The 55,098-nt window shown below is 61.7% G+C and carries 56 protein-coding genes, 1 pseudogene and 1 riboswitch (2 of these 58 running past the window's edge); of the genes and pseudogenes, 11 read left to right on the forward strand and 46 right to left on the reverse strand.

The genetic code is table 11. The features are described from left to right. The 3 genes from rpsU to HHJ18_RS02940 form a co-directional block, all read left to right on the forward strand. On the forward strand, positions 1-130 hold the 3' portion of the coding sequence (gene rpsU, locus HHJ18_RS02930) for a 30S ribosomal protein S21 (RefSeq protein ID WP_007872347.1). Its footprint begins 83 nt before the window's first position; only the last 130 of its 213 coding nucleotides appear in the window; the start codon falls outside the window, past its left edge; it ends in the stop codon at positions 128-130. 116 nt (positions 131-246) lie between these two features. Then, positions 247-708, forward strand: a complete 462-nt coding sequence (locus HHJ18_RS02935; protein ID WP_296911348.1) for a GatB/YqeY domain-containing protein — start codon at positions 247-249, stop codon at positions 706-708. Positions 709-789: 81 nt separating this feature from the next. Continuing rightward, entirely contained in the window at positions 790-1,263 is a 474-nt protein-coding gene (locus tag HHJ18_RS02940; RefSeq protein ID WP_296911349.1) for a hypothetical protein, read from the forward strand. Between the two features lie 24 nt (positions 1,264-1,287). Here HHJ18_RS02940 and HHJ18_RS02945 read toward each other — a convergent pair whose 3' ends face one another. The 27 genes from HHJ18_RS02945 to HHJ18_RS03075 all read right to left on the reverse strand — a co-directional run bounded on the left by HHJ18_RS02945 (position 1,288) and on the right by HHJ18_RS03075 (position 26,176). Further along, positions 1,288-2,151 carry a DUF4198 domain-containing protein gene (locus HHJ18_RS02945; protein WP_296911351.1) on the reverse strand — a complete coding sequence of 288 codons (864 nt, stop codon included), beginning with the start codon at positions 2,149-2,151 and terminating at the stop codon, positions 1,288-1,290. A 151-nt stretch (positions 2,152-2,302) separates the two neighbouring features. Beyond that, positions 2,303-2,545, reverse strand: a complete 243-nt coding sequence (locus HHJ18_RS02950) for a hypothetical protein (RefSeq protein WP_296911353.1) — start codon at positions 2,543-2,545, stop codon at positions 2,303-2,305. An 11-nt stretch (positions 2,546-2,556) separates the two neighbouring features. Beyond that, positions 2,557-4,053, reverse strand: a complete 1,497-nt coding sequence (locus HHJ18_RS02955) for a DUF4331 domain-containing protein (RefSeq protein WP_296911355.1) — start codon at positions 4,051-4,053, stop codon at positions 2,557-2,559. A gap of 204 nt (positions 4,054-4,257) precedes the next feature. Next, positions 4,258-5,973, reverse strand: coding sequence for a cobyric acid synthase (locus tag HHJ18_RS02960; protein WP_296911356.1), 1,716 nt, complete (start codon positions 5,971-5,973; stop codon positions 4,258-4,260). 46 nt (positions 5,974-6,019) lie between these two features. Continuing rightward, complete coding sequence (locus HHJ18_RS02965; RefSeq protein WP_296911358.1) at positions 6,020-7,045, reverse strand: aminotransferase class I/II-fold pyridoxal phosphate-dependent enzyme; 1,026 nt, start codon at positions 7,043-7,045, stop codon at positions 6,020-6,022. After that, the gene (cbiB, locus tag HHJ18_RS02970) at positions 7,042-8,082 is read right to left on the reverse strand and encodes an adenosylcobinamide-phosphate synthase CbiB (RefSeq protein ID WP_296911360.1); all 1,041 of its coding nucleotides are present in this window, start codon (positions 8,080-8,082) and stop codon (positions 7,042-7,044) included. Before cbiB ends, HHJ18_RS02965 begins: the two co-directional genes overlap by 4 nt. A gap of 36 nt (positions 8,083-8,118) precedes the next feature. Next, positions 8,119-8,688, reverse strand: coding sequence for a cob(I)yrinic acid a,c-diamide adenosyltransferase (cobO, locus tag HHJ18_RS02975; protein ID WP_296911362.1), 570 nt, complete (start codon positions 8,686-8,688; stop codon positions 8,119-8,121). After that, complete coding sequence (gene cobA, locus HHJ18_RS02980; protein WP_296911365.1) at positions 8,678-9,433, reverse strand: uroporphyrinogen-III C-methyltransferase; 756 nt, start codon at positions 9,431-9,433, stop codon at positions 8,678-8,680. Before cobA ends, cobO begins: the two co-directional genes overlap by 11 nt. After that, entirely contained in the window at positions 9,426-9,773 is a 348-nt protein-coding gene (locus tag HHJ18_RS02985; RefSeq protein WP_296911367.1) for an NAD(P)H-dependent oxidoreductase subunit E, read from the reverse strand. The genes cobA and HHJ18_RS02985 overlap by 8 nt, the downstream gene beginning before the upstream one ends. Further along, the gene (cobJ, locus tag HHJ18_RS02990) at positions 9,770-10,744 is read right to left on the reverse strand and encodes a precorrin-3B C(17)-methyltransferase (protein ID WP_296911369.1); all 975 of its coding nucleotides are present in this window, start codon (positions 10,742-10,744) and stop codon (positions 9,770-9,772) included. The genes HHJ18_RS02985 and cobJ overlap by 4 nt, the downstream gene beginning before the upstream one ends. Then, on the reverse strand, positions 10,741-11,505 hold the full coding sequence (locus HHJ18_RS02995) for a CbtA family protein (RefSeq protein WP_296911371.1): 765 nt from the start codon (positions 11,503-11,505) through the stop codon (positions 10,741-10,743). Before HHJ18_RS02995 ends, cobJ begins: the two co-directional genes overlap by 4 nt. 13 nt (positions 11,506-11,518) lie before the next feature. After that, positions 11,519-11,707, reverse strand: a complete 189-nt coding sequence (locus HHJ18_RS03000) for a CbtB domain-containing protein (protein ID WP_296911373.1) — start codon at positions 11,705-11,707, stop codon at positions 11,519-11,521. 22 nt (positions 11,708-11,729) lie between these two features. Next, positions 11,730-12,149 carry a cobalamin biosynthesis protein gene (locus HHJ18_RS03005; protein WP_296911375.1) on the reverse strand — a complete coding sequence of 140 codons (420 nt, stop codon included), beginning with the start codon at positions 12,147-12,149 and terminating at the stop codon, positions 11,730-11,732. Further along, positions 12,146-12,925, reverse strand: coding sequence for a cobalamin biosynthesis central domain-containing protein (locus tag HHJ18_RS03010; protein WP_296911377.1), 780 nt, complete (start codon positions 12,923-12,925; stop codon positions 12,146-12,148). Before HHJ18_RS03010 ends, HHJ18_RS03005 begins: the two co-directional genes overlap by 4 nt. Next, complete coding sequence (cobI, locus tag HHJ18_RS03015; RefSeq protein ID WP_296911380.1) at positions 12,922-13,740, reverse strand: precorrin-2 C(20)-methyltransferase; 819 nt, start codon at positions 13,738-13,740, stop codon at positions 12,922-12,924. Before cobI ends, HHJ18_RS03010 begins: the two co-directional genes overlap by 4 nt. Continuing rightward, positions 13,733-15,064, reverse strand: a complete 1,332-nt coding sequence (gene cbiE, locus HHJ18_RS03020) for a precorrin-6y C5,15-methyltransferase (decarboxylating) subunit CbiE (protein WP_296911382.1) — start codon at positions 15,062-15,064, stop codon at positions 13,733-13,735. The genes cobI and cbiE overlap by 8 nt, the downstream gene beginning before the upstream one ends. Before the next feature lie 11 nt (positions 15,065-15,075). After that, positions 15,076-16,173 carry a cobalt-precorrin-5B (C(1))-methyltransferase gene (locus tag HHJ18_RS03025; RefSeq protein WP_296911384.1) on the reverse strand — a complete coding sequence of 366 codons (1,098 nt, stop codon included), beginning with the start codon at positions 16,171-16,173 and terminating at the stop codon, positions 15,076-15,078. Further along, positions 16,170-16,862 carry a precorrin-8X methylmutase gene (locus tag HHJ18_RS03030; RefSeq protein ID WP_296911386.1) on the reverse strand — a complete coding sequence of 231 codons (693 nt, stop codon included), beginning with the start codon at positions 16,860-16,862 and terminating at the stop codon, positions 16,170-16,172. Before HHJ18_RS03030 ends, HHJ18_RS03025 begins: the two co-directional genes overlap by 4 nt. Beyond that, on the reverse strand, positions 16,859-17,824 hold the full coding sequence (locus tag HHJ18_RS03035) for a sirohydrochlorin chelatase (RefSeq protein ID WP_296911387.1): 966 nt from the start codon (positions 17,822-17,824) through the stop codon (positions 16,859-16,861). The genes HHJ18_RS03030 and HHJ18_RS03035 overlap by 4 nt, the downstream gene beginning before the upstream one ends. After that, positions 17,821-18,675: a precorrin-4 C(11)-methyltransferase gene (cobM, locus tag HHJ18_RS03040; protein ID WP_296911390.1), complete on the reverse strand. Its 855-nt coding sequence runs from the start codon at positions 18,673-18,675 to the stop codon at positions 17,821-17,823. Before cobM ends, HHJ18_RS03035 begins: the two co-directional genes overlap by 4 nt. A 33-nt stretch (positions 18,676-18,708) precedes the next feature. Beyond that, positions 18,709-19,476 carry an ABC transporter ATP-binding protein gene (locus HHJ18_RS03045; RefSeq protein ID WP_296911392.1) on the reverse strand — a complete coding sequence of 256 codons (768 nt, stop codon included), beginning with the start codon at positions 19,474-19,476 and terminating at the stop codon, positions 18,709-18,711. Positions 19,477-19,508: 32 nt separating this feature from the next. Next, positions 19,509-20,546, reverse strand: coding sequence for an iron ABC transporter permease (locus HHJ18_RS03050; protein WP_296911394.1), 1,038 nt, complete (start codon positions 20,544-20,546; stop codon positions 19,509-19,511). Further along, positions 20,543-21,409 (reverse strand): ABC transporter substrate-binding protein, encoded by an 867-nt coding sequence (locus tag HHJ18_RS03055; protein WP_296911395.1) that lies wholly within the window; start codon positions 21,407-21,409, stop codon positions 20,543-20,545. Before HHJ18_RS03055 ends, HHJ18_RS03050 begins: the two co-directional genes overlap by 4 nt. After that, positions 21,406-22,011 carry a bifunctional adenosylcobinamide kinase/adenosylcobinamide-phosphate guanylyltransferase gene (cobU, locus tag HHJ18_RS03060; protein ID WP_296911397.1) on the reverse strand — a complete coding sequence of 202 codons (606 nt, stop codon included), beginning with the start codon at positions 22,009-22,011 and terminating at the stop codon, positions 21,406-21,408. Before cobU ends, HHJ18_RS03055 begins: the two co-directional genes overlap by 4 nt. After that, the gene (locus tag HHJ18_RS03065) at positions 22,004-22,855 is read right to left on the reverse strand and encodes a cobalamin-binding protein (RefSeq protein WP_296911399.1); all 852 of its coding nucleotides are present in this window, start codon (positions 22,853-22,855) and stop codon (positions 22,004-22,006) included. The genes cobU and HHJ18_RS03065 overlap by 8 nt, the downstream gene beginning before the upstream one ends. After that, positions 22,848-24,197, reverse strand: coding sequence for a cobyrinate a,c-diamide synthase (locus HHJ18_RS03070; RefSeq protein ID WP_296911401.1), 1,350 nt, complete (start codon positions 24,195-24,197; stop codon positions 22,848-22,850). The genes HHJ18_RS03065 and HHJ18_RS03070 overlap by 8 nt, the downstream gene beginning before the upstream one ends. Before the next feature lie 98 nt (positions 24,198-24,295). Further along, the gene (locus tag HHJ18_RS03075; RefSeq protein ID WP_296911403.1) at positions 24,296-26,176 is read right to left on the reverse strand and encodes a TonB-dependent receptor; all 1,881 of its coding nucleotides are present in this window, start codon (positions 26,174-26,176) and stop codon (positions 24,296-24,298) included. An 84-nt stretch (positions 26,177-26,260) separates the two neighbouring features. Then, positions 26,261-26,552, reverse strand: a riboswitch (cobalamin riboswitch). Between the two features lie 44 nt (positions 26,553-26,596). Here HHJ18_RS03075 and HHJ18_RS03080 point away from each other — a divergent pair. Beyond that, positions 26,597-26,845 carry a DUF904 domain-containing protein gene (locus HHJ18_RS03080; protein WP_296911405.1) on the forward strand — a complete coding sequence of 83 codons (249 nt, stop codon included), beginning with the start codon at positions 26,597-26,599 and terminating at the stop codon, positions 26,843-26,845. Beyond that, positions 26,842-27,189: a cell division protein ZapA gene (locus HHJ18_RS03085; RefSeq protein ID WP_296911407.1), complete on the forward strand. Its 348-nt coding sequence runs from the start codon at positions 26,842-26,844 to the stop codon at positions 27,187-27,189. Before HHJ18_RS03080 ends, HHJ18_RS03085 begins: the two co-directional genes overlap by 4 nt. 373 nt (positions 27,190-27,562) lie before the next feature. Here the strand turns inward: HHJ18_RS03085 and HHJ18_RS03090 are convergent, their stop codons facing one another. Together HHJ18_RS03090 and rraA are read right to left on the reverse strand one after the other, a co-directional pair. Then, positions 27,563-27,907: an antibiotic biosynthesis monooxygenase gene (locus HHJ18_RS03090; RefSeq protein ID WP_296911409.1), complete on the reverse strand. Its 345-nt coding sequence runs from the start codon at positions 27,905-27,907 to the stop codon at positions 27,563-27,565. Positions 27,908-28,055: 148 nt separating this feature from the next. Then, positions 28,056-28,580 (reverse strand): ribonuclease E activity regulator RraA, encoded by a 525-nt coding sequence (gene rraA / locus HHJ18_RS03095; protein ID WP_296911411.1) that lies wholly within the window; start codon positions 28,578-28,580, stop codon positions 28,056-28,058. 341 nt (positions 28,581-28,921) lie between these two features. On the opposite strand from rraA, the gene HHJ18_RS03100 reads away from it, so the two are divergent. The 6 genes from HHJ18_RS03100 (at position 28,922) to HHJ18_RS03125 (ending at position 35,837) form a co-directional block, all read left to right on the forward strand. Further along, complete coding sequence (locus HHJ18_RS03100; protein WP_296911413.1) at positions 28,922-29,383, forward strand: SWIB/MDM2 domain-containing protein; 462 nt, start codon at positions 28,922-28,924, stop codon at positions 29,381-29,383. 411 nt (positions 29,384-29,794) lie between these two features. Then, the gene (locus HHJ18_RS03105; RefSeq protein ID WP_296911415.1) at positions 29,795-30,805 is read left to right on the forward strand and encodes an ABC transporter permease subunit; all 1,011 of its coding nucleotides are present in this window, start codon (positions 29,795-29,797) and stop codon (positions 30,803-30,805) included. Then, positions 30,802-31,701: an ABC transporter permease subunit gene (locus HHJ18_RS03110; RefSeq protein ID WP_296911417.1), complete on the forward strand. Its 900-nt coding sequence runs from the start codon at positions 30,802-30,804 to the stop codon at positions 31,699-31,701. Before HHJ18_RS03105 ends, HHJ18_RS03110 begins: the two co-directional genes overlap by 4 nt. Before the next feature lie 284 nt (positions 31,702-31,985). Continuing rightward, positions 31,986-33,017: an ABC transporter ATP-binding protein gene (locus tag HHJ18_RS03115; protein WP_296911420.1), complete on the forward strand. Its 1,032-nt coding sequence runs from the start codon at positions 31,986-31,988 to the stop codon at positions 33,015-33,017. Next, the gene (locus tag HHJ18_RS03120) at positions 33,014-34,045 is read left to right on the forward strand and encodes a peptide ABC transporter ATP-binding protein (RefSeq protein WP_296911421.1); all 1,032 of its coding nucleotides are present in this window, start codon (positions 33,014-33,016) and stop codon (positions 34,043-34,045) included. Before HHJ18_RS03115 ends, HHJ18_RS03120 begins: the two co-directional genes overlap by 4 nt. A 142-nt stretch (positions 34,046-34,187) precedes the next feature. Continuing rightward, positions 34,188-35,837 carry an ABC transporter substrate-binding protein gene (locus tag HHJ18_RS03125; RefSeq protein ID WP_296911423.1) on the forward strand — a complete coding sequence of 550 codons (1,650 nt, stop codon included), beginning with the start codon at positions 34,188-34,190 and terminating at the stop codon, positions 35,835-35,837. A gap of 121 nt (positions 35,838-35,958) precedes the next feature. Here the strand turns inward: HHJ18_RS03125 and HHJ18_RS03130 are convergent, their stop codons facing one another. The 17 genes and pseudogenes from HHJ18_RS03130 to HHJ18_RS03210 all read right to left on the reverse strand — a co-directional run. Beyond that, positions 35,959-37,653 carry a thiamine pyrophosphate-binding protein gene (locus HHJ18_RS03130; RefSeq protein ID WP_296911424.1) on the reverse strand — a complete coding sequence of 565 codons (1,695 nt, stop codon included), beginning with the start codon at positions 37,651-37,653 and terminating at the stop codon, positions 35,959-35,961. Positions 37,654-37,731: 78 nt separating this feature from the next. Further along, complete coding sequence (locus HHJ18_RS03135; RefSeq protein WP_296911426.1) at positions 37,732-38,043, reverse strand: hypothetical protein; 312 nt, start codon at positions 38,041-38,043, stop codon at positions 37,732-37,734. A gap of 86 nt (positions 38,044-38,129) precedes the next feature. Next, a complete protein-coding gene (locus HHJ18_RS03140) occupies positions 38,130-38,912 on the reverse strand; it encodes a MipA/OmpV family protein (RefSeq protein ID WP_296911428.1) in 783 nt (260 codons plus the stop codon). A 47-nt stretch (positions 38,913-38,959) separates the two neighbouring features. Continuing rightward, a pseudogene (locus HHJ18_RS03145) lies at positions 38,960-40,205 on the reverse strand (MFS transporter). 544 nt (positions 40,206-40,749) lie between these two features. Continuing rightward, a complete protein-coding gene (locus HHJ18_RS03150; RefSeq protein WP_296911430.1) occupies positions 40,750-41,607 on the reverse strand; it encodes a cytochrome c3 family protein in 858 nt (285 codons plus the stop codon). Between the two features lie 593 nt (positions 41,608-42,200). Beyond that, positions 42,201-43,622: a dihydrolipoyl dehydrogenase gene (gene lpdA, locus HHJ18_RS03155; RefSeq protein ID WP_296911432.1), complete on the reverse strand. Its 1,422-nt coding sequence runs from the start codon at positions 43,620-43,622 to the stop codon at positions 42,201-42,203. A gap of 3 nt (positions 43,623-43,625) precedes the next feature. After that, positions 43,626-44,942 (reverse strand): dihydrolipoamide acetyltransferase family protein, encoded by a 1,317-nt coding sequence (locus HHJ18_RS03160; RefSeq protein ID WP_296911434.1) that lies wholly within the window; start codon positions 44,940-44,942, stop codon positions 43,626-43,628. Further along, positions 44,942-45,961 carry an alpha-ketoacid dehydrogenase subunit beta gene (locus HHJ18_RS03165; protein ID WP_296911436.1) on the reverse strand — a complete coding sequence of 340 codons (1,020 nt, stop codon included), beginning with the start codon at positions 45,959-45,961 and terminating at the stop codon, positions 44,942-44,944. Before HHJ18_RS03165 ends, HHJ18_RS03160 begins: the two co-directional genes overlap by 1 nt. A 68-nt stretch (positions 45,962-46,029) precedes the next feature. Further along, positions 46,030-47,274 carry a 3-methyl-2-oxobutanoate dehydrogenase (2-methylpropanoyl-transferring) subunit alpha gene (locus HHJ18_RS03170; protein ID WP_296911438.1) on the reverse strand — a complete coding sequence of 415 codons (1,245 nt, stop codon included), beginning with the start codon at positions 47,272-47,274 and terminating at the stop codon, positions 46,030-46,032. Positions 47,275-47,444: 170 nt separating this feature from the next. Further along, a complete protein-coding gene (locus tag HHJ18_RS03175) occupies positions 47,445-47,912 on the reverse strand; it encodes an OsmC family protein (RefSeq protein WP_296911440.1) in 468 nt (155 codons plus the stop codon). Between the two features lie 62 nt (positions 47,913-47,974). Further along, positions 47,975-48,181 carry a DUF2892 domain-containing protein gene (locus HHJ18_RS03180; RefSeq protein ID WP_296911441.1) on the reverse strand — a complete coding sequence of 69 codons (207 nt, stop codon included), beginning with the start codon at positions 48,179-48,181 and terminating at the stop codon, positions 47,975-47,977. 28 nt (positions 48,182-48,209) lie between these two features. After that, positions 48,210-51,428: an efflux RND transporter permease subunit gene (locus HHJ18_RS03185; RefSeq protein ID WP_296911443.1), complete on the reverse strand. Its 3,219-nt coding sequence runs from the start codon at positions 51,426-51,428 to the stop codon at positions 48,210-48,212. 49 nt (positions 51,429-51,477) lie between these two features. Continuing rightward, complete coding sequence (locus tag HHJ18_RS03190; RefSeq protein ID WP_296911445.1) at positions 51,478-52,599, reverse strand: efflux RND transporter periplasmic adaptor subunit; 1,122 nt, start codon at positions 52,597-52,599, stop codon at positions 51,478-51,480. Between the two features lie 5 nt (positions 52,600-52,604). Continuing rightward, on the reverse strand, positions 52,605-52,931 hold the full coding sequence (locus HHJ18_RS03195) for a metalloregulator ArsR/SmtB family transcription factor (RefSeq protein WP_296911447.1): 327 nt from the start codon (positions 52,929-52,931) through the stop codon (positions 52,605-52,607). Positions 52,932-53,193: 262 nt separating this feature from the next. Beyond that, positions 53,194-53,493, reverse strand: a complete 300-nt coding sequence (locus HHJ18_RS03200; RefSeq protein WP_296911448.1) for a hypothetical protein — start codon at positions 53,491-53,493, stop codon at positions 53,194-53,196. Between the two features lie 98 nt (positions 53,494-53,591). Then, positions 53,592-53,984: a nuclear transport factor 2 family protein gene (locus tag HHJ18_RS03205; RefSeq protein ID WP_296911450.1), complete on the reverse strand. Its 393-nt coding sequence runs from the start codon at positions 53,982-53,984 to the stop codon at positions 53,592-53,594. Positions 53,985-54,333: 349 nt separating this feature from the next. Beyond that, on the reverse strand, positions 54,334-55,098 hold the 3' portion of the coding sequence (locus tag HHJ18_RS03210) for an aldehyde dehydrogenase family protein (protein WP_296911453.1). It continues 708 nt past the right edge of the window; 765 of the gene's 1,473 nt are visible here — the last part of the coding sequence; the start codon falls outside the window, past its right edge; its stop codon occupies positions 54,334-54,336.

The raw sequence follows: 55,098 nt of genomic DNA on the forward strand, positions 1-55,098 counted from the left end.
GCTGACCGACCTGCGCGCCCGTGAGTTTTATGAAAAACCCACCGCCGAGCGCAAGCGTAAGAAGGCAGCCGCCGTCAAACGCAACTACAAACGCATCCGCTCCATGCAGTTGCCTAAAAAGCTGTACTAAACCGTACCGCTTTTTGGTCACTCAAAAGCCCGCAAGAGGACGCTCTGCGGGCTTTTTCAATTTGACGCGACGTATTGCACACTGCCTTTTTTTAGCACCCCTTTCAGGAGCCAGAAATGTCACTTAAAGATCAGATCACCGAAGACATGAAGAACGCCATGCGTGCCAAGGACAGTGAGCGGCTAGGCACCATCCGCCTGCTGCTGGCTGCCATCAAGCAAAAAGAGGTCGATGACCGCGTGCTGCTTGACGATGTGGCCGTGGTCGCCATCGTCGACAAGCTGATGAAGCAGCGCAAGGACTCGATTGAGGCCTTTCAAAAAGCTGCGCGTACCGACCTGGCCGACAAGGAAGCCGCCGAACTCGTGGTGCTGCAGGCTTACCTGCCGGCGCGGCTGAGCGCCGACGAAGTCAGCGTCGCTGTGAAAGCCATCGTCGCCGATCTGACTGCGGAACTGGGTCGTCCGGCCGGCCCCGGCGACATGGGCAAGGTCATGGGCGCGGTGAAAGCCCAATTGGCCGGCAAGGCCGACATGGGCCAGGTTTCGGCCGCAGTGAAAGCCGCACTGGCCGGTTGATGTCTGGCCTGCCTGCTTGGGCCGCTGACGTTGTATTCACCATGGTCTTCACGGCCGGACCACATCCTCTGGAGTCAAGACTTGCGAAACCTGTTCTTTCTAGCCGCCCTTCTTAGCGCCACGTTTGGCTCGGCCGCCGCCCAAGCGGCCGGCCTCCTGCCCTCTGCCACCCATGCAGCCAGCCCCAACAACGCACAGGGAGTACCCACGCCGCATCCCATTGTGGGCAACTGGACCTGGAAGCTGCAAGGCAAGGCATGTAGTGAAAGCAATGAATACCGTGCCAACGGCAGCCGGGCGGGCAACAGCGGAGACGAGGTCATCCAGGGCAGCTACGAAATTGCACCCCTTCCCAGCCTGCTGGGCTTTTACCGCCTTGTCGAGACCGTGACAACCACAAACGCCAAGCGCGACTGCTCTGGCGACCTGCATGAAGCGTCGGACCCGCCCGTCACCCGCTTCATCCAGTTCAACCCAAAAAGAGACCAGTTCATCATTTGTAAAGCCGAGTCACTGCAGGCTTGCTTCGGTCCTTTGAAAAAAATGCCGGCTTAACGCTGCACACAGTCCCGCGAGGAATCAGTTGCTGCTCTGGGTGCGACCAGCCGGGCTTCGGCCGGCTAAATCAAAGGTCAGGTTTCCCCAGTAACTGTCCCAGTCCGCTTCGGCCGTTTCAGTGGCGGCGATCATGTGAACCACGCTAAGCATCCAGAGGCCAGCGTAAGGAAAATTAAAGACCAGTTTGCCGCCGGCGTCGCTGTGTGTCCGGATCAGCAGGGTTTGACCGTCGTGCTTATACCAGGCCTTGACCAGCCGGTTGGGCAGGGGTTTGCCTTCAAACAAAACCTGAAAGCGCATCGCGGCCCCCGGCGCCTGCGTCAAGGTATCCTGAGCAGGCACTATTTGCAGCCGCTGCGCCGTCTGCGTTGTCGTGCTGGCTTTGTTTTTTGCATTGATCGCCAGCAACGTTTTGATGTTGCGGCGAAAGCGCTCACGCCCGGGCTTGGCGGCATCGCCCGTCGCCTCGCGGCGCTTGATGATGTCGTCAAGACCCTCGTCGTGCAGATAAGCGGAAAACTTGTCGGCAGGCAGTGTGACGAGGCTGGGGTGGCTGTCCAGCGCTATCAGATGCGTGCCAGCGCAGCCCAGCTGCAGCTTGAACTGACCAAGCGCCACGCCGGCAGGCACCCGGCTCATCAAATCTTGCTGCTCGCCACAGGCATATTGTCGCAAGGCGACGATATAGGCTGACGTAAAGGGCAGCTTGTCGCCCTCAAAATACTGGCCTACCTGAATGGTGAGCTCCGCGGCACTTCTTGCCGGCGGATTGGACGGCTGGGCCTGCAACCAGAACTCGTGAGCCTTTGCAGGCACTGCGCAAAAAAAGACCAGCACAGGCAGCATCAAACGCAGTGGAATCATCATGGCCTTCAACTCAGTCAAGGTTAAGAATAAACGGCGAGCGCAGGGTTACCCAGTCCATAAGAAACAAAAAAAGGCCCGCGTTCAGCGGGCCTCTTCTTGGTCCCCTCTTGCGTTGGGGAAAATAACACAAACAGCTGGCTACGCCAAACCGTTTGCTGCGTCTGCCTGCTTAACTTCCCAGCGACGTCGTATCGGCGTCGTCAGGCGAAGTCGCTGTCACGGAGTCTGTTTCCCTGGAATCGGCATCGTCGGGACTGGTTGCAACCATTGCGGTCACCAAGACCATAAAACTATCCGCAAGCGGACCCGACGGGCCGCCGCTTGAGTTTCCGCCGTCGCCACTATCACTGCAGGCGGCTAGCGTCAGGATCACGGCCGAAAGAACGGCACCTGAAAGAAAAATGCGCTTCATCATTTGTCTCCCTAGTTGTTGCCGGGAAGCGGCGTGTTGAGATAAGGGAAGGTGACCTTGAAATCGGCGGCGGTCTTGCGAACGCCGTCTGTCAGGGCAGCCCCGCCAGCTTTCGCATCAGCTGGTTTGCAACCTACCTTCAATTTATCGGTATCGCCGGTCAAGACGCAAAGCGCGCCCATAGCGACCCGCAAGGACAAGTCCACCACATCATCGCCAGGACGGCGCCCGTTTGGAAAGCCGGCATTGTCGCCCGCCGCCACGCCAAGCGGATTCTGCGCTCCCGCTGCGGCAGCTGGCGTCGTGGTGTTCAGGCGCAGCATTTCCGAGGGAACCACATTTTTCGGCTGGTTCAGGCCTTCAAGCCCTTTCAAAAATACCGTGACCAGATCGGTACGGGGGAAGTTGGTGGGTGCCGGTGCGCCAGGGAAAAGCGTCTGCACCAAGGCAGGCAGGGTCGGGTTGGTGACGTAGTCTAAAAATTGCGCGTCCCCAATCGGCTTGGACGCATTGAACCGATCCTTGTCCTCGGTACCAATGACCACCTCGTTGACCAGCGGCATGCCTACCCGCGAGACCTGGGCCCACGGCCCGCCTTCCTTGCTGGCGCTGTTGGTGCCGCGCGGCGAAGGATTGATCAGCCGGCCCTGCCGCACGCTGGCGGTGGCGTAGGCACCAATGACGGGCTCGCTTGCTGTGGTCAGGCAAGCAATCGGCAGCTCAAGCGCAATCGAGCTGACATTTTTTCCTTCCAGATTATTGGGGTTGCCGCCAACCTCAGCGCCCAGCGGGTCGAGGTTAAATAAGTCAAAGATCTTGCCCACCGCAATATAAAACGACTCTTTCCGCTGACCGACAAAGACGCGACCGTTGCCGCAGCCAGGAATGGCGACCGTGTAAATGTGTTTGTTGGCATAGGCCTCATAGCCAGTGGCGCCGCCAAAGGTTTTGTCGCCAATGTTGTCGACCGGTTTGTCAAAATCAGTTGACCCTCCAGCAGAATTCGTCAGGCGCGTTTTGCTGCCGCGCCGGCGGTCGCCCGTGACCATGTCGATGGTGAAGGTTTCACGCACATTCAGCTTGGCATCATTAACGGCACTGATCGTGCCCGAATTGATGAGCGGAATCGACAAATTCTTGCCACCCACCGGCAAGGTCAGTTTGTTGTTTGTATTCTTGAAACGGAACTGGAAGCTCAGGTGCTCCTTGGCATCCCCGACGTTGTCGACGTGAACTTCATACAACCCGTTCTGATCGAATTGGTAAAAGTTCGGACCGCCTTGCGGGTCTTGAAACGGGATGAAGTTGGCGATCAAGGTCACGAAGTCCTGGCGCCCAGCCTCGTAGCTGCGAAACATGTAGAGGTCGGTGCCATCTACTTTGGGTTGATTAGCGATAAAGGGGCCTTCGCGATGGCTGGAGGCCAACGCAGGCAAGGCAAAGACACTCGCAAGTGCGCCTGCTAAAACCGAGGTAGAAATAATACTTCGCTTCAAGGAAAACTGCATGACTGACTCCTGGTTAGGTTGAAAAAAGGCCAGTCTCAGAGTAAGAAATTCGATAACCCGGCTTTGTAGGCGAAAGCGGAGCGATAAAGTCAGCCGGCGCGCTGCAAATCGAAAGCGCAGCGCCCAGCCAACCGCCAAGCTGGGCAGATCGCGCAAGGCAAAGCTCGCACCAAGCGCGGGCTTCGGTTAGTTACCGAAAAACGCTCAGCGTGCTGCTATCAGCGACTGGAGAACATCCGGCTGAAAATGCTGCGCGATATAGTCCGCCAGCCCCTCAAACACCGAATCGAGCGTGGGCGTGGTGGCGCCAAACAGCGCTTGCAGCACACGCGGATCTTCAAACAGGCCGTGCAGATACAGGCCCAGCACATTGCCTGCAGCGTTTTGCCAGGCCAGGCCCTCGGGCATGACGGCGTAAGCGATGTTGCCCGCCGCTGCCATGGCCGAATGGTGCGTGGTCTGGCCGTGGTGAATTTCGTAGCCCTGCACTTCAATGCCCGACAGGCTGGACCAGAGCCCACGCACCGGTGCGAACGCCGCCTGCCTGTGCTGCACGGTTTTGGCTTCAGCAAACAGCGTGACCAGCGGCAGCAGACCGAGGCCCGGGCCATTGCCGTCGATGCCGTGCGGGTCGATCAGCGCTTCGCCCAGCATTTGCAGGCCGCCGCAAATGCCCAGCACCGCACCGCCGCGGCCGGCATGGGCGGCAATTGCCTGGTCAAGCCCCTGCGCGCGCAGCCAGTCCAGGTCAGCGCTGGTGTTCTTGGAACCTGGCAAGATGATCCAGTCGGCCTCTGCCAGGCCGGTCAGCTCCGACGGGCTGCGCACCCATTTCAGACGCACGCCCGGCACGTTCTTTAGCGGCTGAAATTCATCCAGGTTGCTGATGCGAGGATAGGCCACGATGGCTACGACCAGAGGCGTCGAACGCCGCGAAGGGCCGCCCCGAGCAAGTTCAGCCCCTTCTCCTCGTGCAAGGGGCAGCGTACCGCCGAAGGCACGCGAAGCGACAAACGTGGGGGCCATATCAAACACACCATCTTCTTCAGGCAAGCCATGCTGCCACCACATCGGCAGCGTGGCGACGGTGGGCACGCCAGTCAGGTCTTGCAGCATTTGCGGCCCCGGGGCCAGCAAGCTGGCATCGCCACGGAACTTGTTGAGCACAAAGCCTTTGATCAACCCACGCTCGGCTTCATCAAGCATGGCCCAGGTCCCGTACAGGTGGGCAAACGCTCCGCCGCGGTCGATGTCGGTCACCAGCAGGCAGGCCGCATTGGCGTGCAGTGCCACGCGCATGTTGACGATGTCGCACGATTTGAGGTTGATCTCGGCGGGCGAGCCGGCGCCTTCAATTACCACCACATCGTTCTCCGCACGCAGTTCGTCCAGCGCCTGCGCCACCACCGGCCAGACCGACGCGCTGCGGCCTCGCCACGCCATGCGCGAGAGTTCGGCGTTGACCTGCCCCATCAGCACGACCTGGCTGTGCGTGTCTTTTTCGGGCTTGAGCAGCAACGGGTTCATGCGCACATCGGGCACCGCGCGCGCCGCCAGCGCCTGAAAATACTGGGCGCTGCCGATTTCGCCACCTGACATGGCCTCCACGCTGGTCGCTTCGCGTACTTCGCTGCCCCCCGAGGGGGTTAATTTTCCCAGGGGCGGCCCGGCGAACATGGCCTCCACGCTTGTCGCTTCGCGTACTTCGCTGCCCTCCGAGGGGGCTAATTTTCCTAGGGGCGGCCCGGCGGAAAATTGCGGTCGCCCTGCCACCACTCTGGCGTTGTTGCTCATGTTCTGCGCCTTGAAGGGCGCGACCTTCAGGCCCTGGCGCGCGTAATAGCGGCACAGCGCGGTGGTCAGCCAGCTTTTGCCGGCGCCGCTGGTGGTACCCAAAACCATCACGCATTTGGCGCTCATCTCGTTCTCCGTAATAAGCAGTTGTCACGCTGGACCCAGCAAGTTGTCATGCCGGATGTGATCCGTCACCCATGGAATGCCACGCTGTTTTCAAAGCGTCCTGCGCTGCCGGCCCCTGCACGCTGACCCGCACATGGCCAGGCAGACCAAACGATGCGGCGTCTCGCAGCTTGATTCCTGCCGCGCGCAATTGGCTCAGGTCATGACCTTGCTCTGGCCTGGCACAAAAGAAATTGGCATCGCTGGGCAGGCATTGCCATCCCAGGTTCTGCAGCAAGGTAATCTGCCGGGCTTTCCAGTCCCTCAGCATGGGCAAGCTTTTAGCCAGCCAGGCCTGCACCGCAGGCAGCACCCAGCCCTGAAGCATGGCGACGCCATGTGCACCAAGCGGCCACGAGGGGCACAGGCGCTCGAGCGCGGCCACGGCCGCTTCGGCACCCAACGGCACAATGACGTAGGCGGCGCGCACGCCGGTCAGGCCCAGCGCCTTGTTGGGCGTCCACAGCTGCCAGACCTGCGCCAATTGGGCATTGGTCAGGCTGGGCGTGCCGCTCAGGCGCAAGGGCGCGTAGGCGCAGTCCAGCAGTAGCGGCGCATGCAAGGGCCACTTGGGCCACGGTGCGTGCGCAGCGCCCAGCGGGCTGGACGGCTCACAACACCACACCAGTTGCGCCTGATCGGGCTCTGCGATGGGGCGCAAGCCCCAGGCGAGCGCGGCTTGGGCGTAGTCGCCATAAGCGTGGGCGGGCAGGCACACCTGGCGCCCGCCCTGCTGCGCCACCCACGCGGTGATGCGAAATATGAATTCGCTGGCGCTGCCCGCCAGCAGCACACGCCCGACTTCCACGCCATGGAAGGCAGCCAGCCCGGCGCGCAAGACGGCGTAACTCGCATCGGGGTAGTGGCTGGCGTCGGCCTGCTGCACGGCAGCCAGGGCCAGCGGGCACGGGCCACAGGCATTGCTGTTGCTGGAGAAATCAAAACGCGGCACGCCGGACGCGTCGGGGCCGCCGTGAATACGCTGCATTGGCGCTGCGGCTGGCGCGGACCGATTGAAAACCGACAAGGTCATGACAGTCTCCCTATCGCTATTAAAACAATAGCTGCTGGCGCAATACCTGTAAGGGCTAGAAGCACTTTTGATGCATAAGAGAGGGCGCGTCTCGTGTCTGGCGCCAAGGGCGCACGGCCAGCGGCGTTGAGCGCATACACGCCCGGCTTGTGCAGGCAAACGTCCAGCGCCAGCGCCATCGCGGCCATCGGCCAGCCGCTGTTGGGCGACGGGGTGCGCGCGGCTTCGCTGCGCAACGCGACCCAGCCCCCGCGCAGCCCCTTGCCCCGCCCGGCGCCGCCGCCCACGCCCCACAGCAGCAAGGCGGTGATGCGCGCCGGCAACCAGCTCAGCACATCGTCGGCACGCGCCGCCCACTTGCCGGCCCATTCCCAGTTCTGGCCCTGGTAGACGCCACGGTAGCCCCACATGGCGTCGGCGGTATTGGCAAAGCGGTAAAGCGCCGCGCCCGGCAGCCCCAGCAGCACGAACCAGAAGATGGGCGCCACCACTGAATCGTTGAGGTTCTCGGCGAGCGACTCGATGGCGCTTTCTCGCACCTGGCTTTCGCTCAGCTGGCTCACATCGCGACTCACCAGCCAGCTCAGGCGTTCGCGGCCGGCGCTCAGAGATCCACCGTGCCCGGGCGACAAGGCTTTCTCAACCGCCAGCACTTCGCTGCGCAGCATGGCCCAGGCCAGCATTGGTTTGAGCGCAAGGCCCAGCAACAGCGCCGCCAGCACGCCACCGGGAATCAGCCCCAGCCGCCCGGGCAGGGCCAGCAGGACCTGCTGCAGCGCCCATGCTGCTATAAATACAATAGCTGCACCGGCAGCCCAGGCAAAGGCTCCAAGCCAGAATCTCTTGAAATCAGGGCCTGCCGCCTGCTTTTGGCCGATGCGCCCTTGCAGTTGCCGGCCCGCCCACCCCAGGGCGCCCCCCATCCAGACGACCGGGTGACACCGCGCGGGTGGCTCACCGCACCAGCGGTCCACCACCAGGGCGATAAGCAGCGCCAATGCGCTTATGCCGGCCCGCGATGCCGCAAAATCAGTCATCGCGGCGGGCAGCAGGCACGAGTGCCGCGAGGGCCATTAATCCTCAATCCCGCGCTGGGCCGGAATGCCCGCGTTGAACGCGTGCTTGACCTTGCTCATCTCGGTCACGGTGTCGGCCAGTTCAATGATCTCGGGCGGGCAACGCCTGCCGGTAATCACCACATGCACCTGACTGGGTCGCTCCCGCAGCGTCTGCAGCACATCATCAAGCGGCAGCCAGCCGTAGATCAGCGGATAGGTCAGCTCGTCGAGCGTCACCATGAAGTAGTCGCCACTCAAAATGGCGGCCCTGGCTTTTTGCCAGCCGTCGCGTGCCAGCTGCGCCGAGTGTTCCAGGTCCTGGCTTTTCCAGCTGAAACCGTCGCCCAGCCCTTCGATGGGAATGCCGAGCTGCTCGAACATGCGGTGCTCGCCAAAGCGGGCACTGGGCACTTTCATGAACTGGAAAATCTTGACTTTTTTGCCGCGCCCGTGGGCGCGCAGCGCCAGCCCGAAGGCGGCCGTGCTTTTGCCTTTGCCATCGCCGGTGTTGACGATGAAGATGCCGCGGCGTTCGCCCTCGGCTTTTTCATAGGGCTTTCCCGCGGGCGGGGTTTCAATCTGCATGGTATTGGGGACTCAGTTGTACGGTTTCGCCAATGATGAGCAGGCCGGGCCGCGCGCCGTAGGCCGGCGCCCGTGCCACCAGGTCTATCAGTGCGGTAGCGATGACGGTTTGCGTCGCGCGCGCGCCATCGTGCACGATGGCGGCCGGGGTCCGAGGCGACAAGCCGTGGGCAATCAGCCGGTGCGCGATTTGCGCCAGGCGCTGAACACCCATGTAGAACACGCGGGTTTGGCCGGGACGGGCCAACGCCGCCCAGTCCGTCGGCGCCTTGTCATCCGCCAGATGGCCAGGCAAAAAGACGCAGCTGCTGGCCAGTTCGCGGTGGGTCAGGGGAATGCCGGCCGTTGCCGCACAGCCACTGGCGGCGGTGACACCCGGCACCACCTCAAAGGCGATGCCTGCCGCCTGCAGCGCTTGCACCTCTTCGCCGCCGCGCCCAAACACAAAGGGGTCGCCACCCTTGAGCCGGACCACGCGCTGGCCCAGGCGCGCGTGCTGGACCAGTTGCGCATGGATTTCTTCCTGTGGCACGGAGTGATGACCCAAAGCCTTGCCGACGTACAGACGCAGGGCGGTCTCTGGGATTAGCGCCAGCACCTCGGGCGTGATCAGGCGGTCATGCACCACCACCTCGGCACGCTGCAGGCGGTCGAGCGCGCGCAGCGTCATCAAATCGACCGGGCCGGGGCCGGCACCGACGATGGACACGAAGCCCGGCCCGCCGTGAACGCCGGCCTCAAGCATCGCCGCCCCCTGGTCCCTGGTGAAACACCAGATCGGCCACTGGCGCGCCACCGATCAGATGCTGATCAATGATGCGGTCCATATTGGCAGGGGTGACGTTGTAGTACCAGGTGCCGTCGGGCTGTACGCACATCACCGGCCCGCCCTTGCAGGCGGCAAAACAACTGACGCGGCTGCGCTTGACGCGCAGTTCGCCCTCATGCAATCCGGCCGCCTTCAACTTGTCGCCCAGGCTGTCAAACAGCGCTTGCGACGTTCCATCCAGGGCGCAGCGCGGCCCGATGCAGACCAGCAAATGGCGCTTGTAGCTGCCGATTTTGGGCTTGGCGAGCGCGCTCATTCTTCAGACTCATCGGCTGTCACGGCTTCGTCCTCGACCGAGGCGGTGAGCACCATCTCGATGTAATCCGCAGGCAGGCCGTGGCGCCGTGCCAGCTCGGCAATGCCGACGCCGTCGGCATGGTCGGCGCGCAGATTTTCCGTCCAGCCCAGCAATCCGCTGGAAAGCGAGCGCCCGCGTTTTTCGCCTTCACGCGTGCTGCCGTCGCCGTCGAGCTCGTACTTGTTGGCGTAGCCGCGAGGGGTCACCATCAGGCCGTGGCGCACGAAGGTGTGGCTGTTACCTATCAGCACGGTGCTGAGCATGCCGATGTCGCACTCACTCATCCGGTCCAGCGTGGTGAACTCGATATTTTGGCGGCGCCGATAGGCCGACTTGACCACCACCACCGGCGTGCAAGGGCGACGGTGGCGCAGAAACAGCTTTTGCGCCTGTACGATTTGCTGGGTGCGCCGACCACTCTTGGGGTTGTACAGTGCCACCACGAAATCGGCGGCGGCGACCGCATCGAGCCGGCGCGCAATTACCGGCCAGGGTGTCAGCAGGTCGGACAGCGAGATCGAGCAGAAATCGTGCGTCAGCGGCGCCCCCACCAGCGCGGCGCAGGCATTGATGGCTGAGGCACCGGGGATGACCTCCACCTCCACATCCGACTCGGGCGTCCAGCCGGCCTGAAACAACACCTCGTAGGTCGGGCCGGCCATGCCATACACACCGGCGTCGCCGGATGAAATAAGCGCCACCTTCTTGCCCTCGCGGGCGCGCTCGAGCGCGTGAACAGCGCGGTCGAGTTCCTCGGTCATGCCTTTGCGGATGATCTCCTTACCCTCCAGCAAGTCGGCCACCAGCTTGACGTAGGTGACGTACCCAACCACCACATCCGCTTCGGCAATGGCGGCACGGGCACGCTGCGTCATATGGTCGACGTGGCCGGGGCCGATGCCCACCAGCATGATTTTTCCGCTACTCATGAGGCGCTTCCTTCCAGGCGTGTGGCAGCCGCCACCGGGTTCAACAAGGGACTCAGCCAGCGCGCAACCGCCAGCGCGGACAAAACACCCAACAGCAGCCACTGCAGCGCACTGGCAACGGCGGTGGCGACGACGAAGCGGGAAGCCAACTGCTGCATTTGCAGCGCAACGTCAGCCTCCATCCCGGCAAAAGGACTGCCCGTGTGCAGCGGAGCGCCGATGGCAAAGGGCAGGACCAGCAGACCCAGCCCGAGCACCCGCCATTTCGCCCGCACCAAGCACAGCATGGCCAGCCCGCCGGCGCCGCAGACCACGGTCAGGGCCCACCACAGCTGACGCGCCTGCAGCGCTGCCGCTTGCATGCCCGGCAACTCGGGCGGTAAACCCAGCGCCGGTAAAGCAAACAGACAAACCCAGCCCGCAGCACCCCACAGCAGGCCATAGCGCACGGATGCGCCATAGCCCTGATGCAGCGCCAGGGCTTGCCCCGTCCGCTGGCGGTTCCACCATGCCAGCAAAGGCATCAGCAGCAAGGCGGCGCCGATGGCGTTGAGCACATTGGCCAGCACCGTGTAGGCCGTGCGTTCCAGGCCGTCTTGCGGCGCCCAGTCTTGCGCCGCGTGGCTGGGCGCAGCCGATTCTTCAAACACCTCGGCCGCCAGAATCAGTGGCACCACCTGCCAGCGCTGCACGGCGCTGTCGAACAGTCCCGTCAGCAAGCCCACCAACAGGGCACATAAAAATAAACGTCGAAACAACATGGGTGATTTCCGCTTAATGGCAGGGACGGCCTACGGCGTGGCGGACATCGTGGGCCGCGTTGTGGGCCACCGAAGCTTCACTAAAACCGACGGCGTACAGCATGACCAAACCCAGCAGCAGCGCGGCGCCGAGTTGGGCCAGCACTGAAGCAACGGCGCTGCCGGTTGGATTGACGGTCATAGGGGAAGTGGAAGCGTTCATAAAGTCTCCTGGGGTCAAAAAATTAAGAAAATGAAAACGGGAAAGGCGCAATGGAGACGGTGGCGTTGCGGCCATCGGCACCTCTGTGTTTGAATTTTTCGACCAGCAACTGCACCGCCGTGGTGTGGGTTGCCAACAAGGCCGCCGCCTCCGCCACAGAAGGCGTGCCCATGTAGCGCAGCACCGTGGTCGATGGGTTGAGGACGGGCACAAGGGCGAGTTCGGCGGCGCTGAAGAACTGCAGCGGCCAGCCGCCCTGCTCTGCCAGCGCCACCAAGGCGAGCTCATCGCGCTTGGCCTCGATCGTGGCCAGCACGCGCACCTGCGCGCGCACCAGTCCGGCCTGGGCCAGCGCGGCGTCCAGCAGGTGCTCCACGGTCGCCAGTGGCGTGCCGCGGTCGCAACCGAGGCCAACGGCCACAGACATCAAAGGGACGCTCATGCGCCCTGCCCTTGCGGCGGTCGGTACACCACCAGGCGTTCATGAAGTTGCTGCCAGCGCTCCGGCGGGACCTCGGCGTGGGTGATCCACAACACGGCCTTGAAACGGCTTAAATCCACATCTTCAAAACGCGTGAATTGATGAATGCTGGCGGGCAGCGGCGTCGGTCGTGTCCACCAGTGCGGGCTGCCGGCCTCCTGCACCACGGCCACTTGCTCCTCGTTCACCACAGCGGCCGAGACGCGCGTGATGTTGATCTTGGGGCACTCCAGCTTCCAGCCCAGCTCGCGGCCCAGAATATCGACCGCGATGGTCTTGCCGACGTCGGAGGCCGTGGTCAGCACGGCCGTTGCGCCCAGCAGCGCGGCAATCTGCATGGCACAAGCGTTGGCCCCACCGACATGGCCCGACAGCACCGGAATGACGAACTGCCCGGCGTCATCGACCACCAGCACGCCGGGGTCTTCGTCCTTGGTTTTCAGGTGCGGCGCAATCAGGCGCACCACCGCGCCCAGTGAAACAAAAAACACCAGTTGATCAAAGTCTGCGAACAACTGCCCAATCTCATCCTTAAACGGGCCGCTGTAGGCGCGCATCGGGTTGGACAAGCCGGCCATCATGGGTGCGAACTTGTCGGCCACGCAAATGCTGGCGGCGGGCAACTGGCGGGCCAGCACGGCGGCTTGCTGCGCGCCGTGTTTGGTGATGGCAATCAGCGCCACGCGCACGTCGACCTCCATCGCCGGCGCGGTGTCTGGCGGGGTGTTGCTCTTCATTCTTGCGTCTCCTCTTCGAGTTCGATGGTGGTTTTCTTGCGGCAGCCGCGAATTATTTCGCCGCGTTCGCGGTTTGGATTTTTCACCAGCAGAAGCGACAAGTAGTTGACCTTGCTGCCTTTGAGCGCTGCCACGTCGTGCACGATGCGCTCCACCGGCGAGCCGGCTTTTTCGATAAAGCGGCTGTGTGGCAGCAGGCCGCGGCGCTCCAGCAGATCGATCAAGTCATCGAGCAGCGGCTTGACTTTCATCAGCACCAGGGTGTCGAAGTCGTCCAGCATCCTCTCCACCGCCGCAATGCCGTAAGCGGCGGGCACGATGGCAATGGTGTCGTCCTGCTCGGACAGCGGCATCTGCAGCCGGGCGCAGGCGGCATTGAAGGACGTGACGCCAGGCACGATGTCAATTTTTGCTTCGGCATCCAGTTCGCGCAGCACGCGGGCCAGGTAGCAAAAGCTGGCGTAGGTGGAGGCATCGCCTTCGACCAGAAACAGCACATCTTGCCCGGTGGCCAGTAGCGCTTTCACGGCTTCGGCTGCTTTGAGCCAGTGGCGCGCAAGTTTTTCAACATCGTGCGTCATGGGAAACAGCAGCGGCTGGTGCTGTGCGGGCAGTGTTAGACCGGCCCGCAGCGCAATGTCGAGTGCGTAGCCTTCCTTGCGCAGGCTGCGCACCGGGTAAGTCCAGACGACATCGCGGCGCTGCAGCAAGGCCCAGGCGCTGCGCGTGATCAGGCCGGGGTCGCCGGGGCCCAAAGACACGCCGAACAGGCGGCCTGGGGCGACCGTTGGGGAAGCAACCTGAAGTTCAGTCATCGCATTTTTCCGTCTTTTCCGTTTTCGATGCTTTTTGCACGGTCACTTTTTGCGCACAGACCAGCCACACCGGGTTTTCGGCCGCCATGCGGTTCATGTGCAAAATCGGCTTGCTGCGCGAAGCCTGCAGTTGCAGCACGTCCCACGCCGCGCCCTGCGCCTTCAAGGTTTCCACCGCCACGCTCAGGTTTTCAAGCGTGACAAAGTTCATGACCAGCCAGCCCTCGGGCTTCATGCGCTGCAGAATTAAACAAATCAACTCGGCCAGCTCGCCGCCCGAGCCGCCGATGAACACGGCATCGGGATCAGGCCAGCGTTGCAAACCCTCGGGGGCCTTGCCGTGTACCAGCGTGTGGTTGCTGATGCCCAGCGCTTTACGGTTGCTGCGCACGATGGCGCTGTCGTCGACGTTCTTTTCAATGGCGTACACATGGCCCTGGCCGCACAAACGCGCCGCCTCCAGTCCCACCGAGCCGGAGCCCGCGCCGATGTCCCACACCACGCTGTTGGCGCGCAGCTGCATGCGGGCCAGCGACACCACGCGCACCTCGCTTTTGGTGATCAGGCCTTTTTCAGGGTAGCGCTGTTGGTAGCTCGCATCGGGCAAACCTAACAGCACCGGTTGCGTGCGCTGGCTGGTGCGCCACAGCAGCACCACGTTCGGGTCGGCAAACGGCATCTGCGTGGCCACCTGGATGCTGATGCCACTCACCACCCGCTCTTCGGGCTGGCACAGGCGTTCGGCCACGGCCATCTCAAAATCATCGGCCAGGCCTTCGGTGACCAGCATGCGGGCGATGCGGTCGGGCGTGTTGCCGGGACTGGTCAGAATGGCCAGGCGGTCGTTTTGCCGTACGTCACGCAGCAGCGCGTACAGGCCATGGCCGGGTTCCGAGCCCTCCACCCAGTCGCCGGCATCCTTGCCGTGAACCGATGAAAACTTCATGTCTTGCCACGGCAGGCCAAGGCGCGCGCAGGCCAGTTGCAGGGTGGAGACATTGGGCAGCACCTCAATCGCTTCAATGCACAGACGCGAAGCCAGGTAAGCGGCGATGCCGTGGCACAAGGGATCGCCTGTGGCCAGCAGCACCACACGCAGATCTGCGGCTTGAGCGTCCCGAATCCATTCGGGCACTTGCGACAGCGCGCCGGTTAGGTCGCGCTGCCGGGCTGTGGGATGGATGTACTCAGCGAACAGTTGCAGCGCGCGCGTGCCGCCAATCACCAGTTGCGCCTGCTGCAGGTACGCCAGCGCGGTGCGGCTCAAGCTGGCCACGCCGTCGTCCAGCACGCCCAGGATGCGGCATTTTTCTATTTGGTTCATCGATTCTTCGCTCATGAGGACTCGGCAATCTTGCGACCATCAAAATCGCAGACCAGCACTTTCAAATCGAACTGATCGGGGTAACGCTCGCGCAGAGTTTTCACCACGCGCTGCGCCAAAGCGGTGTGAAATGCGGTGCCCAAGCCCAGCGCGTCCATGCGTTCGCCCGCATAGCGGGCGGTTTTGGCATGGCGGATGTCGTCGCACACGTCCGGCGCGACGCCGAGCTCGGCCGCCAGATCGGCCAGCAAGCCGGTGTTCACGTCAGCGCGTCCGGCGTGGGTGATGGTTTCGCCCTGGGCGATTTTGGTGAGCTTGCCCACCATGCCGCCAATCACGACTTTCTTCAAGCCGGCCTTGACCGCTGCCCCCATGGCGTAGCGCAAGAAGTCGCCCATCTGCACAAACACCGCCTCGGGCAGGTGGGGCATTTCTTCCATGACAAACTTTTCAGTGCGCCCGCCGGTGGTCAGAACCACCACGCCATGGGGCAAGGTGCCCGCCACATGCACGCCCTGCACCACGCTGGCACGGTAGGCAGCGGTGGAGTAAGGCTTGACGATGCCGGTCGTGCCCAAGATGGAAATGCCCCCCAGAATGCCCAGACGCGCATTCGTGGTTTTTTTGGCCATCAACTCGCCTTGCGGCACGGAAATCGTCACCTCGAACCCGGCTTCATCGAGCAGCGCCGCACCAGCGACGCGCACATTGGCCTCGATGTTGCGCCGCGGCACCGGGTTGATGGCCGGACCGCCCACCGTCAGCCCCAAACCTTGCAGGGTCACCGTGCCGATGCCAAAGCCCCCTGCCAGCAGCACCTGGCCCGGCTGCTCGGGCAGCAGGCGCACATCGGCGGTGAGGTGGGCCTTGTCGGTGCAATCGGGGTCGTCGCCCGCGTCCTTGATCACCATGGCGTGGGCCGACTGGCCATCACAGCGACCATCCTGCACGGCGAAGTTCACCAGGTCGCCATTGGGCAGCAGGCATTCGACGTTATCTGGCACCTGCCCTGTGACCAGACCGATGACCGCCGCCCGCGCCGCCGCCGCCGAACACGCGCCGGTAGTAAAACCGGTGCGCGTGCCGCGTGGCGCGCTTTTGTCCATCATTCGGCGACGCGCCCTGCCAGCTCATTCGCCTCGGCCAGTCCCAGCAGGGCATGAATGGCGGCCACCACCAAGGTGGAGCCGCCCTTGCGGCCCCGGATCACGATCCAGGGCACAGCCGTCTCCAGCGCCATCAAGTCCTTGGACTCGGCGGCCGAGACAAAGCCCACCGGCATGCCGACCACCAGCGCCGGGCGTGCGCCCTCCTCCTTGATCAGCCGCACTACCTCAAGCAAGGCGGTGGGCGCGTTGCCGATGCCGATGATGGCGCCGTCCAGCAAACTTAGTCGGTGCGCCTTGCGCATGGCCTGCGCGGCGCGGGTCGTGCCCTCCGCCCGGGCCAGCTCGATCACATCGGGGTCGCTGATGAATTGGTGCGTCTGCAGGCCGAAGTGCGCCAGCCGCGGGGCCGACAAGCCGACACAAATCATCTCCACATCGGCCACCACGCGGGTAGCGCGCGACAAAATCGCGGCCATGCCATCGGCCACGGCGTCAGGGTGAAAGTTGGTCAGGCCGTTGAAATCAAAATCAGCATTGGCGTGAATCATGCGGCGCACGATCGGCCATTGCGCGGGCGTGTAGTTGTAGGGGCCGACTTCGCGATCGATCACGGCAAACGAGTCGTGCTCGATGGCCCGTCCGGCGGCGGTAAGTTGCTCGGTGACGACGTTGGCGGCAGATGTTGTCATGACGGAACTCCGGCCTGTGCCGGCTCGTGCAGATGACCGTGTTCGTGGGCATGGCCCGGCGGGTGGTCGTGCGCGTGATCATGCGGATGGTCATGGTCATGATCATGGTTGTGCGGTAGCGCGTCATCATGGTGGTGCCCACCCAGTCCGTGTTCGACGGCAAATTCACGGAACTTGCAGCCATCGCAGGGCATTAAGGCTTGCGGCGCACCGCGCTTCACGTCAGCCACGCGCTGCTCCAGCACCTCAAAAATTTCCCGCTCAAAGCCGAAATATTCGGTCGAGGTAAAGCGGATCGTCGGATACTGGATTTTGAGGTTTTCTACTTGGCGCTTGATGCGTTCCATCAGCGTGCCGTTGAACAGGTAGTAAGGCAAAACCGCCACCTGCGTCATGCCCAGCAGGCTTTGACGCTGCACTACTTTTTCCAGGCGCGGGTAGGTAATGCCGGTAAAGGCCACATCCACCAGCTCGTGCTCGCTTTCCTCCATCACCCAACGCGCCATTTTGGCCATCTCGCCATTGGCATGACGGTCTGACGAACCGCGCCCCAGCAGCACCACGCCGGTGGTGGTGGGATCGGGCATATCGAGCGCCTGCATGGCGGTCTTCAGGCGGCGTTTGACCACACTGAGGAGATGCTCGCAAACGCTCAGGTGCGGCGTGTACAAAAACTGCACCTGCGGAAACTTGAGCCGCGCGGCGTCTATGGCCTGCGGTATGTCCATCTTGACGTGACCGGCGGCATTCAAAATCAGCGGCACCACAATCACGCGCTGCGAGCCGGTGGCGGCGCGCCGCAAGCCTTCGCTCATGGTGTTTTCTGACAATTCGATGAAGCAGACTTCAATCGGCCAAGCCGGCTGGCGCTCGCGCCACTGCTTGGCAAAGGCCATGATTTCGTCGTTGCCCGATTTTTCGCGCGAGCCGTGGCCCACCAGCAAAATGGTCTCAAGGGTCATGGGGACTCCAAAGTAAGGTTGGATGCAGGGACGCTGGCACGCCGGAAACGGTGCGTGAAGCTGGCGTCGTAGAGTTTGGATTTGGCCAGCGTCGTCCATTGGCGCGAACCCAGGGTGGGACTGGCAATGATCATGGACTGGCTGACCAGCCTGGCCTCGCGGCACAGCGCCTGAATGGTGCTGATGGTGCCGCGAACGATTTTTTCTTCGCCCGGCCAACTGGCTTTGTGCACGACCACGATGGGCGCATCGGGCGACCAGCCCGCAGCCGTCAAAGCGGCGGTGACTTGACCCATCAGGGTGATGCTCAAAAATATGCACAGCGTGCTGTGGTGCGCCGCCAGCGCTTGCAGCGACTCGCCCTGCGGCATGGGCGTGCGCCCTTCCATGCGGGTAAAAATCACGGTTTGCGTCACCTCGGGCAGGGTCAGGCTCTCGACCGCCGCCGCCGCCGAGGCCATCGCCGACGAGACGCCGGGCACCACCTGCACCGGCACACCGGCGGCGTCCAGCGGCTGCACCAGTTCGATCAATGCGCCATACAAACCGGGGTCGCCGGTTTGCAGGCGTACCACCGTGTCGCAGCGGGCGGCCTGTTCAATCAGCCAGGTGGACATCTGTTCCAGCGTCATGTCCTTGCTGTCGGCTACGGTGCAGCCCGCTGGGGCCCAGCGCATCGCCGCTTCGCTGACCAGGGAACCGGCGAACAAAATGGCACCGGCACGCTCCACCAGAGCCCGGCCCTTGACGGTGATTAATTCGGGGTCGCCGGGACCGGCGCCGACAAACCAGACGGTGCCTCGCGCAGAAGCGGCGCGACCCGCTTCAACGGGTTGAATATCAGTCTGCATGATCTGTTCCGCTTTGAAGTTACTGGCAGCAAGCTAGAGTCTGGGCAGTGCCACCCACTGGCCTGCGAGTTGATGGACGGCAATCCGGTGGTCAAACACTTCTTCAAGTGCCCGCTGGGTGGCCGCATCGCTGCAGGGGCCTTGATGCGTGATCCGGCCCCCAGTCATGATGACCAGCTCATCGGCATGCAGCGCCATCGATATTTCGTGCAGGACACTCACCACAGTCCGGCCCTGCCTGACCAGCTCGCCCACCATCGCCAGCCAGTCGGCCTGGTGCGGCGGATCGAGGTTGGCCAGCGGCTCGTCCATCAGCAGCACCTGCGCCTCGACCGCCAGTGCGCGCGCCAGCAGCACGCGCTGGCGCTCGCCGCCCGACAGCTGGCCCAGCGCACGGCCGCGCCAGTCCCAGGCTTGCGTGGCACGCAGGGCACGCTCGACGGCGCCATGGTCGGCCGCGCTAGCCGCTGCCAGCCAGGCCTGATGCGGCAGGCGGCCCAGCATGGCGACGTCGTAAGCCGTCAGGTCGTCGGCCGAGCTTTCGCTTTGGCCCAGCCACGACAGCTGCTGCGCGCGCAGGCGCGCCCGCAAGGTGTTCAGCGGCCGCCCCAGCAAAGCCACCTCGCCGCTGTGGGCCAGCAAGCCTGCCAGCACCTTGAGCAAGGTCGACTTGCCCGCGCCGTTGGGGCCGACGATGCTGGTCCAGCGCGCCCGCGGCAGGGCCAGCGAGATGTCGTGCAATACCTCAACATTTCCAAGGCTGGCCGTTATGGAACGGGCGCAGATAGCTACCGAATTCATAGCAGAGACGTCAGACGCAGCGATGCCTGGCATCACAAACCGGCCCCGCGTCCGCTGCCGCGAGCGCTGCTGCGGTGCATCAGCCAGAGCAGATAGCTGCCGCCCAGCACGGCGGTGAGCACGCCCACCGGCAACTCTTGTGGCGCCACCAACCAACGCGCCAGAATGTCGGCGGCCGTCAGCAGCACCGCGCCCATCAGGCAGGCCAGGCCAATCAGCCGGCCGTGCGTGGTTTTGACGACCGAGCGCACCAGGTGCGGCGCGGCCAGGCCGACAAAGGCAATCAGCCCGGTTTGCGCCACCGCCGTGCCGGTGGCCAACGCCAGCACCGCCACCAGCGCAGCGCGCATCTGCGGCAGCCGCAGGCCCAGGCTTTGCGCGGTGGCCTCGCCCAGCGCCAGGCCATCGAGCACATGGCTCAGCATCACGGCGGCCAGCAGACAGGCCGCAAAGGCGGTCGCCATCACGGCGCAGGCGGCCCAGCCGACAAAGCCGGTGCTGCCGAGCATGAAAGACTGCATCGCCTGCAGGACGTCGGGGCTCATGAGCAGCAGCAGCGCCGTGATGGCACCCAGCACCACGCCCACAATCACGCCAGCCAGCAACAGGCGCAGCGTGTGCTGCACCCCCTTGGCCAGCAAAAGCGTAAGCAGCACGGCCAGCACGGCGCCAACGAAAGCGGCGCCGGTCAGGCCGATACGCGCCACCCAGTGGGTGGCCAACGGCGACACGCCAAACAGCACCATGGCCACCGCCACACCCAGCGAAGCGCCCGAAGCGCTGCCCAACAAATATGGATCGGCCAGCGGGTTGCGAAACAGGCCCTGGGCCACAGCGCCGGCCAGGCCCAGCAAGGCGCCGGCCAGCCAGGCACCGAGGGTGCGCGGCAGGCGAATCTCCCAAACGATCAACAGCGCCTGCGGGTCGCGCTGCAGCTTCAGCACGCTGTCAAAACCGGTGCTGCCGACGCTCACGCCCAGCAGCAACAGCGCCGCGCTGGCCAGCAGCAGGCCGCCGGCCAGCCAGAAGGCTTTGCGGTGCTGCTTGTGATGGGCCAGAAACAGGCTCATCGCGCTTTGTCTTGCAGGCACCTGGCCATGATGCGAGCTGCCTCGTCCATGCGCGGGCCGGGGCGCACCAGCACCTCGGACTCCGCCACGCCAAACACGCAAATACGCTGCTCGCGCACCGCTTTGATGCTCGACCACCCCGGGTACGGCACCATGGTTTCCATGCTGCGGTTGCCGATCATGATCAGGTCCGGGTTGGCGCGCACCACGAACTCGGGGTTGAGCCGGGGAAAGGGCCCGAGCGCAGCCGGCACGACGTTCTTCACGCCCAGCCGCGTCAAGGTTTCGCCAATGAAGGACGACTCGCCAGCGGCATAAGGGCCGCGGCTGACTTCAAAATACACCCGCGTGTTTTTGGCTTGGGCTGAGAGCGATTGCGCCGCCGCCGACATGCCGCTGTCGATGCTGCGCCACAGGCGCTCGGCGCCCTGCGCTGGCGCAATAGCCAGTAGCGCACCCAGCCGGTCCAGCACACGCCTGACATCGGCGTGATTTTTCGGCTCCAGCGCCACCACCTTGATGCCCAGCGACTCCAGGCGCAGGCCGGCGCGCGAGGACGTGGCCAGCAGCACCACATCGGGCTTGAGCGCCACGATGCCTTCAATGTTCGGATCGAGCCCGCCACCCACCACCGGCAGGCTGCGCACGCTGGCCGGGTAGTCGGAGTAGCGGTCCACCCCGACCAGGCGCTGGCACTGCCCGAGCGCGCAAACGCTTTCGGTCAATGAAGGCAGCAGGCTGACGATGCGCTGCGGGGTTTGCGCAAACGTGACACGGATGTGGCGATCGTCAGTCAATTCAAGAGCGCCCGCGGCCGGCAGCGCCGCCAGGCAAAACAGCCAGAGCACCAGCGCTTTTTTCATGGCGGGCCTTTCAGGGTCAGCGGCAAACCGGCCGCCATGAAGGTCACGCGGTCGCAGACTTTTGCCACGTCCTGGTTCAGCCGCCCCAGTGCGTCGACAAAGGCCCGCGTCTCGCGCCCGAGTGGAATCACGCCCAGCCCGATCTCGTTGCCGACCAGCACGACAGGGCCGTCCGTCTTTTCAATTGCTATTAAAATAATAGCTGCTTGCGCCCGTATATATTGGGCTAGAGGCATATTTAATGCTTTTTTGTGGTCATTTTCGAGGTTTTCCGCAGGCATCAGCAGGTTGGTCAGCCACAGGGTCAAGCAGTCAACGACGACCAGGGTGTGCGGCTGGCTGTGCCGCAGCAGGGCCTGCGCCAACTGCAAGGGCTCTTCGACCGTCTGCAAGCCGGGCGCGCGTTCGGCGCGGTCTTGTTGATGGCGCGCAATGCGTTCGCGCATTTCATCGTCCCACGGCTGGGCCGTGGCAATCAGCACGGCCCGATGGTCTGGCGATTGCGCCATCCAGTCGCAAGCCAGCGCTTCGGCGCGGCGCGACTTGCCGCTTTTCTGGCCGCCGAGGATGAACTCGCTACGGGCGACCAGCCGCTCAACCATGAGCCATGCTCCAGTCCATCACGATGCGGTGCAGCTTCTCGACGCCGTCGGTCAGTGCCGCCGGCCCGGGCTGCAAAATCTCGGACGACTTGATCTCGAACAGCTGCTTGTTTTTGATGGCAGGCACGTTCTCCCAGCCGGGCCGCGCGGCAACCAGTTCGGGCCGGAATTTCTTGCCGCACCAGGACCCAAAAATGATGTCAGGCGCGCGCCTGACAATCTCCAGGCCGTCGGCAATGATGCGGTCCTTGCCCATCGGTTCTTTGGCCAGTTCGGGAAAGCAGTCGTCGCCGCCGGCAATGCCGACCAGTTCTGACACCCAGGCAATACAGCTGATGTGCGGGTCGTGCCATTCCTCGAAAAACACGCGCGGGCGGCGCTTCAGCGCGCTTGCCGCCTGCTCAATCGCCAGCAGCCGCTGCTGCATGGCCTGAATCAGCGCCATGCCGCGCCCCGCCTGCCCGACCATCGCGGCGAGCTGGTACATCATGGAAAAAATTTCGGCCACGCTGCGCTGGTTGAAGATGGTGACTTGAATTCCCTTCTTGACCAGCTGCGACGCAATGTCGGCCTGCAAATCTGAAAAGCCGATGACGCAGTCGGGCCGCAAATCGACAATCTTGTCGATCTTGGCGCTTAAATAGGCGCTGACTTTGGGCTTTTCTTCGCGCGCGCGCGGCGGCCGCACGGTGTAGCCCGAAATGCCGACGATGCGCCGCTCTTGCCCCAGCAGGTAAAGCCACTCGGTCGGTTCCTCGGTCAGGCAGACGATGCGCTGCGGGCCATAAGCAACGCTGTCTTGGCTAGCCGCCAGCGAGCGCCAGTCGCTTGATTTGTCAGTCATGGCTGTCCTTTAAAAACAGGCGCGCCGCAGCGGCGGGATTGGATGCAAACCAGGCGTGAAAATAACTGGCCCGCAGCGAATTGGTCGGGCCGGACACATAAAGCGCCTCGCCCTCGCCCCGCAAGGCGCGCCCCGGCGCCGCCTGAGTGCGCGCAGCTGCCTGCAGCGGCGTGGCACAAGTGGAGTAGTGAAAGGTGTGGCCGCGCAAGCTCCCGCCCGCCACGTCCAGCTGCTGCGGACCCAAGGCAGCCAGGCGCTTTTGCATCGTCACGCTGCCGGGCAACACGCCCCACATCGGGGTGCTATTGCCATCAACGCTGGTCAACTGATCGAACAAAGCCATCATGCCGCCGCACTCGGCCCAGACCGGCTTGCCGGACTGGACGTGATGCACGATGCTGGCTTTCATGGCGGCGTTGGCGGCCAGGGTTTGCGCATGCAGCTCGGGATAGCCACCGGGCAGCCACAAAGCATCGCAAGGCGGCAGCGACGCATCGGCTAACGGCGAGAAATAAGCCAGCCGAGCGCCCATGGCCTGCAGGCAATCCAGATTGGCGGCATACAGAAAGCAGAAAGCCGCGTCGCGCGCTACCGCAATGGTCTGGCCTTGCAAGGCACGTGCCGGAACGCCTTGCCCTGGCGCATCAGCGGCGTCGAAAGTGACTGCCCATGCTTGCAGATCATCAGCTGTCATTTGCCCGAATTTTGTATCTGCCAGCGCATCGGCCGCCGCATCAAGGCGCTGCAAGGCATCGCCAAGCTCCTGGTCCATGACCAGGCCCAGATGCCGCTCAGGCAGCGTGAAGGCGGCGTCTCTCATCAAGGCGCCCAGCCATTGCGCCGGACCCCGCAAACTGTCTTCAAGCATCGCCGCATGGCCTTGCGACGCGACACGGTTGGCCAGCACACCGGCAAAACGCAAGCCTTCACGGTAGTGCTGCAAGCCCCAGGCTAGCGCGCCAAAAGTACCCGCCATGGCGCTGGCGTCGATCACTGCCAGCACCGGCAAGCCAAAGCGCTGCGCCAGGTCGGCCGCGCTCGGCTGCCCGTCAAACAAACCCATGACCCCTTCAACGATGATGAGGTCGGCCTGCTGCGCCGCCTCATGCAGGCGCTGCGCGCAATCGGCTGCCCCGGTCATCCACAAGTCGAGCTGGTGCACCGGCGCGCCACTGGCCAGCGCCAGCCAGTACGGGTCCAGAAAATCGGGCCCGCACTTGAAGACGCGCACGCGCCGGCCTTGGCGCGTGTGCAGACGCGCCAGCGCGCAGGCGACTGTGGTCTTGCCCTGGCCTGAGGCGGGGGCGGCGATGAGGATGGCGGGACAGTCAATGGTCAACACAAGCAGCTTTCAAGGGCGCAGCCGATGCACACGGCCAGCAAAACTCCCACTGGCCGCACAGTGCGCGCGCCCGATGGGGTCACAACCTGATGCGGCCCTTACTGCTTGGGGGTCCAGGTCACACCCACGTAAAGGCTACGCGGCTGTTGGTTGTAACCGTAGACCGTCTGGTACTTTCGATCAAAGGCGTTGTCAAGGCGCGCCTTGAGCATTAGCTCGGGTGTTAGCTTGTAGGCGCCCGAAAGATTCACCAGCGTGTAAGAGCCCAAAGTAGTGTTCACCGACTGGAAGGTGTTCACGTCGGTGTAAACGTCCGGGCGCTCGCCGCTGTATTGCAAGTCTGCATTGACCCGGAATGCGCCCATGGGCTGCGATACCCCGAGCGACATCAGCGTGCTGGCGCGGCGGTTCAGCCGCTGCTGGGTGACTTCATTGACGGGGTCTTGCAACGTGAGACTGGCCCGCAAATCCGTCTGACCCACCAGTCCCTTGTAGGACAGTTCCAGGCCATCGTTGCGCGTGCGGCTGATGTTGGCAAACGTAGAGGCGGCTTGGTCGAAGTCAAGCTGGTCTTTGATCCGGGTGTCAAAGTAGGTGGCGCGCAGCAGATGCCCTTCCCGTTCGTATTGCAGGCCCACTTCTTTGCTGCGTGCCAGTTCCGGCTTTAGCTGGGGGTTGCCAAAGCCGGGGGCAAACAGATAGCCGAGCGGCGGCGCGTTAAATGCAGTTGAGGCGCTGGCAATCAACTTGAGCTGCTCCGTAATCGGATAGCCGTAGCCAATATATCCGGTGCTTTCCTTCAGCTCACCGACTTTGTCGTGGCGCACGTTGAGCTGCAGGGCGCCTGGGCCCACTTTCCCCTCCACGCCAGCAAACACCGCTGTTGCGTTGCGTTTTTGGTCATAGGCCGAGTCAAACGCCGACGTGGTGGTGGTCTCCACGCGTTGCCGCTGCTGCTCCAGTCCACCGGTCACTATCCAGTCATTGCCCAGCGCCAGGGTGTTGACCCAGTTCAATACACTGGCGCGGGTCCTGAAAGTGGCGGTCGAGCCAAAAGCGCCGTCGTCAAAGAATCGGCTCTTGTCAGACTGCTCGCTCAGCGACAGGCGGCTGCGCCAATTGCCAAACGTGTTGTCGGTGAATACCGTGACTTGACCCAGGCGAGTTGTCGAGTTCTGAACATCGGTGGGTGCGCCAAACGCATTGTCATAGGCGACTTCGCCAGTGGACTTGAACAATTTGATGCCAAAGTTGTGATCTTTCGACAGCTTGTGCGTGGCAGACAGATTGACAGAGGTGTTGGCGTAGCCGTCTGCATCGGGGTTAGCGCCGGGTTGCTGCGCTGGGTTGAGGGCCGAAAACCCGTCGGTTTTGATGCCTGACAGGGTGGCGCTGAATGAGGTGTCGCCGAGGCTGGCGCTCACACTGCCCGACAGCTTTTTGAAGGCCCGTGGCCCTAATTCCAGCGACACCGCAGCGGACGGGGCGCGTGAACCGGTTTTGGTGAAAATCTGAATCACGCCGCCGATAGCGCCCGAGCCGTAAATGGCCGACACATTTCCGCGCACAATTTCAACCCGTTCAATGCTGTCAAGCATGATGTGCTCAAGACTTACCGCGCCCGAGGCATCCTGCTTGTTTTGCGCAATGCCATCAATCAACACCAGCGTCTGCAGCGCCGCAGCTCCGCGCACGAAGATGCTTGACGTGGTACCGATGCCACCGTTTTGGGTGCGCTGCACACCCGACTCCCGCTGAAGCAACGTGACCAGATCGGTGGCCTGAGACCGCTCAATATCCTCCCTGCTGATGACCGTGGTGTGCGGCAAAGCGGCGCTCAACAGCTGCTCGTTCCGCGTTGCCGTCACCACCGTTTCGTGAAGCTGTGGCGTGGCTTGGGTTTGTGAAAAAGACGGAAATGCCGCCGCTAAAGCCAGTGGCAGCAAAGCCAGGCGCAGGTTGGAAGTACAGATTTTCATGAGTTCAAACGATCAACAAAATGCCCTCACCGGCTTCCCCGCCAGTGCATGAGCGTTACGAACGCGCCAGTTCTTCAATAAAACGAGCGCGATCACCTTGTTGGCCGGTATCCGGGCTGACGGAACTGCTCTCATCGCCTTCCCAAGCGCGTGTTCAAGACGCTCAGTGGCGAGTGATGAAAGCTGAATGCGTCCTTGAGTGTTACGTCAAAGAAATGGCATTCGTCCGTTTACCGTTGCGGGGGCAGCGCAGGTTAAAAATCGCAGCGTTAGCGGTCAGGGTAAACCCGGTCCGGATGGCTTTGACTTCCTCCTGCTTCCCGTTGAACTGCAGTGTGTGAACCACACGGCGAGCACCAACAGGCGAGATTCTACGCGGCTGGATGGGCGGCCTGGCAGCGCCCCTACAATTGGGCTGCCATGTCGAACCCAATCCAAATCGAGCAGATCACCGAACGCGTTGAGCGGCTTTTGCTGCGCTACGAGGAATTGCAGCGCACCAATGCGCTGCTCACCGACCAGGTCAGCGTACTCACCCACGAGCGTGATTCACTCCAGTCTCGGCTGAGTGCTGCGCGCTCGCGTGTCGAGGCCTTGCTGGAGCGCCTGCCTGACAGCAGCGCCAGTAGCACGCAGCCTGCCAAAACCTCTTCAGGAACTGGGCGATGAAACAGCTTGAAGTACAAATCATGGGCCAGAGCTACTTGCTGGGCTGCCCCGAAAACGGCGAGACGCGCTTGCAGGATGCGGTCAGCAAGGTCGACGCGGCCATGTGCAGGATCCGCGACGCCGGAAAAGTCAAGGCACGTGACCGCATCGCGGTGCTGGCCGCCCTGAACCTAGCGTTTGAAGTCCCGGATCGCAGCCTTACCGACACGCCAGTGCCGGCTGCAGCACCGTCCGGATCGCCTGCAGGCCCCGTCACGGCGCCCGACGAAGCGACGCAAGCTCAGCTGGCGGCGCTGCTGCAGCGCCTGGACACCGCCCTGCATATTGACGGTCGCCTGCTCTAACCCATCAAGCGCGGTATTACGCGCTGTTGCATCTCGTGGCGGGCTGCAAGGGCATACAATAAAAATGTCTGCGATGCGTATTGGGCTTTATATTTCCTTGAACCAATGCTCCACGAGCACGGGCTTGGTAAATTGTCCGGCAGGTGTGATCGTCTCGCGTTAGACGAACCCGAAACCGGACTGCCCTCGCCCACCTGAACCCCGGTTCAGGATGACGGTCCAGTGGCACTCGCAGACACCTTACTTTGCGCTTCACCGCGCGTTCTTGTCGCTGCTGCTGGATGCTGGCAGCAGCACCCAGCAGCACCACCACCCCTGTTCACAAGCCCGCACACTGGGGCCCCCTTAGCAAAGCCAGACCTCGCCGCGCGTTTCAGCCGTGTACTTGGCGTGAATCGACGGGTGCCTGGTCGCGTTCGTTCATGCCGTAGTCGCGCATCACCCCGGCAATTCGCAAGCGGTAGTTTTTGAACATGCGCGTGCGACCTGCCGTTTGCGCGGCACGGTGCGCCTCCAAATTGCGCCAGGCCTGCAAACAGGACTCGTCGCGCCAGAACTGCAGCGACAGCAGTTTGTCGGGCTCGGTCAGACTCTGAAAACGCTCGATGGAGATAAAGCCGTCCATCCTAAGCAGTTCGGCTTTCAGTTCGGCGGCCCACTTCAGGTAGCCCTCGCGATGGGCCGGTTCCGGCCAGACTTCGAAAATAACCGTGATCATGGTGAAGCTCCTGGTTCAAGTGATTCGTCCCGGCATCCAGCGGATCTGAAAGCCAAACCATCCATCAATTTTCCATAAAAACATGCTGTAACCCTTTTGGGACGGTCGTAAGTAGCTATTCTTTCCATAGCAATCCAACCCAGGCGCCCTAAGTAGCCAGCGGCGCGGGCATCACGACAATGCCGTCTTCATCGGCATAGAGCCAGTCACCCGGACGTATCCAGACGCCCTGAATCTGCAGCGCGACGTCGCGCAGGCCCGGCTGCCTTCTGTCGGTCGGCAAAGGCATGGCGGCCAGCGCTCGTATGCCGGTGTGGCACAGCGCCAATTCGGCCACGTCGCGCACGCAGCCATCGACAACGACACCGGCCCAGCCGTTGTCTGCAGCCGCGGCGCCCAGCTTGCCGCCCAGCAACGCACGGCGCAGGGAGGCGCCGCCGTCCACCACCAGCACGCGGCCGTCGCCGGGCGATTCGACAGCGGCCTTGACCGGCGAGTTGTCTTCAAAGCATTTGATGGTCACTACCAGACCACTGAATTTTGCAAGCCCGCCAAAGTTCTTGAAGACCGGCGGAAGCACCCTGAACTCGCCTGAACTGTCGTTCTTGTGGTCGTCGCAGAGATCGCAGGTAGCGAACGAAACGGCGGCGCTTTGACTAACGGTTGAGGTCATTTTTAAGTGACTTTCTTGGTGGTTGATGGGCCATTTTGCCTGCAGTCGCAGCGTTGAGCGGGCGCCTTGAATTTCTCTGCACACTTCGCGGCACGCCGCGAAATGCCTCTTTTCTGACTGCATTTTTTGTCAGCAAGCGCCTCATTGGCGGCCCGCAAATGCGTCACACCGTGGCGCTCGTTCATGTTTTTTGGATTCTCAGAGGTAAATCTGCAACATCAACACGCAAATAAAGTGCGTTTTAGCTATGAAACTGCGTTTTTCTCCAGTAGCATCCGCATTGCCGTAAGGAAGTAGTTATCCGTGCGGTGATTTATCAACTTCTAGAAGGAAAATCAATCATGGCAACTGCGAAAAAAGCACCGGCAAAAAAAGCGCCCGCTAAAAAGGCTGCTCCGGCAAAGAAAGTAGCTGCAACGAAAGCAGCTCCAGCGAAGACGGTAGCGGCTAAAAAGGCAGCGCCTGCAACAAAGGTAGCCGCGAAGAAAGCAGCTCCCGCCAAAAAAGTTGCAGCCCCAAAGGCAGCAGCAGCCAAGAAAGTGCCTGCCAAAAAGCGCACGCCCAACGCAGCGTTCATGAAAGCGCTGACATTGAGTCCGGCATTGGCGGCGGTGGTGGGCGACAAGCCCTTGCCACGTACGGAAATTGTCAGCAAGCTGTGGGTTTACATCAAAGCCAAGGGCCTGCAGGACAAGATCAACAAGCGCATGATCAACGCCGACGAAAAACTGCGTGCCGTCTTCGGCAAGGCGCAGGTGTCGATGTTCGAGATGGCTGGCCTGATCGGCAAGCACGTCAAATAATCGGTTTTTACCGATGCCCCAAAAGGCCGGCATCCCCGGCCTTTTTTTATTTCCTTCCTGCCAACACCGGGCCAAGAATCGACCCGAAGCCGTCTTCTGCACACTCAGGAGAGAAGCTTGATTCATATCAAAGTCGCGTGATATTTTCTAAAGCGACACGGGTAATTCCGGAGGCGGCAGCAGCCAAACAGGCAAAACTTGACCGCTTCGTTGCTAAGATTAAAAATGCGCTCAGTACTGCCCCAGATCAGTCTGGCCAGACTTACCAGCACAATAATTTCGCTCACTGATGCACAAAAAAAACGACGTCGCAAAGATTTTTTTACACCATCGATGTCGCCTTGCCGATGGGTTTTCCACAACGCGCTTCAATGCCTTGCAAGCCAGCACCTGTTCGGTCGCGCCGCGATAATGTTGCGTTTTATCTTTACCCGACTGAGCCTGATCATTCCCACCTTTTTGGGCATGACATTGCTGGCTTTTTTCCTGATACGCATGGTGCCTGGCGACCCCATCGAGACTCTCGCGGGCGAGCGCGGCATCGACCCAATCCGTCACGCGCAGCTGCTCAAGGAGTTCGGCTTGGACCAGCCGGTGCTGGTGCAATACGGCATCTATATTGGCCGGGTGCTCAAAGGCGATCTGGGCAAGTCCATGATCACGCAGGAACCGGTGCTGAACGAGTTCTTGACACTCTTTCCCGCCACCATTGAACTGGCCCTGTGCGCCATCATTTTTGCCCTGCTGATCGGCATTCCGGCCGGCATTCTTGCGGCCGTCAAGCGCAACTCGATACTCGATCACGGCGTCATGGGGGTCTCCCTGACGGGCTACTCGATGCCGATTTTCTGGTGGGGCCTGCTGCTGATCCTGCTGTTTTCGGTGCAGCTGGGCTGGACCCCGGTGTCGGGCCGCATGTCGGTGCAGTATTTCATCGAGCCAACCACCGGATTTTTGCTGATCGATTCATTGCTGTCGGACGACAAAGGCGCCTTCTGGTCGGCCGCCTCGCACCTGATCTTGCCGACGATTGTGCTGGGCACCAATCCTCTGGCAGTTATTGCGCGAATGACGCGTTCGGCGATGCTGGAGGTGCTGGGCGAAGACTACATCCGTACCGCGCGCGCCAAGGGGCTTTCCAACCTGCGCGTGGTGGCCATACATGCCCTGCGCAATGCGCTTATTCCAGTGGTCACCGTGATTGGCCTGCAGGTCGGCGTGCTGTTCACCGGCGCGATCCTGACCGAAACCATTTTCTCGTGGCCCGGCGTCGGCAAATGGCTGATCGAAGCCATTAGCCGGCGTGACTACACCGTATTGCAGGGCGGCATCTTGTTGCTCGGCGCCATCGTCATGGCCGTCAATCTGCTGGTAGACATCACCTACGGCATCATCAATCCACGTATCAGGCATCAGCGATGAGCACGGTCACCTTGAAAACCAGCAATCCACCCGCGCCGCCGCATCCGTTGCGCGAGTTCTGGAGTTACTTCAGCGCCAACAATGGCGCCGTCATGGGCTTGATCATTGTGGTCGCGGTGCTGCTGGTGGCGTTGTTTGCACCGGTGCTGGCGCCGCACGCCCCCAACATCACCAACAACGCCGTGTTTCTCAAGCCACCGGCCTGGCAGACCGGCGGATCGTGGACCTACCCCTTGGGCACTGATGCCATTGGCCGGGACATCTTGTCGCGCCTGATGTACGGCGCCCGTCTGTCGCTTGTCATCGGCCTGGCCGTGGTGGCCTTGTCGGTGCTGGTCGGCACTGTACTGGGCTTGCTGGCGGGGTATTTCCGCGGCATCTTCGAGATTGCCGTGATGCGCATGATGGACATCATCCTGACGCTGCCCAGCCTGCTGCTGGCCATAGTGATTGTGGCCATTCTGGGCCCCGGGCTGATGAACGCGATGCTGGCGGTCGCCATCGTCGTGCTGCCGCATTACGTGCGCATCACCCGCGCTGCGGTGATTCTTGAGGCCTCCCGCGACTACGTCACCGCTGCACGCATGAGCGGCGCTGGCCGCATCCGGCTGATGTTCAGTGAAATTTTGCCCAACTGCACGGCGCCGCTGATCGTGCAGGCATCGCTGGGCGTCTCCACCGCCATTCTGGACGCCGCGGCATTGGGCTTTCTGGGTCTGGGTGCCCAGCCGCCTTCGCCCGAATGGGGCACCATGCTGGCCGACGCCAGAGAATTTGTACTGCGCGCCTGGTGGGTGGTCACCTTTCCCGGTCTCGCAATTTTGATCACTGTGCTGGCCTTCAATTTGCTGGGCGACGGACTGCGTGATGCGTTCGACCCGAAGCTGAAGCGATGAACACAATCGACACGCACCCGATGAACCTTTTCGCAAGTAACAGCACGGATGCGGCTTTTCCGGGCCGCAGGTGTTGCCCCCAGCGGGGTAACCAGTATCACGCTGCTGGGCGACAGACTGCGTGATGCGTTCGACACCAAGCTAAAACGATGACCACGATCGCCACGCACCCAATGAACCTCTTCGCAAGTAACAGCGCGGAACCGGCTTTGCCGGGCCGCAGGTGTTGCCCCCAGCGGGGGGATCCGGCTACACGCAGTGAGCCGAGAAGGGGGAGGATTTAGATGCTTCTTGAAATCGAAAACCTGTCCGTCGAGTTCCCCTCGCAAAACGGCGTGATGCATGCCGTTGACGGCATCAGCCTGTCACTCGAAGAAGGCGAAGTACTCGGCATCGTTGGCGAATCGGGCTCCGGCAAAAGCGTCACCATGATGGCCCTGATGGGCCTGGTGGCCTATCCGGGCCGGGTCCGCGCCGACAAACTGCGCTTTGCCGGCCATGACCTGATGACGCTGTCGGCGCGCGAGCGCAACCAGCTCACAGGCAAAGACGTGGCGATGATTTTTCAGGATCCCACCACCAGTCTGAACCCCTGCTTCACGGTCGGTTTCCAACTCACCGAAACGCTGCGCCTGCATCTGGGCATGGACCGCAAGGCCGCCACGCGCAAGGCCATCGAACTGCTGGAGCAAGTCGGCATCCCGGCGCCGGAAAGCCGTTTGAAGTCTTACCCACACCAGTTGTCGGGCGGCATGAACCAGCGCGTGATGATTGCCATGGCGATTGCGTGCAACCCCAGGCTGCTGATTGCCGATGAACCAACCACGGCGCTGGACGTCACCATCCAGGCGCAAATCCTGGACTTGCTGCGCAGCCTGCAAAAAGAGCGCGGCATGGCGCTGGTGCTGATCACCCACAACATGGGCGTGGTGTCTGAAATGGCCCAGCGCGTGGCCGTCATGTATGCCGGCCAGATTATGGAAGAACAAAGCACCCACGCGCTTTTCAACACGCCGCAACACCCGTACACCGAAGCCTTGCTGTCCGCCCTGCCCGAGCGCAGCGATGGCAGCGCACGCCTGGCGACGATTCCCGGCATGGTGCCGGGCCTGTATGACCGGCCAAGCGGGTGCCTGTTTGCGCCGCGCTGCGCTTATGCCACCGAGCATTGCGCCAACGAGCGCCCGCCGCTGCGCGCCTGGCAGCCCAAACTGCAGGCGGGTGGCATGGTGCGCTGCCACTATCCGCTGGGCGACCCCGGTCGGGAAGCGGCGATGCTGCTGGGCAAGCCCCTGATGCAGGAGGCAGCGCTATGAACGCGCCCCACAACACCGCCCTGCCGGCCACGCGCGCCCCCGGGTTTTCAGGCCAGGCCGTGGTCGAGGCCAAAGACCTGAAGCGTGTCTATGAAATTCGGCGCGGCTTCATGCGCGCTCCCGATCACCTGCAGGCCGTCGGCGGGGTTTCCTTTACCGTCCATGCCGGCAAGACGCTGGCCGTGGTGGGTGAATCGGGTTGCGGCAAATCCACGCTGGCACGCATGGTCTCGCTGATTGAAACTCCCACCGGGGGCCAGTTGCGCATCAAGGGCGTCGATGCCGTCAACGCGCCACCCGACGAACGCATGAAGCTTCGCAAAGCGGTTCAGCTGGTGTTCCAGAACCCCTATGGGTCGCTCAATCCGCGCAAGAAAATCGGCGCCATTCTGGAGGCGCCGCTGGAAATCAACACCGCCTTGACGGCGACCGAGCGTGCAGCCAAGGCGCGCGCCATGCTTGCCATGGTGGGCCTGCGCCCCGAGCACTACCACCGTTATCCGCACATGTTCTCGGGCGGCCAGCGCCAGCGGATTGCCATTGCGCGCGCACTGATGCTCAACCCCACCCTGGTGGTGGCGGACGAACCGGTGTCGGCGCTCGATGTATCGATTCAGGCGCAGGTACTGAACCTGCTGGCTGACCTGCAGCAGTCCATGGGCCTGGCCTATCTGTTCATCTCGCACGACCTGGGCGTGGTGCGCCATATTGCCCATGATGTGCTGGTGATGTACTTGGGCCACACGGTAGAGCAAGGCGAAAAAGGCGCTCTCTTTGCGCAACCCCTGCACCCTTACACCCAAGCCTTGTTGGCGTCCACGCCCGGCCTGGCCGGCAGCACGGGTGTCAAGCAGCGCATCGTGCTCAAGGGCGAGCTGCCCTCGCCGCTCAACCCGCCTACCGGCTGCGTCTTTTCGACCCGCTGCCCGCACGTCACCGAGCGCTGCCGCGCCGAACGGCCCAAGCTGCGCGAAGTTGCAGAGCGCCAGGTTGCGTGCCACTATGCTGAAAATTTCATCATTGCCTGAGGGCAAGCCGTGCCTGCCCGCATCCATGCCAGTCCCGTTTTTCAATGACCAGCGAGCGCACACCATTCGTGCTGCGCCAACTGGCCGCAAGCCCGCTGCATTGCAGCATTTCCCTCTCCCGTAGACCCAAGGAGTTTCTCAAATGATTCAGACCCAACCCGTCAAAAGCCCAAGTTCCAGGCGCTTGCGCCCGATCCAGCGCGCCTTGCTGTGCGCTGTAGCCCTGCCAGCGCTGCTGGCACTTTCGCCAGCAGCCGCCAAGACGTTGGTGTTCTGCTCTGAAGGCAGCCCGGAGAACTTCTACCCCGGCGTCAACACCACGGGCACCTCGTTTGATGCCAACGAGCCGATCTACAACGGCATCGTCAACTTTGAGCGTGGCGGCACCAAAGTCATACCGGGTCTGGCCGAGAAGTGGGAAATTTCTGCCGACGGCAAGGAGTACACCTTTCACCTGCGCAAGGGCGTGAAATGGCACACCACCAACAAAAACTTCAAACCCACCCGCGACATGAATGCCGACGATGTGCTGTTCATGTTCGAGCGCCAGTGGAAAGAAGACAATCCTTTCTACAAAGTCACCAGCCCCAATCACTCCTACTTCAGCGACATGGGCATGCCCAAGCTGTTGAAGTCGGTGGAAAAGGTAGACGCCAACACCATCAAGATCACGCTGAACCAGCCTGAAGCACCGTTCCTGGCCAACCTGGCCATGCCGTATGCGGCAGTCCAGTCCAAGGAATATGCCGACGCCATGCTCAAGGCCGGCACGCCGGAAAAGCTTGACCAGGACCCTATCGGCACCGGCCCGTTCTACCTGGTGCAGTACCAGAAAGACGCCGTCATCCGTTACAAGGCCTTCCCCGCTTATTGGGGTGGCAAGGCCAAGATTGACGACCTCGTCTATGCAATCACACCGGACGCGTCGGTGCGCTGGGCCAAGCTGCAAAAGGGCGAATGCCATGTCATGCCCTACCCGAATCCGGCTGACCTGGAAGCGATCCGCAAGGACCCTAATATCGTGGTGCTGGAGCAACCCGGCCTGAACGTCGGCTACATGGCCTACAACACGACCAAAAAGCCGTTTGACGATGTGCGCGTGCGCAAGGCCATCAACATGTCCATCAACAAGAAAGCCATTGTTGACGGCGTTTACCTGGGCACCGGCGTTGCCGCCAAGAACCCGATTCCGCCCACCATGCCGGCCTACAACGACGCCGTCAAAGACGACGCCTACAACCCTGAGGCCGCCAAGAAATTGCTGGCCGAAGCCGGTTACCCCAATGGTTTCACTACCGATCTGTGGGCCATGCCGGTGCAGCGCCCTTACAACCCGAATGCCAAGCGCATTGCCGAACTGATGCAGGCTGACCTGGTCAAGGTCGGTGTGAACGCCGAGATCAAGAGCTTTGAGTGGGGCGAGTACCGCAAGCGCCTGCAGGCCGGCGAGCACCAGATGGGCATGCTGGGCTGGACCGGCGACAACGGCGATCCGGACAACTTCCTGTACACCCTGCTGGGCTGCGCGTCGGCACAGTCCAACAGCGGCAGCAACATCGCCAAGTTCTGCTACAAGCCCTATGAAGACATCGTTCTGAAAGCCAAAACCGTGACCAGCCCGGCTGAGCGAACCAAGCTCTACCAGCAGGCGCAGGTGATTTTCAAAGAGCAGGCGCCGTGGTTCACCATCGCCCATGCGGTGCAGATCAAGCCGGTGCGCAAGAACGTGATCGACTTCAAAAACAGCCCCTTCGGCCGCCACAACTTCTACGGCGTGGACATCAAGGAATAAGCTTTCGCGAGTTTGAAGCAAAAAAGGCCGGGCTAACCTCGAGTTAGTCCGGCTTTTTTGCGTTTTTACCTATCAAATAGGCCCCAAGCCCAATGAATACGGGCGCAAAAAGCTATACTTTTTATAGCAACCGCTGCAGCGCATTTTGCGTGATGGCAGACAGGGTGGTGCGCGTGGAGATGACTTCCGGGTCCAGCGTCACCTCAATCAGCGTGCCTTCCTTGCGCTCCAGCGCGGCCAGCAGTTCCGCTTCAAACTGCGCGGTGTGCGTGATGCGCACGCCGGCATAGCCGTAGGCGCGTGCCAGCGCGGCAAAGTCCGGGTTGTTCAGGTGGGAGCCGCTTGAATGCTGCGGATACTCCCTTTCCTGGTGCATGCGTATGGTGCCGTACATGCCGTTGTTGAGCAGCACGATGATGCTTTTGGCGCCGTGCTGCACGGCCGTCGCCAACTCCTGGCCGTTCATCAAAAAGTCGCCGTCGCCGGCGATGGTGAAGGCCAGACGGCCGGTGGTGATAGCCGCTGCAATGCCCGCCGGCACGCCATAACCCATCGCGCCCACGGTGGGCGCCAGCTGCGTCTTGTGTCCCTTGACCAGTCCGTGGTGCCGGTAAAACCGGTGCAGCCAGCTGGCAAAATTGCCCGCGCCATTGGTCAGCACCGCGTCGGCCGGCAGGTGCTTTTGCAGCAGGCCGACGATGGCGGGCATGTCGATATCGCCGGGCAGCTGTTGTGGTTCGAGGTTGGCCAGATAGTCTTCGTTAGCAGAGGCCGTCCATGCCTGCCACGGCACGTCCGGCGGCGCCGTCAGCACTTCCAGCGAACGGGCGGCGGCATTCATGGTGGCGTGAATGGCCAGATCGGCGAGGTAGACGCGGTTCAGCTCTTCAGCGCTGGCGTGAATGTGCACCAGCTTCTGTCTGGGCCTCGGTGCTTCCAGCAGCGTGTAATTGCCGGTGGTCATCTCGCCCAGACGCGGGCCGATGGCGATGATCAGGTCGCTGGCCTTGATGCGCGCCGCCAGTTTGGGGTTCAGGCCAATGCCCACATCACCCGCATACAGCGGGTGAAAGTTGTCAAAGGTATCCTGAAAGCGGAAGGCATTACCGACCGGCAACCGCCAGTTTTCGGCAAAGCGCTGCAGCGCCTGCGCCGACTCGGGCGTCCAGCCGCCGCCGCCGGCAATGATGAACGGGCGCTCCGCTTTCAATAGCATCTCGCGCAGCGTGCGCAAGGAGCCGGGGTCACTCCAGGCCTGAACCGCGTCGACGCGGGGCAAGGGTGTGGCTTCGGTCAGCTGGGTCAGCATGTCTTCGGGCAACACCAACACCACCGGCCCGGGCCGGCCGTTCATGGCCGTGGCAAACGCGCGCGCCACGTATTCGGGGATGCGGTCCGCGTCATCAATGCGCTCGACGCGCTTGGCAAAGCCTTTGGTGCTGGGGCCAAAAAAGCTGGAATAGTCCACTTCCTGAAAGGCCTCTCGGTCGCGGCAATCGCTGGCCACATCGCCAACCAGCAGCAGCATCGGTGTCGAGTCCTGAAACGCCGTGTGCACGCCGATGGAGGCGTTGGTGGCGCCCGGCCCGCGCGTCACCATGCACACCCCGGGCCGCCCTGTCAGTTTGCCGTGCGCCTCGGCCATGAAGGCCGCGCCGCCCTCTTGGCGACAGGTGATGAAATCAATTCTGTCGCGGCGTGCGTAGAGGCCGTCTAGCACCGCCAGATAGCTTTCGCCGGGAACGCCGAAAGCATGTGTCACGCCTTGAGCCAAAAGGCAGTCAACAAGAAGGTGGCCGGCGAGTTGTTTGGTCATGCGGCATATTGTGCCGCTACGCCGGCTAGCAGGGCTAGCTGCCAGACAACCTTGCTACTTCGCTCGCTACTACGCTGGTTATTCCGGCGTGTCCGGGTTGTCGTCGCCACCACCGCTGGCCAGTGCCTGCTTGTCCAGTTCCTCATCGCTCAGTGGGGGGGCATTTTCCAGATCGACCAGCTCTTCGAGTAGCGCGTCTGCCGGCTGCTCGTGCCCGAGCAGGACTTCCTCAATGCGCTGGCTAGCGGTTTCGGCATGAACGGCGGCAGGCCCGCTGGTGGCGGGAGGAAACTTCTCACCCAGTTCGGCTTTCACGGCCTCAGACTTTTCTTCAATCCAGCGCTCAAAATCGCTACCGGCCGGGACTTGGGATGTTTCGGATGTGGTCATGTGGATTCCTTGTTTTGAGGATTATGACAACCCTGTCACTGCAGCATTCAATCTACGCCTGTATTCGTGCCATTGCAACGGTGGCTTTACTTGAAGCGGTACGACACGGCAATAAACCCGCTGTCTTGTGACTTGCGGCTGACCAGCGGGCTGTTATGCACCGCAGGCCTGAGCCACTTGTGGCGCAGTTGCAGATTGAGCACCCAGGGCCCGCTCAAAGGCACATCCGCTGCCAAGCCCAGCATGGGCGTGGTCGATGCACCGGCGTTGTAGGCGGCGAAGCCGCTGGCGTTTGACTCTGCCGGCGTCACACCGTAAAAATAATTGTTGTATTTGGCATTGCGGTATTCCAGACCCAGCTGCGGGTAGAAAGACCAATTGCCCAGCTTGAACTCGGCCGCGTACGTGACGTCCAGCAAGGCCCCATGCGACTTGTTGGCATCCACAAAGGCATTCAGGAAAAACCCGCCATAAGGCGTTTTCTGGAAAGTCCCAAGCCCCAGCGGAATCGAGGTCTTGCGCTCGGAAAGTCCTGCCAGCGCGGCTGTGTCGGCACGCCAGCCGTCCTGGCTGACCCGTCCTGCCAGTTCAAGGTAACCGCTACCCAGCTGGACAGTTTTGAAACCCAGCGTATCGACGCGGGCAAAGAAGCGGCCATAGTCAAAAAATCCGTAGGGCAGCACGCTGGCTTTACCGTCTTTGCTGCGAATCACGCTTTGCGTGAGGAAGGCTCCGCCGCCCACATCACCCACCAGCTTGTCCGTCAAGGGCGTGCCCTGCGCGTGTACCGCGTACGGGCTCAGCAGAAGGGCCGCACCCAGCAGGCTTGAAAAACGGGCAATAGAAAAAACGGAGAAATTGCTATTCATTGCATGCCTTGGAAAAGTTATGCGCGCCAGTATAGGACGGCGCTGAATCAGGAAGCAGGGGCCAATGCCGTTCGCCGCACCCGCCTGACCTTGAACGCACTGGCAATCAGCACGGCCAGCACCATGACCAGCCCGAGCCAGACAGCCCGGTACTGCTGGCGGTCCATCAGCATCCCGAAGACCAGTGGCGCGATGGCCTGGCCGATATCCAGGCCGGCGTACACCACGCCATAAACCCGGCCGGTGGCGTTCTCAGGGGTGGAGCGTTTCACCAGCAGGTCGCGCGACGGCGCCACGATGCCGACGGCAAAGCCCATGGCGCCGAAAAGCGCGGGCACAGCTGCGGCCGGCAGGCTAGCAAACCCAATCAGCAGGGCAATCGCGGCAGCTACTCCCAATCCGAGGCCCACAACACGTTCGCAGCGCGCCGGATCAGCAGCCAAAAACCCACCCAGCACCATGCCACCCGCGCTGCAGAGCATGTAAAGGGTCAGGCACAGCGCCACCAGCGACACCGGCACGCCGTGCAATTGGCGCGCCGCCTCGGGGGCAAAGACCTGCACCACGCTAAGCACTACCGCATACCAAAAGAAGAAGGCAAAGCACATCCAGACGGCGGGAATTTTCAGGAAATCCAGATTGCCGGCGGCTGTGCCGGGGCCATCGCTTCTGGCGGATGGAACAACTGCCAACGCCAGCTTGTCGCGATTCAACAGCAGCACCATAAGCACTGCCACGACCAGTGCCGCGGCACTGGCCAGCGCCGCGCGCCAGGAGAAAGCCAGTGCAACCGGGCACCAGCAGGGCCGGTGCCAGCGCCCAGCCCAGGCTGCCGGTGATGCCGTGCACGCTGTAGGCGTGGCCCAGGCGCGGTGCACTCACCTTGTGGTTAAGCAGTGTGTAGTTGACCGGGTGAAACACGCCGTTGCCCACGCCGCCCACCACGGCAAGCCCCGCCATCATCCAGTAACTGGTGCTGATCGAATAGCCAAAGGCCGCCACACCGAGCAACGACAGACCGCCAAACAGGACCGGACGCGGGCCAAACCGGTCCACCACAAAGCCCGACAGGGCCTGTACCGCGCACGAAACGACGAAAAAAATCGTCATCAAAAACCCCAGCTCGGCGTAGCTGACCTGGAACTCGTCCTTCAACCAGGGAAATAGCGGCGCCAGCAGCAACTGGCTGAAATGGCTAATCAGGTGGACCAGACCCACCAGGCCGATCACGCTGGCGTCGTTGCGCAAGCAAACGGCGCAGGCCGGGGTGTTCAGGGGGGTTGAAGTGCTCATTGCACTATCGTAATGTTTGCCGGGATCTCTGCAGCGCGACAGAAAACCGGTTTCTAGTGAAATTCTGACCATCACGCGATGGCTGGTGGGCCAGGGGATTTGCGCCGCCGGCAATGTCCGGCTTGACCTCAATTCCTTCAGCGCTAGTTGCGGCTATTACGCAAAGTTCAATATCAATATAAAGGTGCCAGCACCCACAGAAGAAAGGTAGGTTTGGAGTGTTCGGAACTGCAAAGCCTGTGTCACTGGCTTTCGGGGTTTTTTAGCAAGGCACTTACCGAATAATCCTTGTCTTGAAATTCATTCACTCAGCCCGTCAAGCCCGGGTTTTTAAGTGTAACACCTGTGTCATATTAAATTTCATAAAACCTATAAAATTGCTTGAAATTGAGTGAACTTATCTAATTTAAATCTCGTCTGTTGCTCCACATGGCTTGACGGAATGCCGTAGGACTTAATGCGACAAAGACTTAAAAATAATCCCCAAAAAAAAGAGGGAGACAAACTACTTGTCTCCCTCTTGGATGCCTCAGCAATCCACTAGTTATTTAATGTGGCAAGCTAGGCAGACCGCGCTGTTCGTATTGTCAATACGCAGGAAAGTCGCTTTATCGGTATGGGGATCATGGCAGCTTGCACATTCAACCAGCGCTTGGTTACCCACGGCCAAGGCGACAGGGCTGGTGCCGGTCTGAGTGCGGGTGTAAAGCTGCATATCGGTCTTCTCGCGAGTGCCAAGACCCGCGGTACCTGTATCAACCCACCATACGTCTTTATCATTTATGTAGTTGTACTGAGCACCCTTGAAATCCTGATCTCTGAACCCGCCGTCTGCGACATTGGATTTCGGATAGGCCACTTTCCCTGTGCCATAACCGCCACCATACTGAATGCCGATCGGATGGTCGTTCTTCAGGTCTGTTCCAATATTGGTGATGCTGCCCACGGTGTTGAGCTGACCGGTGCCCGTCCAACTCCCGGCGCCAAACGCCGTAACTACAGTACCTGATCCAGGCTGATTGATCATCACGTTCATGGCCTGCGTGCCGTCATGGCACGAAAGACAGGCCAGCGAGACCGAACCTACCGGAGCCGTGGCGCCATCGAGGCTGGATGTGCCCAGACTGTTGTAAGTCTGGTAGGTGGTCGCCGTCACCAAGGAGCGATTCCATAGCGGGACGGTAGCGGTTATGTCCGCACCGTGAGGCGTATGGCAGAACACGCAGATTTCACCGGTACCGCTGAACTTGTTGGCACCGGTACCATTACTTCCCAGGTTGTGCTTGGTAGTAGCAATGCCTGCCAATGCCGGCGCACTTCCCAAGACCCCTAGCGCCAACAACGCAATGGCCGCGCCAGCCGTCCAGCGCGCCCTCCCCATCTTCAACAAAGTCATTTTCATGATTTCGTCCCCTTCCTTTTCGTGTTTTTCGTGTTCTGAAAAATTAATTTCTCGAACCCGTGTTTTCTGGGCTTTTCTTCGAATAGGCAAGCATCCAAGTCAGATGCCGACTTGGTTACTTACCTATTACAAATTATATGTATTTTTACTTTTTTTTGAAAATAGTTACAGCAATGTTTATGCTTTTATAAATGCGCAATTAAGCTTTAAACACAAAGGTTGAGCTATATCAAAACGATGAAGCTTTACGCAAAAAGCTTGAGCTATATCAAAGCAATCAACTAAAAGTTGGAGGAGCAACGCACGAAAGCGATAGGCGAGAACGCCAATTCGAATTAAACCTCCGGGTCAAGTTGCCTCAACCTTTTGAATGTTTCTATTTAAATAATGGCTAATGCATTCTTTCACCCGACGCTCGCCCGGTTGGACTTGTATCAGCTGCATTCAGGCGATGCGATGCCGAGATCGAACGCACCTTGGATAAGTTGAACGCTGACAAGCATTGCCCGACCAAACCCGCGCACAAGTCGAGGCACAGCCAGCGCAGCCGAATGCCGCGAGTTTGGACACACGGCCAACTGCCGTTTCCAGGTTCAGATGTGCAGAGCGTGCCCGAGTGCGCGCAGCGCCGCCTCCTGCACGGCTTCACCCAGGGTCGGGTGGGCGTGGATGGTGCTCGCAACATCTTCGAGCAGCGCGCCCATCTCCATCGATTGCGAGAAAGCCGCACTCAGCTCGGAAACACTTCGCCCCACGGCTTGCCAGCCGACGATCAGGTGGTTGTCGCGCCGCGCTACAACGCGCACGAAACCCTCCGTCGATTCAATCGTCATGGCGCGGCCGTTGGCAGAAAACGGAAACATCGCGCTGACGCAATCGAGTCCTGCGGCCGTGGCGTCCTGCGGCGTCTGGCCGACGACCACGATTTCCGGGTCGGTGAAGCACACGGCAGGCATCGCCACCGGGGAAAAGTGGCGGCGCTTGCCGGCGATGGTTTCTGCCACCATCTCGCCCTGCGCCATCGCGCGGTGCGCCAGCATCGGCTCGCCCGTCACATCGCCAATGGCCCAAACGTTGCGCATCGATGTGCGGCACTGGTCGTCGATCTGCACTGCACGGCCGTTCATGTCCAGCAGCAGCGTTTCCAGGCCCCAGCCTTCGGTGCGCGGGCGCCGACCCACGGCCACCAGCACGCGGTCGGCGGCAATCTCGGATTCTTCACCTTGCGCGCTGCGCACCCGCACGGCATCGCCGCCGGCGTTCATACCCTGCACAGTGCAAGACAGGTGCGTCTCAATACCGAGCCGGCGCAACGAGGCCAGCACCGGCCGGGTCAACTCTGCATCGTAGGCTGGCAGCGCCCGGTCCAGCGCCTCGACCACGGCCACCTCGGCACCCAGCTTGCGGTAGGCCATGCCGAGCTCCAGGCCGATGTAGCCGGCGCCGACGACCAGCAGCCGCTTGGGCAGCGACTGTGGTGACAAGGCTTCCGTGGCCGAGATAATGGCACCGCCAAAGGGCATCGAAGGCAGCGCCACCGCCTGCGAGCCGGACGCCAGCAGCAAATGCTCGCAGCTTATGCGCAGCGGCTCTGCATCGGCTTGCGGGCCTTGCTGCTGGATTTCCACCGTCTTGCCGTCGATGACACGGGCCCATCCCTTGACGACCTGCACACCGTTCTTTTTCAGCAGCACCGCGACACCCGTGGTCAGCTTTAACACGATGGCGTCTTTCCAGCGCACGGTTTGCGCCAAGTCAATGCGCGGGGACTGCACCTGAATGCCCAGCGTCGAATGCTGCGCCGAGTCCTGAGCGTAATGGATGACCTTTTCAAACTCGTCCGCGGCGTGAATCAAGGCCTTCGACGGAATGCAGCCGATGTTGAGGCAGGTGCCGCCAAGCTGATCACCCTCAACCAGCGTGGTGGCAATGCCTAGTTGCCCGGCGCGAATGGCTGCAATGTAGCCGCCCGGACCACCGCCAATGATCAGCAGTGTGGTCGATTGTGTCGTCATGGCTTAGTCCACAAACAGCGTGGCGGGGCATTCGAGCAGTCCGCGCAGCGACTGCACGAACTCGGCGGCGTGCATGCCGTCCACCACGCGGTGATCGAACGACGATGACAGGTTCATCATTTGCCGCGCCACCACGGCGCCGCCGCGGATCATCGGGCGCTCGACAATGCGGTTGACGCCGACGATGGCCACTTCAGGCGCGTTGATGACCGGCGTGGAAACGATGCCGCCCAAGGCGCCCAGGCTGGTGATGGTGATGGTCGAACCTGAAAGTTCTTCGCGCACTGCCTTGCCCGCGCGTACCGCTTGTGCCAGCCGCGTCAGCTCGGCCGCGTTTCCCCACAGATCGCGTGCTTCGGCATGCCGCACCACCGGCACCATCAGGCCCGCTTCGGTCTGGGTGGCGATGCCCAGGTGCACGGCGCCGTAGCGCGTCACTACACCGGCATCGTCGTCGAAGCGCGCATTGATCTGCGGAAACTCGCGCAACGCCAGCACGACGGCACGCATCAGCAAAGGCAACAGTGTCAGGCGCCCTCTTTCAGCACCCCACCTGGTATTGAGCTGCACGCGTAGGGCCTGAAGCTCGGTCACATCGATTTCCTCGACATAGGTGAAGTGCGGGATGCGTCGCTTGGACTCCTGCATCTTCTGCGCGATCTTGCGGCGCAGGCCGATCACCGGCACGGCTGTTTCGTCGAGGCGTTCCGTGTAGCGCAGGCCGGCAGCAGCGGACGCAGCGGACGGCGGGCCAGCCTTGCCCGCCGCATACGTATCGGCATAGGCATCCAGGTCTTCTTGCAGAATGCGACCGGCCGCACCGCTGCCCACCACGTACTGCAGATCAATGCCGGACTCCCAGGCGCGCCGGCGCACCGCAGGCGACGCAATCGGCCTGTCGCCGGCTTGGCGCAGCGCGCGCGCAGCGTTCATGGCTGCTGGGGCGGCCTGTGGCGCTGGCGCTTTTTCAAGCGCCGCCTTCTGATGCAGCGCCGGAGGCGCAGCGGCTGCAGTTGGTACTGCCGGCGCCGCTGCTTTGGCTGGGCCTACACCTTTGCCGCCTTTGAGGTTGCCCGCGCCTTCCACTTCAAGGCGTATCAGTTCAGCGCCCACGGCCAGCACCTGGCCGACCGCGCCACCCAATGCGAGCACCGTGCCAACGACTGGCGACGGAATTTCCACGGTCGCCTTGTCGGTCATGACATCGACCAGAATCTGGTCTTCGGTCACCTTGTCACCAAGCTGAACCCGCCAGGCTACCAGCTCGACTTCCGCAATGCCTTCGCCAATGTCAGGCATGGTGATACTGTGAATGCCCATCATGCCTCCACCGCGCGTTTAAAGGCTGCGCCTACGCGCGCCGGACCAGGAAAGTAAGCCCACTCCTGCGCGTGCGGATAGGGCGTGTCCCAGCCGGTGACGCGTTCAATCGGCGCCTCCAGGTGGTAAAAACAGTGCTCTTGCACCAGCGCCGCCAGTTCGGCGCCAAAGCCGCTGGTGCGCGTGGCCTCATGCACGATCACGCAGCGGCCGGTCTTCTTCACCGAGTTGACGATCGCATCCAGATCGAGCGGCCAAATGCTGCGCAGGTCGATGATCTCTGCGTCGATACCGGTCTCTTGCGCCGCCGCCGCCGACACATGGACCATCGTGCCGTAGGTAATCACCGTCAGTGCGCTGCCGACACGCTGCACGGCCGCAGATTCGAGCGGCACCGTGTAGTAGCCCTCGGGCACCTCGCCCAGCGGGTGCTTCGACCAGGGAACCACCGGCTTGTCATGGTGGCCATCGAACGGACCGTTGTACAGGCGCTTCGGTTCAAGAAAGATCACGGGGTCATCGTTCTCGATTGACGCGATCAGCAGGCCTTTGGCATCGTAGGGATTGGACGGCATCACGGTACGCAGGCCGCAGACATGCGTGAACATCGCCTCTGGACTTTGGCTGTGCGTCTGGCCGCCGTAAATGCCACCTCCACAGGGCATGCGTATCGTCATGGGTGCGGTGAACTCTCCGGCCGAACGATGGCGCAGGCGCGCGGCTTCGGAAACGATCTGGTCCGAGGCGGGGTAAAAGTAATCGGCAAACTGGATTTCAACCACCGGGCGCAGGCCGTAGGCGCCCATGCCGACGGCGACGCCGACGATGCCGCCTTCCGATATCGGGGCATCAAATACCCTTGATTTACCGTACTTGGTCTGCAGGCCCTCGGTGCATCGAAACACGCCGCCGAAGTAGCCTACGTCCTGACCGAACACCACCACATTGTCGTCACGCGCCAGCATCACGTCCATCGCAGAACGCAGCGCTTGAATCATGGTCATGGGTTTTGTGGCCATGGGTTTTGCGCCCACTTCTGCAGTACCTGAACGCCGCGGTGCGCTTGTATTTTCCTGTTCCACCATGGTCAGACTCCCAGCTGTTGGCGCTGCTGGCGCAAGTGCGCCGGCATGTCTTTGTAGACTTCATCAAATATCGTCGCGGCACTGGGGATCTGTCCCGTGGCCATGGTGCCGTAGCTTTCGGCCTCTTTCTGCGCGGCGATCACCTGCGCTTCGAGGTCCTTGTGCGTTTGTTCGTGCTCTTCTTCAGACCAGATGCCCAGGCCTATGACGTGGCGCTTCAGTCGGGCAATCGGATCACCGAGCGGAAAGCGTGACCAGTCATCGGCAGGGCGGTATTTGGAGGGGTCGTCCGAGGTCGAGTGCGGGCCGCCGCGGTAGGTGATCCATTCGATCAGCGTCGGCCCCAGGTTGCCGCGCGCCCGCTCGACGGCCCACTGCGAGGCAGCGTACACCGCCAGAAAGTCGTTGCCATCGACGCGCAGCGACGCGATGCCGCAGCCGACGCCGCGCGCGGCAAACGTGGTGGCCTCGCCGCCGGCCAGCGCCTGAAAGGTTGAGATGGCCCACTGGTTGTTGACGACGTTGAGGATGACGGGGGCACGGTAGACATGGGCGAACGTCAGCGCCGTGTGAAAGTCGGCTTCAGCGGTCGCGCCGTCGCCGATCCAGGCTGATGCAATCTTCGTGTCGCCCTTGATCGCCGAGGCCATGCCCCAGCCCACTGCCTGAATAAATTGCGTGGCGAGATTGCCGGAGATCGAAAAGAAACCGGCGTCGCGCACCGAGTACATGACCGGCAGCTGGCGCCCTTTGAGCGGGTCGCGTTCGTTCGACAGCAGCTGGCAAATCAGGCCCACCAGCGGCACATCGCGCGCCATCAGCAAACTCTGTTGGCGGTATGTGGGAAAGCACATGTCGCCCTGGCTGAGCGCCAGCGCGTGGGCCGTGCCTATGGCTTCTTCACCCAGGCTTTGCATGTAAAACGACATTTTCTTTTGCCGCTGGGCAATCACCATGCGGTTGTCAAAAATGCGCGTTTTCATCATTGCGCGCAAGCCCTGGCGCAGCAACTCTGGCGTCACCTGCGGTGCCCAGGGGCCGACGGCGCGTCCGTCGTCATCAAGCACCCGCACCAAGGCGTAGGCAAGGTCGCTGGTGTCGACCGGCAGCGTATCCACCGGGGGCCGCCTGACCTCACCGGCGCGCGCCAGGTGCAGGTAGGAAAAGTCGGTTTCGCAGCCGGGGCGCCCGGTCGGCTCCGGTACATGCAGGTGCAGGTGTGGGCGCAAGGGCTGTGCAGGAATCATCGGTTTACTCCGCGCCCGGTTTTGCCGCGCGCCAGGTCACTGGTTCGGCTCGGCGTGCAGCGGGTAGCGCACGCCGACCGGATGGTGCCCGCGTTTTGCGAGCAAAAGCAGCTTACCAGATTCTCTTTTTCATGCCGCCGCGATGACTGACAAAGCGGGCAACTGTCAGTTCAACTTCCGGTTTCAGATTCAGGCTTCTCCAGCCGCACGCCTTTGCTGTCCATCACGGCGATCTTGATGGGAATGCCTGCCTGTACGCTTTGCGATACGGTGCAGAAATCTCCGAACTGCCCCAGGACGCGGTCCAGGTGCGCCAATTCAACCCCTTCTTTTCCAAGCTGAATCGTCACATCAATCTGCAGCACGCGCAGCCGATTTTTTTCATTGCGGTCCACGATGCAAGTCGCTTTGGTCGTGATGCCGCCAGCATCCTGCTTGAACTTTTGCAATGAAAACAGCAGGCTTGCCGACAGGCAGTTCGCCACCGCCGCTGCCAACATATGTGTAGGCGCCGGCCCTTCGCCCTGGCCCAGCGGCGCGGGCTCGTCGGCAAGCAGTTCCGGCATGCCTTCGCCAAAGTCCACCAAAAATTGGTAGTTCTGTTTTTGCGTGATCGTGACGCTTACGGTTTCAGCCATAGTTGCTTTCCAGTCAAAGTTATTGTTTACCACACGTGCCTGCTGTAGCGGCACAGGCGTATTCACCCCTCACGTACACCGGCTTTCTTCAACATGATTTCAAGCGGACAAAACCGCGTAAAACTGCTTTGCAAAAGATTGGCGCCCACAAACACCGTAAACCACAAAACGTATTTGCTCAAGAACAGCGGGCTCTCGGGAACCCCCAGCGCCAAAGAAACAAGAACAAAAATTCCTGCAAACATGCGAACCATACGGTCGGTATTCATCACCAGTCCTCCTGAAAAATTAAAAAACTTAAGCGAACTTCTTTCGATTCACGGCGTAATACAAAACCGGAATCACCACCAGCGTCAGCAAGGTAGAGACAAAAATCCCGAAGATCAGCGAGATCGCCAGGCCGTTAAAAATCGGGTCATCCAGAATGAAGAGCGCGCCTATCATCGCGGCCAGGCCGGTCAGCACAATCGGCTTGGCGCGCGCCGAGGCTGAACTGACCACTGCCTCGACAAACGGCATGCCCTGCGCCACTTGCAGGTTAATGAAGTCGACCAGCAAAATCGAGTTGCGCACAATGATGCCGGCCAGCGCAATCATGCCGATCATCGAGGTCGCGGTGTACTGCGCATTGAGCAGCGCATGACCGGGCATCACGCCGATGATGGTCAGAGGAATCGGCGCCATGATGATCAGCGGCGTCAAGTAAGAGCCGAACTGCGCGACCACCAGGATGTACACCAGCACCAGACCGACTGCGTAGGCCAGCCCCATGTCGCGGAAAGTCTCATAGGTTATCTGCCATTCACCATCCCATTTCAGCGCGAACTGGCGGTACGGATCAGACGGCTGGCTGATGAAATACTCGCCCAGCGGCGCACCCTGCGCGGCAGTCAGGTTATCCAGTTTGCTGCGCACTGCAAACATGCCGTACAGCGGACTGTCGAGCTTGCCGGCCATGTCGCCGATCACATAGGTCACAGGCAGCATGTTCTTGTGGTAAATCGTCTTTTCGCGCGTGGTCGGCTGCACTTTGACCAGCTCTGAAAGCGGCACGCTATCGCCAGTGGCTGACTTCACCGTGATGGCCAACAGGCTAGCCATCCGCGCCTGCTTTTCCGCCGGCAGGTTCAGCTGAACCGGAATGCTGTACTTGGACTGGCCATCGTGCAACGACGTGATGTCCTCACCATCGAGCGCCACCCGCATCGCCTGCACCACATCCGTCGCAGCAATTCCAAGCAAGGCCGCCTTGCTCTGATCGACGCGCAGCACCACCTTTTTCGCGTTGTCTTCGATCGAATCGTCGATGCCCATGATGTCGGCGGTCTGGCCAAACGCCTGCCGCACCTGTTTGGCCAGGGCGTGGCGCCCGGCTTCATCCGGGCCGTAAATTTCGGCAACCAGCGGCGACAGCACGGGCGGCCCCGGCGGCACTTCGACCACCTTGACCTTGGCGCCATGCAGCGCGGCGATTTTTTCCAGCGGGCCGCGCACGGCACCGGCAATCTCATGGCTTTTGCGCGAGCGCTGGTGCTTGTCCACCAGGTTCACCTGCAAGTCGCCCAGTTCGGGCGCCTGACGCAAATAATATTGCCGCACCAAGCCATTGAAATTGATGGGCGCGGCCGTGCCGGCGTAGCCCTGGTAGTCGGTGACTTCATCAACCGTGGCCAGATAAGCGCCCATCTCACGCAGCGCCGCAGCGGTGTTTTCGACCGGCGTTCCTGCCGGCATATCAACTACGACCTGAAACTCCGATTTATTGTCAAAAGGCAGCATCTTCAGCACCACCAGTTGCAGGGCCGGCAAGCTGACTGACAACATGATGGCGAGCAGAATCCCCAGCCACAGCCAGCGCCGGTTACGGAGCGCCTTTTTATCGGACAGAAAAGGCAGCAGCAACTTGTTGAAGCCGCGGTGCAGCCGGCTGTCGACATGCGCCGAAGGTACAGCATCACCGCTGTGCGACTTTGAAAGCCGATGCGCCAGCCAGGGCGTGACGGTGAAGGCAATCAGCAGCGAAATCACCATGCCCATGCTGGCATTGATAGGAATCGGGCTCATGTAAGGCCCCATCAGGCCGGTTACGAAGGCCATCGGCAGCAGGGCGGCTATCACGGTAAAGGTGGCCAGGATGGTGGGGCCACCGACCTCATCGACAGCCGCCGGAATGATCTCGGCCAATGATTTGCCGGGATGCAGTTCGCGGTGCCGGTGAATGTTCTCGACCACCACAATCGCATCATCAACCAGGATGCCGATCGAAAATATCAGTGCGAACAAACTGACCCGGTTCAGCGTGAAGCCCCAGGCCCACGAGGCGAACAGCGTGGCCGCCAGCGTCAGCACCACGGCAATGCCGACAATAGCAGCCTCGCGCATGCCGAGCGCAAAAAACACCAGAACCACCACCGCGGAGGTGGCAAAAATCAGCTTTTGAATCAGCTTCATCGCCTTGTCATTGGCGGTTTCGCCGTAGTTGCGCGTCACGCTGACTTGTACGCCACTCGGCACGATGGTGTTGTGCAGTTCGGCGACCCGCTGCGTGATTTTTTCGGCCACCTGCACCGCGTTTTCACCTGGCTTCTTGGTGATGGCAATCGTGACGGCCGGAAACTCGCTGCCCATGGCGGTCGCTGGCGTCGCGGCGGCCTTGCCCATGCCGAACCAGACGTACCTTGACGGCTGCGCCGGACCATCGACGATGCGCGCGACATCCGACAAAGTCACCGGATTTCCCTCGCTCACGCCCACAACCAGCTGGCCGACTTCTCTGGCGTTCGCCAGAAAATTGCCAGTCTGCACTTCAACCGTGCTGTTGTCGGCCGCCAGTTGGCCGGCCGGCAAGGCAGCATTGACGCCCAACAGCGCCTGGCGAATACCGTTGATGGCCAGGTGGTAGGCATTGAGCTTGTCGATGTCGAGCAGCACCCGCACCATGCGGCCAGGGCCGCCCAGCGTGGTCACTTCGCGCGTGCCCGGAACCCGCTTCAACTCGGCTTCCATGGCGTGCGCCACGCGCTCCAGTTCATAGGCGCCGCGCTCGCTGTCTTTGGTCCAGAGCGTGAGCGAAACGACCGGCACATCGTCAATGCCCTTGGGCTTGATCAGCGGCTCACCCACATTCAATTCACGCGGCAGCCAGTCGCGGTTGGAGTGGATGGTGTCATACAGCCGCACCAGCGCTTCGGTGCGCGCAACGCCGACCTTGAATTGCGCGGTGATGATCGCCATGCCGGGCTTGGACACCGAATACACATGGTCCAGGCCCTGAATCTGCGAGATCACCTGCTCGGCCGGCGTGGCCACCAGCATTTCCACATCCCTGGCCGACGCGCCCGGAAACGGAATCAGCACGTTGGCCATGGTGACGTTGATCTGCGGCTCTTCCTCGCGCGGCGTCACCAGAACGGCAAACAAACCGAGCAGCATCGCCACCAATGCGATCAGCGGCGTGAGCTGCGAATGCAAAAAGAATTTCGCGAGGCGACCGGCCATACCCATGCTGTTAGCCATGCTGTTATTTGTCCTTGAGTTTCAAAATGCCAAGGGACTTCAGGGCGCACTACCGGCTGGCGGCTGGCAACAAACCGGCCTTGACCGGGTCCAGCGCAATGCGCTCGCCCTCGCGCAGGCCCGCCAGCACTTCGATAGTGCCGTCGCCCGAAGCCTCACCTACACGAATTTGCCGCAGTTGCGCCTGCCCGCCTGCGCCCTGCACATACACTGCGGTGACCTCGCTGCGGCGCAGCACGGCGTCTACGGGAATGAGCAGCTTGCGCGCCACGCCAGTGGCAAAGTAAGCACGCGCAAATTGCCCCGGCAACAGTCCCGCACTGTCTGCCAATTCAAGCCGCAGTTTGGTGGTGTGCGTGCGGCTGTCGGCCAGCGGCACCAGCGTGACTTGCCTGGCGGTCAGGCGGCGCCCGACGGCAGGCACCTCAACCTGGACCGGCAGTTGCAGCTTCACCGCACGCAGACTGGACTGCGACAGCGTGGCAATCACGCGCATGCTGGCCGGATCAAACACGGTGACGAGCGGACGCCCCGGCGTCGCCATGTCGCCCACCTCAATCGACGTGGCGGCCACCACGCCGGCATAGGGCGCGGTGATGGTGGTGAATGTTTGGGCGGTGGACGCCTGCCCGGCGCTGGCCCGCAAGGCACCGACCCGCGCCTGCGCCGCCTTGTAGTCCAGCTCGGCCTTGTCGAGCCCGGCCTTGCTGATGAAGTTTTGCTCGAACAGCTGCTTGTTGCGCTCAAAGGTGCGCTGGGCATTGGCCAGCCCCGCCTGTGCTTCGGCCAACTGGCTTTGGCTGCCCGATACCACCTGCTCGGCCGCGCGCGGATCGATGCGCAGCAAAACCTGGCCGGACTTTACGCTGTCGCCCACCTTGACCCTGAGCTCGACAATCTGGCCGGCGATCTGGGCTGCCAGCGTCGATTGGCGGACGGCTTCCACCACGCCTTCCGCGCTGACCGTGTCAGGCGCATCGCGGTAGGCCACCACAAAAGTTGCCGCAGGCGCTACGCCGACCGGCCCACCTGCGCGCGCCGGCGGCGCCAGCGCCCACAACATTGCAGCGGCCAGCAAAGGTGCTGCCAGCGCGCCAAAGCGCGCTGCCGGGTGGGCGAAATTGCAGGTTCGGTCAAGCCCGTGCATTGTGCGTTCGATGGTTGGGTTCACGATGATCACCGCGTTGGTATGGGCACAGGGCAGTACAAGCCATGCAGCGTCGCCAGCAGCGCCACCACTCGCGAGTCGCTGAGCTGGTAATAAATCTTTTTGCCTTCGCGCCGGGTCGAAACAATGTCTTCGGTACGCAGAATGCCCAGTTGCTGCGACAGCGTCGGCTGGCGAATGCCGAGCAACTCTTCCAGCTCGCCGACACAGGCCTCGCCCTGCGCCAGCTGGCACAGCAACAGCAGGCGATCTTCATTGGCCAGCACGCGCAGCATCGCGGTAGCCTGGGCTGCAGCTTTGCGCATCTGCTCAATATCAACGTGGGGAGTGCTCATGAAAGTCATCGCATGGTTCAATGAAATCATTATACTCAAAAACATAATGTTTGCTAATACACTATATGTTTATTAATTGATCATTGCCAGCCTGATTGACCTGGGGGCCGAACGCTTGCCCAAAGCGGAGATCGGCAACGCGCCGCCTTCACCCGGCCATTTCAGTATGAATTAGGCCTCCAATCCAGTATCCACGGGCGCAAGCAGCTATTAAATTAATAGCATTTGTGAGGTGCGCACGGCCGCAGAGGAAGACGCGCCACTACCCGTAAATTAAAGCGCCCACGATGACCGCCGCGTCCAGGCCCAGCCAGGCAATGCACGGCAGGTAAATATTCTTGTCTTTTCTCTGCAGCCCGTACCAGAACCAGAGGATGGCCGAGAGGAAATACGCGCTCCACGACAGCACCGAAACGCCGGCCGCCTGGTGTCCGACCCAGATGGTCAGAACCTGCGGAACGGTCATGAGCAGGGTAAAAATCGACATGCCGCCCAACAGGCGACTGAGCAAGGTGTCGGGCCGGGCGGCCGGGCCTGGGGGCGTGCTGGGATCGGGTGCCATGGTTGTCTCCTGGTGTCGTGGATTGCTCGAAACAAACTTCTCCTCCCCAGCTGCGCCAATGCGTGCGGCGCTGTACCTGGCCCCGCCCAGCCCTAGCGCTAAAACATCGTGTTGTTATTCGCGGCGCTGCCCGGCACCACCTGAAGCACGTCCCAGTGCTCAACCACCTTGCCATCAGCATCCAGGCGAAAGATATCCATGCCGGCCCAGTCTTTGTCGCTGTCGGTGGGCCAGACCTGGCGACAGTGGAGCACGACGAAATTGTCTTCAGCAACCGCGCGCTGGAAGTACACACGTTTGCCCGGGTACTCGCTCGCCATGCGTTCAAAGTAATCGATAAAGGCCTGCTTGCCGTCGGCGACATGCGGGTTGTGCTGGGTGTAGGTCTCGCCCACATAGCGCTGCACCGCCTCGGCGGGCTGGCACTGATTGAACATCAGGTCATAAAAAGCCATCACGGCTTCCTTGTTGCGTTCGAGCGTGTTGCTCATAATGTTTTCCTTGGTGAAGTAACTAAGCGCAATGGGCAAAGGTTTTCGGCAGAACTTGCCATTTTTACCGGGGAAAACCAGCTTGCCAAGGACTGAATCGCCTTGCCGTGCAGGATGCGACGGCAAAAGTCGGCGCGTTTTCAGCCACGTTGAAGGCCACCAGGGGCCGGCCGCCTGGCCATTTCCGAACAAAACCGGGCTCTAGACCAATAGCGACAGGCGCGAACAGCTATGAAATCTATAGCACATTGCGTTGGCTACGGTGTGCCGGAATGTTAAACCGCCGGTCCCAAATCAGCCACCAAATCAGCCACCAAATCAGCCACTAAATCAGCCACTAAATCAGCCGCTAAATCAGCCGTTTTAGCAACCCGATGACCCGCCCAAAGCGCTTGCCATAAGGCGGATAAAACAAATCGCCGCGCGCCCACTTCGACTGCACCAGCACCGGCTTTTGCTGCGTCAGGCGCACAAAGCCGGCCTCCCCGTGGTAGGCGCCCCAGCCGCTCTCGCCGACGCCGCCAAACGGCAGGTTCTCGTGGGCGATGTGCATCAGCGTGTCGTTGACGGTGACGCCGCCGCTCACGGTGCGCGCCAGCAGCTGCGCGCGCGCCGCCTTGTCGCTGCCAAAGCAGTACAGCGCCAGCGGCCGCGGCCTGGCGTTGATGTAGCCAATCGCCTGCTCCAGCGTGTCGTAGGGCAGCACCGGCAAGATGGGGCCGAAGATTTCTTCCTGCAGCAGCCGGCAGTCAGCTGCCGCGCCGAAGACCAGCACCGGCGCCATTTGCCGTGACGAGTTGCCGGCCGTGGCCGCAATTAAAGCGTCCGAAGCATTTAAAGCCCCCGGATCAATCACCTGCAAGCGCGCGCCTTGCGCTGCAGCCTGCACCAGCAAAGCCTGCAGGCGTTCATGCTGGCGCGTGTTGATGATGGCGGCGTAGTCCGGGTTGCCAACAATGACCGGAAACAGTCTGGCAACGGCGCGCGCAAAGGCCGCGGCAAAGGCCGCTTCCCGCCCCCTGGGCAGCAACACGTAATCGGGCGCGATGCAGGTCTGCCCGGCGTTAAGCAGCTTGCCGTGCGCGATCTTGAGGGCGACGCTGTCAAGATCGGC

The sequence above is a fragment of the Polaromonas sp. genome (assembly GCF_012927455.1).
Lineage (GTDB): Bacteria > Pseudomonadota > Gammaproteobacteria > Burkholderiales > Burkholderiaceae_C > Polaromonas.

What these genes read in the sequence shown, in the direction of transcription:
- HHJ18_RS02935 (WP_296911348.1), top strand. Translation starts at nt 247, where the DNA reads ATGTCACTTAAAGATCAGATCACCGAAGACATGAAGAACGCCATGCGT.
- HHJ18_RS02950 (WP_296911353.1), bottom strand. Translation starts at nt 2,545, where the DNA reads ATGAAGCGCATTTTTCTTTCAGGTGCCGTTCTTTCGGCCGTGATCCTG.
- HHJ18_RS02955 (WP_296911355.1), bottom strand. Translation starts at nt 4,053, where the DNA reads ATGCAGTTTTCCTTGAAGCGAAGTATTATTTCTACCTCGGTTTTAGCA.
- HHJ18_RS02960 (WP_296911356.1), bottom strand. Translation starts at nt 5,973, where the DNA reads ATGAGCGCCAAATGCGTGATGGTTTTGGGTACCACCAGCGGCGCCGGC.
- HHJ18_RS02965 (WP_296911358.1), bottom strand. Translation starts at nt 7,045, where the DNA reads ATGACCTTGTCGGTTTTCAATCGGTCCGCGCCAGCCGCAGCGCCAATG.
- cbiB (WP_296911360.1), bottom strand. Translation starts at nt 8,082, where the DNA reads ATGACTGATTTTGCGGCATCGCGGGCCGGCATAAGCGCATTGGCGCTG.
- cobO (WP_296911362.1), bottom strand. Translation starts at nt 8,688, where the DNA reads ATGCAGATTGAAACCCCGCCCGCGGGAAAGCCCTATGAAAAAGCCGAG.
- cobA (WP_296911365.1), bottom strand. Translation starts at nt 9,433, where the DNA reads ATGCTTGAGGCCGGCGTTCACGGCGGGCCGGGCTTCGTGTCCATCGTC.
- HHJ18_RS02985 (WP_296911367.1), bottom strand. Translation starts at nt 9,773, where the DNA reads ATGAGCGCGCTCGCCAAGCCCAAAATCGGCAGCTACAAGCGCCATTTG.
- cobJ (WP_296911369.1), bottom strand. Translation starts at nt 10,744, where the DNA reads ATGAGTAGCGGAAAAATCATGCTGGTGGGCATCGGCCCCGGCCACGTC.
- HHJ18_RS02995 (WP_296911371.1), bottom strand. Translation starts at nt 11,505, where the DNA reads ATGTTGTTTCGACGTTTATTTTTATGTGCCCTGTTGGTGGGCTTGCTG.
- HHJ18_RS03000 (WP_296911373.1), bottom strand. Translation starts at nt 11,707, where the DNA reads ATGAACGCTTCCACTTCCCCTATGACCGTCAATCCAACCGGCAGCGCC.
- HHJ18_RS03005 (WP_296911375.1), bottom strand. Translation starts at nt 12,149, where the DNA reads ATGAGCGTCCCTTTGATGTCTGTGGCCGTTGGCCTCGGTTGCGACCGC.
- HHJ18_RS03010 (WP_296911377.1), bottom strand. Translation starts at nt 12,925, where the DNA reads ATGAAGAGCAACACCCCGCCAGACACCGCGCCGGCGATGGAGGTCGAC.
- cobI (WP_296911380.1), bottom strand. Translation starts at nt 13,740, where the DNA reads ATGACTGAACTTCAGGTTGCTTCCCCAACGGTCGCCCCAGGCCGCCTG.
- cbiE (WP_296911382.1), bottom strand. Translation starts at nt 15,064, where the DNA reads ATGAACCAAATAGAAAAATGCCGCATCCTGGGCGTGCTGGACGACGGC.
- HHJ18_RS03025 (WP_296911384.1), bottom strand. Translation starts at nt 16,173, where the DNA reads ATGATGGACAAAAGCGCGCCACGCGGCACGCGCACCGGTTTTACTACC.
- HHJ18_RS03030 (WP_296911386.1), bottom strand. Translation starts at nt 16,862, where the DNA reads ATGACAACATCTGCCGCCAACGTCGTCACCGAGCAACTTACCGCCGCC.
- HHJ18_RS03035 (WP_296911387.1), bottom strand. Translation starts at nt 17,824, where the DNA reads ATGACCCTTGAGACCATTTTGCTGGTGGGCCACGGCTCGCGCGAAAAA.
- cobM (WP_296911390.1), bottom strand. Translation starts at nt 18,675, where the DNA reads ATGCAGACTGATATTCAACCCGTTGAAGCGGGTCGCGCCGCTTCTGCG.
- HHJ18_RS03045 (WP_296911392.1), bottom strand. Translation starts at nt 19,476, where the DNA reads ATGAATTCGGTAGCTATCTGCGCCCGTTCCATAACGGCCAGCCTTGGA.
- HHJ18_RS03050 (WP_296911394.1), bottom strand. Translation starts at nt 20,546, where the DNA reads ATGAGCCTGTTTCTGGCCCATCACAAGCAGCACCGCAAAGCCTTCTGG.
- HHJ18_RS03055 (WP_296911395.1), bottom strand. Translation starts at nt 21,409, where the DNA reads ATGAAAAAAGCGCTGGTGCTCTGGCTGTTTTGCCTGGCGGCGCTGCCG.
- cobU (WP_296911397.1), bottom strand. Translation starts at nt 22,011, where the DNA reads ATGGTTGAGCGGCTGGTCGCCCGTAGCGAGTTCATCCTCGGCGGCCAG.
- HHJ18_RS03065 (WP_296911399.1), bottom strand. Translation starts at nt 22,855, where the DNA reads ATGACTGACAAATCAAGCGACTGGCGCTCGCTGGCGGCTAGCCAAGAC.
- HHJ18_RS03075 (WP_296911403.1), bottom strand. Translation starts at nt 26,176, where the DNA reads ATGAAAATCTGTACTTCCAACCTGCGCCTGGCTTTGCTGCCACTGGCT.
- HHJ18_RS03080 (WP_296911405.1), top strand. Translation starts at nt 26,597, where the DNA reads ATGTCGAACCCAATCCAAATCGAGCAGATCACCGAACGCGTTGAGCGG.
- HHJ18_RS03085 (WP_296911407.1), top strand. Translation starts at nt 26,842, where the DNA reads ATGAAACAGCTTGAAGTACAAATCATGGGCCAGAGCTACTTGCTGGGC.
- HHJ18_RS03090 (WP_296911409.1), bottom strand. Translation starts at nt 27,907, where the DNA reads ATGATCACGGTTATTTTCGAAGTCTGGCCGGAACCGGCCCATCGCGAG.
- rraA (WP_296911411.1), bottom strand. Translation starts at nt 28,580, where the DNA reads ATGACCTCAACCGTTAGTCAAAGCGCCGCCGTTTCGTTCGCTACCTGC.
- HHJ18_RS03100 (WP_296911413.1), top strand. Translation starts at nt 28,922, where the DNA reads ATGGCAACTGCGAAAAAAGCACCGGCAAAAAAAGCGCCCGCTAAAAAG.
- HHJ18_RS03105 (WP_296911415.1), top strand. Translation starts at nt 29,795, where the DNA reads ATGTTGCGTTTTATCTTTACCCGACTGAGCCTGATCATTCCCACCTTT.
- HHJ18_RS03110 (WP_296911417.1), top strand. Translation starts at nt 30,802, where the DNA reads ATGAGCACGGTCACCTTGAAAACCAGCAATCCACCCGCGCCGCCGCAT.
- HHJ18_RS03115 (WP_296911420.1), top strand. Translation starts at nt 31,986, where the DNA reads ATGCTTCTTGAAATCGAAAACCTGTCCGTCGAGTTCCCCTCGCAAAAC.
- HHJ18_RS03120 (WP_296911421.1), top strand. Translation starts at nt 33,014, where the DNA reads ATGAACGCGCCCCACAACACCGCCCTGCCGGCCACGCGCGCCCCCGGG.
- HHJ18_RS03125 (WP_296911423.1), top strand. Translation starts at nt 34,188, where the DNA reads ATGATTCAGACCCAACCCGTCAAAAGCCCAAGTTCCAGGCGCTTGCGC.
- HHJ18_RS03130 (WP_296911424.1), bottom strand. Translation starts at nt 37,653, where the DNA reads ATGACCAAACAACTCGCCGGCCACCTTCTTGTTGACTGCCTTTTGGCT.
- HHJ18_RS03135 (WP_296911426.1), bottom strand. Translation starts at nt 38,043, where the DNA reads ATGACCACATCCGAAACATCCCAAGTCCCGGCCGGTAGCGATTTTGAG.
- HHJ18_RS03140 (WP_296911428.1), bottom strand. Translation starts at nt 38,912, where the DNA reads ATGAATAGCAATTTCTCCGTTTTTTCTATTGCCCGTTTTTCAAGCCTG.
- HHJ18_RS03150 (WP_296911430.1), bottom strand. Translation starts at nt 41,607, where the DNA reads ATGAAAATGACTTTGTTGAAGATGGGGAGGGCGCGCTGGACGGCTGGC.
- lpdA (WP_296911432.1), bottom strand. Translation starts at nt 43,622, where the DNA reads ATGACGACACAATCGACCACACTGCTGATCATTGGCGGTGGTCCGGGC.
- HHJ18_RS03160 (WP_296911434.1), bottom strand. Translation starts at nt 44,942, where the DNA reads ATGGGCATTCACAGTATCACCATGCCTGACATTGGCGAAGGCATTGCG.
- HHJ18_RS03165 (WP_296911436.1), bottom strand. Translation starts at nt 45,961, where the DNA reads ATGGCCACAAAACCCATGACCATGATTCAAGCGCTGCGTTCTGCGATG.
- HHJ18_RS03170 (WP_296911438.1), bottom strand. Translation starts at nt 47,274, where the DNA reads ATGATTCCTGCACAGCCCTTGCGCCCACACCTGCACCTGCATGTACCG.
- HHJ18_RS03175 (WP_296911440.1), bottom strand. Translation starts at nt 47,912, where the DNA reads ATGGCTGAAACCGTAAGCGTCACGATCACGCAAAAACAGAACTACCAA.
- HHJ18_RS03180 (WP_296911441.1), bottom strand. Translation starts at nt 48,181, where the DNA reads ATGAATACCGACCGTATGGTTCGCATGTTTGCAGGAATTTTTGTTCTT.
- HHJ18_RS03185 (WP_296911443.1), bottom strand. Translation starts at nt 51,428, where the DNA reads ATGGCTAACAGCATGGGTATGGCCGGTCGCCTCGCGAAATTCTTTTTG.
- HHJ18_RS03195 (WP_296911447.1), bottom strand. Translation starts at nt 52,931, where the DNA reads ATGAGCACTCCCCACGTTGATATTGAGCAGATGCGCAAAGCTGCAGCC.
- HHJ18_RS03200 (WP_296911448.1), bottom strand. Translation starts at nt 53,493, where the DNA reads ATGGCACCCGATCCCAGCACGCCCCCAGGCCCGGCCGCCCGGCCCGAC.
- HHJ18_RS03205 (WP_296911450.1), bottom strand. Translation starts at nt 53,984, where the DNA reads ATGAGCAACACGCTCGAACGCAACAAGGAAGCCGTGATGGCTTTTTAT.